Genomic DNA, 57,671 nt, shown 5'->3' with positions numbered 1-57,671 from the left:
CGTTACCCTGAATGGCGAGTATAAAAACTACGGTATCTCCAATGGCTACAGCCAAGCCTCGCGCGACGCCGGCGGCGGCTTTGATATGTTTGAGGGCAACGCTTACGACGTCAGCGGCATGTATTTATTCCCTCAAAAAGTCGGCATCGGCCAATTCCAACCTTTCCTGCGCTACGTCAACGTCGCACCTAGCACCAGCAGCACCCGCGAAGTCTACGAAGGCGGCGTCAACTACATCATCGACGGCCACAACGCCAAGGTGTTTGCCAGCTACCAATACGGCGATTTGTTGACCAAAGGCTTGAACTACAAATCCACCGCTACCGGCGAGAACTCCAGCCAGGTCATGGTCGGCTTCCAATGGCAAATATAAGCGTAGGGTGGGCACGGTTTATGTGCCCACGCGGAACAAACGCCACGCGTGGGCATTGCATGCCCACCCTACAAAAAACGGGCTGTTGATTCGCCCACGATTTATTCTCGACATAGGATTATAACGATGAAACTACTGAGCAATTCCTTCCACAAACTGGCGACCGTCGCGGCTCTATCCGCCGCGCTGTTCGGCACCGCCAACTCGGCCCGCGCCGAAGACACCATTAAAGTCGGCGTGCTGCATTCGCTATCCGGCACCATGGCGATCAGCGAAACCACCTTGAAAGACACCATGCTGATGCTGATCGACGAACAAAACAAAAAAGGCGGCTTACTGGGCAAGAAGCTGGAAGCGGTGGTGGTCGATCCGGCCTCCAACTGGCCGCTATTCGCGGAAAAAGCCCGTGAGCTGATCACCAAAGACAAAGTGGCCTCCATCTTTGGTTGCTGGACTTCCGTTTCACGCAAGTCGGTATTACCGGTCATCGAAGAGTTAAACAGCGTGCTGTTCTACCCGGTGCAATACGAAGGCGAAGAGTCGTCTAAAAACGTGTTCTATACCGGCGCCGCGCCCAACCAGCAAGCGATTCCGGCGGTCGATTACCTGATGAACGACCTGAAAGTACAACGCTGGGTGTTGGCCGGTACCGACTACGTCTATCCGCGCACCACCAACAAAATCCTGGAAGCGTACTTAAAATCCAAAGGGGTTAAACCAGCGGACATCATGATCAACTACACCCCATTCGGTCATTCCGATTGGCAGAGCATCGTCGCCGACATTAAAAAATTCGGCTCTACCGGCAAGAAAACCGCAGTGGTTTCCACCATCAACGGCGACGCCAACATTCCTTTTTATAAAGAGCTGGGCAACCAAGGTATCTCCGCAGAAAAAATCCCGGTCATCGCCTTCTCGGTGGGTGAGGAAGAATTATCCGGTATGGACACCAAACCGCTGGTCGGACATTTGGCGGCCTGGAACTACTTCATGAGCGTCGATACCACCAAAAACGCGGCCTTCATCCAACAATGGAAGGACTACATCAAAAACCCGAAACGCGTCACCAACGACCCAATGGAAGCGCATTACATTGGTTTCAATATGTGGGTGAAAGCGGTCGAGAAAGCCGGTACCACCGATCCTGATGCGGTACAAAAAGCCATCATCGGCGTCGAGTACCCCAACCTGACCGGCGGTATGTCAAAAATGCTGCCTAACCACCACATCAGTAAACCGGTGTTGATTGGCGAGATTCAAGACGACGGCCAGTTCGTCACCGTCTGGCAAACCAACAAACTGGTCGATGGCGACGCCTGGTCGGACTTCCTGCCTGATAGCAAACCGATCATTGCCGACTGGACCGCGCCTATCAGCTGCGGCAACTACAACACTAAAACCAAAAAGTGTTCAGGACAGAACTATTAACAGCGGATGTTACCCGCGAGGTTCACGGCAGGATGCCGCGGGCCTCGCCCCCCAAAAGAGGACAGGCGATGCACACACCCAGTTTCAGAACCCGTTTAAAAACGCCGCCCGGTTCGCGCCCGGCCAACCGTTCCCCCAAGGACAGCTTCTTGAGCATGATGACTAACACTTCTACTCAGGCCGGATTGACAGCCGGCGGCGTTTTTAAACGGCTTCCAAAACTTGCCGGCTGCTTGCTGGCGATGATATTCCTCGCCGCGCAACCCGCCCTGGCCCAAGACGCCGGCAGTGCTTTGCAGCAACTTAGACAAGGCAGTATGCAGGAGCGCGAGCAAGCCATCGAGACTTTAGGTAGCGATAGCGGTAACCTGAAACTGCTGCAAGCCCTGCAAGACGGCAAACTGTTCGATTTCAAAGCCGAGGCCAAGCTGGTCCTTGCCCGGGAAAGCGCGGCCGGCTACCAACTCAGTGATCCGCTCAGCGACGCGGCATTGGCAGAAGTTGAACGCGGCGCAGTAGGTAAAATCAATTTAAACAACAAACTGCGCGGCGTGCTGCGCAAAACCATCGCCCAATTGCAATTGAACGACACCGATCCGGTGTTGCGCCTGATCGCAGTGCAAGCATTGGCCAATGAGATAGACGACAAAGCCGTGATTTTATTACGCGATCATCTGGCCAACGAAACCGATGCCGAGATCAAAACCGCCATCAACAAAATGCTGTTATTGCAAGACATCAACAGTCCGGAAAAAGACCAACGCGTAGCCGCTATCGCCGCCTTAAAAGACCTGGACAGCCAGGATGTGGTCAACAAACTGCAAGTCATTATCGATAAAGACGCCGATGGCAACTTTCTGGAAAGCGACAGCGACGTGCGCAACTTGGCCGAGGCAGCGTTGATCAAAATTCGCGACCGCATGCAAGCCTACGCGGCCGTCGAAACCGTGTTCTTTGGACTGAGTCTGGGAGCAGTGTTGGTGCTATCCGCGATAGGCCTGGCCATCACCTTTGGGGTCATGGGCATTATCAACATGGCCCACGGCGAACTGATGATGCTGGGCGCTTACACCACTTATGTCATGCAACAACTGCTGCCCAACAATTTAGGCACTGCATTAATTTTGTCCATCCCCATGGCGTTTCTGGTGGCCGCGCTAGTCGGCATTGCCATCGAACGCGGCATCATTCGCTTTTTATACGGCCGACCGCTGGAAACCCTGTTGGCGACCTTTGGTGTCAGTTTATTTCTGCAACAAGCCGTGCGCTCGATCTTCTCGCCATTAAACCGCAGCGTCTCCACCCCGGAATGGATGAGCGGCTCCTGGCAGATCAACGACTTTCTGTCGCTGACCTGGAACCGCTTCTACATCCTGATTTTCTGCCTGCTGGTGTTTACCGCGTTGCTGCAAATCTTGAAACGTACCAAACTGGGTTTGGAAGTTCGTGCAGTCGCCCAGAATCGCGGCATGGCTAGAGCGATGGGCATTCCCACCGCGCGGGTCGATGCGATGACTTTTGGCTTGGGCTCCGGCATTGCTGGTGTCGCAGGCGTGGCCTTGAGCCAGATCACCAACGTCGGACCGAACTTGGGCCAGGCTTACATTGTGGATTCGTTCATGGTGGTGGTGTTTGGTGGCGTCGGCAATTTGTTTGGAACTTTAGTGGCGGGATTCACGCTGGGCATTGCCAATAAGGTGTTGGAGCCTTATGCCGGGGCGGTGTTGGCGAAGATTTTGGTGTTGGTGTTTATTATTTTGTTTATTCAGAAGAAGCCGCGGGGATTGTTTCCGCAGAAAGGACGGGCAGCGGAATCTTGATTTTTGTGTCGCTGCCGCGACCGGGTTTGCTGGTTCCCATGCGCTGCGTGGGAACCCGGACCTTCCGCGCTGCGGCGACTGGGGCTTGGATTTGGTTTGGTGTCGCTACCGCGACGGTTTTTTAATGTCGGGTCTCGGCCCGACAGCCGAGATACTTTCTTTTGTTTGGCCAAAAGAAAGTATCCAAAGAAAAAGCCACCCCGCCGCCGCTTGGTCCCTGCGCTCCTCGGGTTTGAACGGGGTTGCCTGAAGGGGCTTCCCAGCCCCTGCATGCAACGCGACGCATCCATGCGTCGCCCCTAACGGGCTATTCCGTTCAAACCCTCCGGTGCTCGGCGCGGCAGATGGGACGAAACCCGTCGCGCGATTTGGAGTGCCTGAATAGTTTGAAGATGGTGAGAATTTGTAGGATGTGCCGACGATAGGAGGCGCATCGCTCGCGACCGATGGGCTTCGCATTTGCTCAGCACATCCTACTCACTCGGCGAGGCGAGCGGAGAAAAACAATCATATCCGAATTCAGGGAATAGCTAACCACTCACGCAACTTCAATTGCAAGTGTTCCTCGAGATCATCGGTTTTGTAGAGGCCCCATTGGAGGCCTGCGTAAATCATTATGTCTAGATCGATTTTCATTGCGGATTTGTTCAGAACTTTTTTTGCAATTTTTTGGTAATCAATTGGTTCAAGTGGTTTTTTGGGGGTGGTGTCAATGTAATGCATAGCGGAGCGCTCAGCTGCCGTGTCACGAGTGAAAATAACGGAAGGCATTTAATTTTCCCTGGAAGTTGTTATGAAGCCCCCAATCTATCAAAATCATAAATATGATTCAAGTTAATGTTTTTAAAGAGAAAACGTAGCAAATGACACGATACAGGGATTAGTCGTAGGGTGGGCACGATTGAGTGCCCACGCGGAACCACAGCCAACGGTGGGCAAAGTTGCCCACCCTACGCAATTTTGGACGGCTGATGGTTTTAACCCCGTATGCCGCGCCGAGCACCGGAGTTTTTGAATGGATTAGCCCGCAGGGGCGATGCAGGGATGCATCGCGTTGACGGAGGGGCAGGAAGCCCCTTCCGTCAACCCCATTCAAAAACTTCGGCGCGCAGGATCAAAGCGGCATCCGGGCCGCCTTTCTTTTGGATACTTTTCTTTGGCGGAGCAAAGAAAAGTGTCTCGGTTGTCGGTCCGAGAACCGACATTAAATAAGCCGTCGCGACAGCGACACCAAACCAGGCAGTCACATGAAACTACAAGATCTGACTAAAGACAAAACCTACACCACCGTGCTACTCGCCCTAGCAAGCGTTACCCTATTAATCCCCCTCTGCAACCTAATCTTCCCCGAAGACTCGGCCCTGCACTTTTCAGCCTACTCGGTATCCCTAATCGGCAAATACCTAACCTTCGCCCTGCTCGGCTTATCCCTGGACATGGTCTGGGGTTACGCCGGCATTCTGGTTCTTGGCCAAGGCGCGTTCTTCGCTTTAGGCGGCTATGCGATGGGCATGTATCTAATGCGGCAGATCGGCACCCGCGGCGTTTACGGCAACGCGGAGTTGCCAGACTTCATGGTGTTCCTGAACTGGACCGAACTGCCCTGGTATTGGTACGGCTTCGAACACTTCGGCTTTGCCATGTTGATGGTATTGCTTGCCCCAGGCCTACTGGCCTTCGTCTTCGGCTGGCTGGCCTTCCGTTCACGGGTCACCGGCGTCTATCTGTCCATCATTACCCAGGCGCTGACTTACGCCTTGTTGCTGGCCTTCTTCCGTAACGAAATGGGCTTCGGTGGCAATAACGGCCTCACCGATTTCAAAGACATCCTCGGTTTTAACATTCAATCCGAAGCAGTCCGCTCCTTCTTATTATTGATTACCGGCCTCAGCCTGATCGGCGCTCTGCTGCTCTGCCGCTGGATCGTGAACAGCAAACTGGGCCGGGTGGTGACGGCGGTTCGCGATCAGGAATCGCGGGTACGCTTTTTGGGTTACCGGGTGGAATTGTTCAAACTCTGGGTGTTCGTGTTCGCAGCCATGCTGGCCGGTCTGGCCGGGGCGCTGTATGTGCCGCAGGTCGGCATCATCAACCCCAGCGAATTCTCGCCGCTCAACTCCTTGGAAATCGTCATCTGGGTGGCGGTCGGTGGCCGCGGCACGCTGTACGGGGCCATCATCGGCGCGGTGCTGGTGAATTACGCCAAAACAGTATTAACTGGCTTGATGCCCGACGCCTGGCTGTTTTGTTTGGGCGGTGCCTTCGTGCTGGTGACCTTGTTAATGCCCGACGGCATCGTCGGCTTACTGCGTCGCCGGATTAAACCTAAACCCACGCTAACCACTACCGGAGGGCAGCCGGCATGATGATCTCCACCGCTACCACCATGGAATCGGGTGCCAGCCTGCCATTGGCCGGCGAAGTCGACGCCCGCCACGGCCCGATTCTGTACATGGAAGACGTCAGCGTCAGTTTCGACGGTTTCCGGGCGCTGAACCACTTGTCTCTGTACATCGACGACGGCGAACTGCGCTGCCTGATCGGCCCCAACGGTGCCGGCAAAACCACGCTAATGGACGTCATCACCGGTAAAACCAAACCGGACAGCGGCTCGGTATTCTTTGGCCAGACCATCGATTTGCTGGAACTGGACGAACCAGCCATTGCCCAAGCCGGCATCTGCCGCAAGTTTCAAAAGCCCAGCGTGTTCGACGCCTTGACCGTGTTCGAGAACCTGGAACTGGCTTTAAAAACCGACAAACGCACCTGGTCGACTCTGTTTCATAAACTCAACAGCGAACAACGCGACCGCATTCACGATGTGTTGCAAACCATCGCCCTCCCGGCTCAGCAACGCCAGCTGGCCGGGGCCTTGTCGCACGGCCAAAAGCAATGGCTGGAGATCGGCATGTTGCTGATGCAAGACCCAAAAGTGATGCTGGTTGACGAGCCCATCGCCGGCATGACCCATCAGGAAGTGGAACGTACCGCCGAACTATTACTGTCCCTACAGGGCAAACATTCCATCGTCGTGGTCGAACACGACATGGAGTTCGTGCGCAGCATCGCCCGTAAGGTTACCGTGCTGCACGAAGGCTCGGTGCTGACCGAAGGCACTATGGACGAAGTCCAAAACGATCCGCGCGTGATCCAAGTTTACCTGGGGGGATGATGTTAAACATTAGCGCATTGCAACAATACTACGGCGCCAGCCACACCTTGTGGGACCTGGACTTGAGCGTGCCACAAGGCGCGTGCGTCTGTCTGATGGGCCGTAACGGCGTCGGTAAAACCACCTTACTCAAAGCCATCATGGGCCTATTGCCGGTGGCCGACGGCAGCATCCAATTCGACGGCGTGGAACTGGCCAAAGCCAAGGCCGAATCCCGCGCGGAACTGGGCATCGGTTACGTGCCGCAAGGCCGGGAAATCTTTCCGCTGCTGACCGTGGAAGAAAACCTGAAAACCGGCCTGCGCGCGGCCCAAAAACACGGTATTAAAAAAGTCCCGGACAGCATTTTCGAAATCTTTCCGGTGCTGAAACAAATGTTAAAGCGCCGTGGCGGTGACTTGTCCGGCGGCCAGCAACAACAATTGGCGATTGGCCGGGCCTTGGTTTTGAACCCTCGTTTATTGATTTTGGACGAGCCGACCGAAGGTATCCAGCCCAATATCGTCAGCGAAATCGGCGACGTAATCATTCGCCTGAACAAGGCGCGCGGCGTAGCGACACCCATTCCTAAACCGGAAACCGGCGAAATCCATCAAGCCATCGACCGCATCCACAAAGAACTGGGCGTAACCGTGCTGTTGGTGGAACAAAAACTGCCGTTCGCCCGCAAAGTGGCCAATCAGTTTTGCATCATGGACCGGGGCCGGCATGTGGCAGTGGGGGCGATGGACGCGTTGGCCGATGATATGGTGAAACGGTATTTGACGGTGTAAACGCAATACAAATGTAGGGTGGATAAGCGTAGCGCATCCACCCTACCGATTACATTCCTGGGGAGAACCTACGATGAATTCTGAAAAATATCTATCTGCTGTCGGCGCCTTGCTCCTGGTCTGGTCGATGCGTAGCGAGGCCCACGACAGTCATGAGGCTATGCTCACAGGCGGCAACCTTCTACAATTGACCCGCGCCTTTTTTCATCCTGTCTTGGAAATCCCTTACCTACCGGCCTTTCTGGTTTGTGTATTGATTTTGGGATTAGCACTTGGCCCGGTTATATTGCACGTTATTAGTCAAGATGCCGTTAAGCAGGAACTTCCCCCTTTAAAAAAGGGGGATTGAGGGGGATTTATTTAAAAAATCTCCCCTAGCCCCTCTTTTTTAAAGAGGGGAACGACAATGCGCAACTCAATAGATTGCCTTAGCCAGCCGACCGCTGTAATAACTAAAACTAACGGGCCGATCCAATAACTTGTGAGTCCATCACCATGCCCCCAAACTTCGCAGCTTCATCCATTCCCGATACCATAATGGATGCAACGGCGTGGGAAGCCGAATTAACGCTGGGCTTTAGCCAACGCGGCGACAAAACCGCCTTGGTCAAGCGCCAGCATCGCGGCCCACTTACCGTGCAGCGCCCATTTTATCCGGAAGCCGAAATCTGTCACGTCTACCTGCTGCATCCGCCCGGCGGCGTAGTGGCCGGCGACCGCTTGACCATCAACGCCAGCGCCGAAGCCGCTGCCCAAGCGCTGATCACCACGCCCGCCGCCGGCAAGTTTTACCGCAGCGGCGGCGGCGAAGCCCAGCAGGCTGTTAATCTCAAAGTTGCTGAACACGCCAGCCTGGAATGGCTACCGCAGGAAACCATCGTTTACCAAGGCGCCCGCTTAGATTCCAGCATGACTATCGATTTGGCCGAGCACGGCCGTTTTATCGGCTGGGAAATATTAGCCTTAGGCCGCCCAGCCGCCGGCGAAGGTTTTGACAATGGTTCAGCCAACCTAAATTGGCGCATCAGTCGTGCCGGACGTTTGCTGTACCTGGAACGCTTACGCCTGGATGCGGCCGCCTTCCAAGCCCGCTGGGGTTTGTTTGGGCATTCCGCGTGCGGGACGCTGTTTGCTTATCCGGCAACGGCTTTGCATCTGGCGGCGGTGCAGGCATTGATAGGCGAGGAACCGAATCGCGGGGTGACTTTGATTGAGGGCTTGTTGATTTGTCGGGCGTTGGATAGGCGGGCGGATTTGTTGAAGGGGTTTTTTGAGCGGGTTTGGGGGTTAGTTAGAGGGGAAGTGGTTGGGAAGGAGGTTTGTTTGCCGAGGATTTGGGCGACATAAGCCGGTTTGATTTTTCTCTAGTGGATGGGTATCGTGACCACTGACCTTTCCTGGGAGACGGTTATGGAATTTAAAAGGCAGTATATCGTTAATGAAGACAGCCAAAGAGTCGCGGTACAACTGGATATTGATACTTTCGAGAAGATTGAAAATGTTCTGGAAAATTATGCCTTGGTGCAGTTGATAGACGTCGATGATAGCGAGACTTTGAGTATCGAAGAGGCTAAAAAATATTACGCCAGATAATAGGGTGGGCAATTTTTCCAACAGCTAACTTTATGCCGCCAGGGCACTCAATGATGTCCGTAATCGGCTCAATGAACACGTCATTCCGGCATGGATTGCCGGAATCCAGAAGCCATGGATGGCTTCGAGTTGCGATTTGGTGTCGCTAGCGCGACGGGGTTATTTAGAAGTCGGGTCTCGGCCCGACAGCCGAGATACTTTCTTTTGCGTGGCCAAAAGAAAGTATCCAAAGAAAAGGCCACCCCATGCCGCTTATATCCTGCGCTCCGAAGGGTTTGAACGGGGTTTTTCGAAAGGGCATCCCAGCCCTTGCGAAAAACGCGATGCATCCCTGCATCGCCCCTGCGGGCTGAACCGTTCAAACCCTCCGGTGCTCGGCGCGGCATCAGGGGATTAACCCCCCTAGCGCGAAGAAAAGTTGTTGGATAAATTTGTATTTTGGGTTTCAAGTTCTATTGTAGGATGCTGCCGACGTTAGGAGGCACATCTGTCGCGAACGATGCGTTTCAATTCGTTCAGCACATCCTTCGGCTCTATAAACAACAAACGGAAATTGAAAAGCTAGGCGGATTTGTATGTCTTTAATTAATAATAATATTAAGAAGTTTGCTTTAATTATTCTGCTGTTTTTTGGATTCTTATCTTCAAGCGAACTGGATATTTTGTTCTTCGAGCCACCGACGTTTAATCAATTAAATGTTGATACTGGAAAAATTAGAATTAATAATTTCAGGTCAAGAACAAATGACTATTATACTTTGTCGATTGGTCGGAAAAATATATCTTTTAATTGCTTACTACCTTTCAACGATAAGCCCTGTATTTCAGAAAAAAGATTTCCAGAGATGCAAGGAAAAATTGGAAAAGCATGGTGGTATCAGGTAGGAGGAACAACTTGGCTTTATCAGTTAGAAGTTGAAGGAGTATTAATAATGCGCTTTTCAGAGCAGATACAAGCCTATACCTCATTGAAACAATCGTATCTTTATCCGTGGACAATATTATTCTTTCTTTCAATGCTGTGGTTCGCATTTGTACAGTTTGCCAATGAAACTAAAAATCCGGACCGTTGATATTATTTATATAAATTAACTTATGGCGCTAGCCCGCGTAGGGCCATAGGGTGTAATAGGCGCTAGCCGTATTACACCAGCTGTGGGCTTCGACCGGTGCAATACGCTGTCGCTATTGCACCCTATGAGCTGGTACCTTCAATTCCGGGATGGTTTTCTCCCCTTTTGCCGCGCCGAGCACCGAAGGGTTTGAGCGGATCAGCCCGAAGGGGCGATGCAGGGATGCATCGCGTTTTCGGAGGGCTATGGATAGCCCTTCCGAAAACCCCGTTCAAACCCTTCGGCGCGTAGGATACAAGCGGCATGTGGTGGCTTTTTCTTTGGATACTTTCTTTTGGCCAAGCAAAAGAAAGTATCTCGGCTGTCGGTCCGCGAACCGACATTAAAATACCCGTCGCGGCAGCGACACAAAAATCAACACAAACACCATGCAACTAACACCTAGAGAAAAAGACAAACTCCTCCTCTTCACTGCCGCCCTCCTCGCCGAGCGCCGCAAAGCCAGAGGTTTGAAACTCAACTATCCGGAAGCCGTGGCGTATATCTCTGCCGCCATCATGGAAGGCGCGCGCGACGGCCAGACCGTTGCCGAGTTGATGGCGTATGGCCGAACGCTGTTAAGCATCGACGATGTAATGGACGGCATCGCCGATATGCTCACAGAGGTGCAGGTCGAGGCGACGTTTCCCGATGGCACTAAATTGGTAACGGTACATGAGCCCATCGTTTGATGTACCCGTGGGCACAAACAGCCAGTGCCCAGCCTACGAAAATCCGCTAGAAAGCCCTGTAAATCCAGCAGCTAGGGTGGACACGATGCTTCGTGCCCACGCGGAAAAACAAACTTAAAAGGAGCCCAATATGATCCCCGGAGAAATCTTCCCCGCCGCCGGCGACATCGAACTGAATGTCGGTCTGGCCACTGTCAAAGTCCTGGTTGCCAATAGCGGTGACCGGCCAATTCAAGTTGGCTCGCATTACCATTTTTACGAAACCAACCCGGCCTTGCATTTCGACCGCAGCCTGGCCTTGGGTTATCGCTTGGACATCCCGGCCGGCACGGCGGTGCGCTTCGAGCCCGGCCAGCAGCGCGAGGTACAGTTGGTGGCTTTCGCCGGCACCCGCAAGGTCTACGGCTTTAGAGGTGAGGTGATGGGCGCACTGGAGAAACACGCATGAGCAAAATCAGCCGACACGCTTACGCCGACATGTTCGGCCCCACCACCGGCGACCGCTTGCGGTTGGCCGACACCGATTTGATCCTGCAAGTGGAAGCCGATTACACCGTCTACGGCGACGAAGTGAAATTCGGCGGCGGCAAGGTGATCCGCGACGGCATGGGCCAAAGCCAGCTAGGTAGAGAACACGCGGTGGATTTGGTGATTACCAACGCCTTGATCATCGACTATTGGGGCATCGTCAAAGCCGATGTCGGCGTCAAAGACGGCCGCATTTTCAAGATCGGCAAAGCCGGCAATCCGGACGTGCAAGCCGGCGTGAACATCATCGTCGGCCCCGGCACCGAAGTTATCGCCGGCGAAGGCCAGATTCTCACCGCTGGCGGCATCGACGCCCACATCCATTTCATCTGCCCGCAGCAGATCGAGGAAGCGCTGTGTTCCGGCGTCACCACCATGATAGGCGGCGGCACCGGCCCGGCCACCGGCACCAACGCCACCACCTGCACGCCGGGGCCGTGGCATATCCAGCAAATGTTGAAAGCGCTGGACGGCTTGCCGATGAACTTTGGCTTGCTCGGCAAGGGCAACGCCAGTTTGCCCGACGCTTTGGAAGAACAAGTCCAAGCCGGAGTAATGGGCCTGAAACTGCACGAAGACTGGGGCACCACGCCGGCATCGATTGATTGCTGTCTAAGCGTCGCGGAAAAATACGACGTGCAGGTAGCCATCCACACCGACACCTTGAACGAATCCGGCTTTGTGGAAGACACCTTCGCCGCCTTTAAGGGCCGCACCATCCACACCTACCACACCGAAGGCGCCGGCGGCGGCCACGCCCCGGACATCATCAAGGCCTGCGGTTTGAGCAACGTGTTACCGTCCTCAACCAACCCCACCCGGCCTTACACGATCAACACCGTAGACGAGCATTTGGACATGTTGATGGTCTGCCATCATCTTGACCCCAGCATCCCGGAAGACGTGGCTTTTGCAGAATCGCGCATCCGCCGCGAAACCATTGCTGCCGAAGACATCCTGCATGACTTAGGCGCATTTTCGATGATTTCCTCGGATTCGCAAGCCATGGGCCGGGTCGGCGAAGTGGTGATTCGCACCTGGCAAACCGCGCATAAAATGAAGGCGCAGCGCGGTGCGCTGGCCGGCGACCCGGCGAGCAGCGACAACCAGCGCATCAAACGCTACATCGCCAAATACACCATCAACCCGGCCATCAGCCACGGTATCAGCCACGAAGTGGGTTCCATCGAAGCCGGCAAGCTGGCCGACCTGGTACTGTGGCAACCGGCGTTTTTTGGCGTCAAACCCAGTTTGATCCTAAAAGGCGGCCTGATCGCCGCCGCGCCGATGGGCGACGCCAACGCCTCCATCCCCACTCCGCAACCGGTGCATTACCGGCCGATGTTCGGCAGCTTCGGCCGCACCGCCGCAAACAACTCGATGATCTTTCTACCGCAAGCGGCGGTGTCGGCCGGCGTGGCTGGGGAATTGGGCTTGCAAAAGCGAGTCGGGGTGGTTCGCAATACTCGCAACATAGGCAAGGCGGATATGCAGTTGAACGACTACCAGCCGGTGATGGAGGTTTGTCCGCAGACGTATCAGGTCAAGGCGGATGGGATGTTGTTGACTTGCGAGCCGGCGGTGGTTTTGCCGATGGCGCAGCGGTATTTTTTGTTTTGAGAAGGGTCAGAGTTTTCGGTAGAGCCATCCGTGGCCTTACCGAAAACAAACTGTATGCAGCGGAAGCGATGGCGGCATTTGCCATCAGTTGAAACTAGGAACCTGGGATACTGTTTTTGTGCGGTAGAACCGGTTCGTCCGTGGTGGTTGCGCCGGCTTCGAGTGGCTGAGCCATGGCATTGATGATTTCCGGCGGCGCACCGGATTGCTTTAGGCTTTCGCGTAGCTCGGCGCTTAATTCCGCGTTGGTTCGTTCGGATACCGGTTCTTCAGGCTGAACGGCCGTGGCGGACTCTTGATCTTTCAGAGTCTGCTCCAATTGAGCGACCTGCTCTTCCGGTAAGTGATTGGCTCGCATCGACGCAATCAAATCGGCATTGGCTTCACTACGCGCCGCCTCATCCTCGGGCGACAAGCTATTGGCAAGCGCCTGCCGTTGCTGTTCGTGCGGGGGTAATCGAATGACCGGAGACATTGCAGCGTTTGCCGGCGGAATATCGAGCTTTCTGTTCGCGCCGACCGCGATAATGGGCGCGGAAACTGAAGCGGCATGCTCCAGCGCCGCCGGATGGCTCTCGCCGCGATCGGGGAATAGCTGACCCGCAAAATATCCGCTCGCAAAAACGCTAGCCACACCCAGTATTGAGACAAGTTTATTCATGATCTTGACCTAGGTTGAGTTGGTTCGGAGCGGAATCCCGGCCGGATGAATCAGACCAAAGATTCCGCATGATCGGATGCAGCGATTAGTACTCGTACAGGTAGGTTAAAGTACCCAGGTAGCGGAAAGAGCCGGAGGTTGGGCAGGCAGCAGTACCTGAGTCACCATACAAGTAGTAGGTTTGATGGTTTTGCATCGCCATTTTGGCCTGGATCAAGGCGTTTTGATTATAGGTGACGAAATAATTGGTATAGGCCGGTAACACATTGTGCTCCGGTACGGTGTAGATATAGCCGTATGTCGTACCGTTGACGTTATATTCGTAAACACCGGTGACATTCACCCAACCGGCGGAACAACTCGCCGCATTGGCCGCACTGGCACCGAACATGGTAGCGGCAACGACAGATAGCATTAAGAATAGATTTTTGATTGTTTTCATGACCTTCACCTTTTATAAATTAAACACGCGAGTGGATGAATTAACGCTGTACTTGCTTCTCGGGTAAAAAATTGGCGTTCCTGAAAATTCAAGGGCAGCGTGTCCTACGGCATTTGCGCTCCGGTTTTACTGGTGGCGTAATTAGCGGGGACGGTGTTAATTTAGGGAAATCGAGGGGTGTTCTCTGTTAACTTATTGGCTGGAGAAGTGTGAGCTATTTCACAGTTTTATGTGGGTATAGCTTTGCTGGGTTTTGGATATTGGGTTTTTGCGTTGCTCTCGCGACGGGTTTATTTAAAGTCGGGTCTCGGCCCGACAGCCGAGATACTTTCTTTTGTTTGGCCAAAAGAAAGTATCCAAAGAAAAAGCCACCCGAAATTCCGCCAATTTCCTGCGCTTCTCGCTTTTGGCGAGGGTTTTCGGAAGGGCCATCCTTGGCCCTCCGAAAACGAGCGGCATCCCTGCCGCTCCCCTGCGGGCTATTCTCGCCAAAAGCTGCGATGCTCGGGGCGGAATAACGGGAATGCGGCACTTCAACAGTTATTGGGTGTAGGCGTAGGGTGGGCAATTTCGCCCACCATTTGATTTTAATTCCGCGTGGGCACTAAATCGTGCCCACCCTTGTGCTGTTAACTTGTCGACTGGAGAAGTGTGAGGTTTTTCACAGTTTTATCTGGATGTGGCTTTGCTGGGTTTTGTGTCGCTGTCGCGACGAATGTTTTATATGTCGGTTCGCGGACCGACAACCGCGGTTATTGTGTGTAGTAAAAATGTGATTTGTTATTCTAATGCTCGATACAACCAAGCGTAGGGAAAGAAAATGGGCGGATATGAATCTATATCTCAACAGGACCAACAACCAGAGCCAAAACAAAAATTTACATTGGGAGATAGTGAGGAGTTTTATAAAGCCATAGTTGGTGATGAAGATCAGGAATATTATTTGAAGTGTTTCTCCAGATTTTATTCAAGCCAGGGATTTTGTTGGTCTTGGAACTGGACGGCGTTCTTTGCCACGTTTTTATGGTGCGCTTATCGAAAACTTTGGGTGAATGCGATTTTATATCTGCTGATTGGTTTTGTGCTTTTATCGGTATTTGGTGCGTTAAATATAAACTTTGGCTTATGGTTGTTATGTATGTTTCTCTTTCCTGCGACATATGCAAACTACTCTTATTATGTCCATTGCACCAAGATTATTGAAAAACTAGAGAATGAAAACCTGGGTCACCAAGATAAGCTAAATAAATTATCGAAAGCTGGAGATGTATTCAAATTTGTCTTTCCGATTGTTCTGCTCAGGAAGTATCCACGCACATTATTGTTTTGTTTGATTGTTTTTTTCGCCTTTGCACCTTGGAGTGATCTTTGGCTCATTTTGCTCTTGCTCTTAGCTACGACGCCACTTCTGTTACTTGTGCCGATCATTTGGTTTGCAGTTCGAATTTGGCGGGTTTCAAAAGGTAAGGCATCTGGGGTTAAATTAACAGTTCAAACCATTTTGATCACTTTTACTTGTGCGTTTGTGATTCCATTTGCTCACTATTCCGCCAAATTAGAGGAGCGCAAGCAAATGGAAAAGTTGTCTAATACGTTTGAAAGTTATAGACAACAAAACGGGTTGTTTCCAAAAGAGTTACCGCGAGCCGGAATCGTTAAAAACGATAGGGTCGAATACACGCATTTTGATTGGCGGTCGCCGAGATTAACTTACAAGTCTTATAGTGGTTGGGAAAGCGGTCTATTCGTTTATGACTTTATAAATCATCAATGGGATTATAAAGGGTCGAACTTTGGCTCTGTTTCTGAAAGCCGATTTTGGGAAGATGAGCGTTATATTACTTATGATGACAAAATGCCAAGCTCGTAAAAACTCGATTAACTGACAGAAATATTGGATGCTTGTATTAAATTCAATATATCCAAATTTAAATCGAGCGGGGGTTTAGCCACGTTATTCCGCCCCGAGCATCGCAGCTTTTGGCGAGATTAGCCCGTAGGGGAGCGGCAGGGATGCCGCTAGTTTTCGGAGGGGCAGGAAGCCCCTTCCGAAAACCCTCGCCAAAAGCGAGAAGCGCAGGAAATTGGCGGAATTCCGGGTGGCCTTTTCTTTGGATACTTTCTTTTGGCCAAGCAAAAGAAAGTATCGCGGTTGTCGGTCCGCGAACCGACATTTAAAACACCCGTCGCAACAGCGACACAACAAAACCAAAAGACATCAAATAATCTAAAAGCCGACGTGTTGGGTTACGCTTCGCTAACCCAACCTACACAAAACACAAAATGCTAAAACTCACTGAAACCACCCAAACCGAAGAAACCCCCGACGACACCCTAACCCTCCCCTTCGAGGCGCGGCAAAAATCCCGACAACCGGCCACCACCCAAGGCGGCATTCAAGTCGGCGTGTTTTTACCCAGGGGCCAAACCCTTAGACACGGCGCAATCCTCACCAACGGCCAAGGCTTCAAGGTGCGGATTGATGCAGCCCCGGAACAGTTGTCGGTGGTCAAATGCAATGACCAACTCTTGTTCGCCCGTGCCTGCTACCACCTCGGCAACCGCCACATCGCCCTGCAAATCCTCCCGGACGAGTTGCGTTATCTGGCCGATCATGTGCTGGACCAAATGCTGGTGGGCTTAGGGCTGAAGGTTGAACATCACACCCTGCCCTTCGAACCGGAAAGCGGTGCGTATCATAGCCATGGTCACTGATTTAGCGTTGTTAAGGCTGCTGCAACTGGTCAGCCCCGGCCTGCCAATCGGCATGTACAGTTATTCGCAAGGATTGGAGCGGGCGGTAGACGATGGCTGGATTACCAACGCCGAGCAAGTGGCCGACTGGCTGCAAGGCTTGTTGCAAAATGGCTTAACGTGGGTGGATGCGCCGATTCTGGCCCAACTTTACGACGCCTGGCACGCGAACGATTTGGCCGCGGTAGAACTTTGGAGCCAAACCTTGATGGCCTGTCGGGAAACCGCCGAATTGCGCGCAGAGGATAGACAAACCGGCCAAGCCTTGGCACGCTTGCTGGTGAATCTGGAATTGCCCGAGGCCGATGCCTGGCTAAAACGCACGGATGCCACTTTGGCGACCTTGTTTGCACTGGCAGCGGCCCGTTGGCAAATCAGCAAAACGGACGCCGTCACCGGTTATTTGTGGAGCTGGCTGGAGAATCAGGTGTTGTGTGCGGTCAAGCTAGTCCCATTGGGCCAGGTGGCCGGACAACGGCTGTTAAAAAATCTAGCCGGCGAGTTGCCGGCTTTAGTGGAACGTGCTTTAAACCTAAACGAGGCCGAGATCGGCGGCAGTTGCTTTGGCTTGGCCTTAGCCAGCAGCCGGCATGAGATGCAGTATTCGCGGTTGTTCCGGTCTTAGAATTGGGTGGAGGCACTGCGTTTTTCCACCCTACGCATAATAAAACGTAGCCTCGATGCAGCGTAGCGGAATCGAGGTTTGGCAAACTTAAATCCCGGATTGGCATCCGGGCTACCTTGGATGAAAACATGAGCGACAAACAAGTATTACGCGTAGGCATTGGCGGCCCGGTCGGCTCCGGCAAGACGGCGCTGGTGGATGCCTTATGCAAGAAGATGCGCGACGATTACGAAATCGGCGTAGTCACTAACGACATTTACACCCGCGAGGATCAGCAGTTTTTGATCCGTAGTCAGGCGCTAGCGGAAGAGCGGATTTTAGGCGTGGAAACCGGCGGTTGCCCACATACCGCGATCCGCGAAGATGCCTCTATGAATTTGGCGGCTGTCGATGACTTGATCGAGCGCTGGCCGGAACTTGATTTTATTATGGTGGAAAGCGGCGGTGACAATCTCAGCGCCACCTTCAGCCCGGAGCTGGCCGATCTGACCATTTACGTGATCGACGTGTCTGCCGGCGATAAGATTCCGCGCAAGGGCGGCCCCGGCATCACTCGCTCGGATTTATTGGTGATCAATAAAATCGACTTGGCGCCTTATGTCGGCGCTTCGCTGGAGGTGATGGACCGCGATGCCAAGAAAATGCGCGGCGAGCGGCCATTCGTGTTCACCAATATCAAGACCGGCAACGGCTTGGAAGCGGTGGCAGACTTCATCGTCAAGCAAGGCATGTTGCAAACGCACTGACGCTATGCCCGCGATTTAAGCTTTTCAGCGCGGTCATGGCCCACTCCTACCCCACGCGCAGGTTGACTTCTACTCAGTACTGGTATGCTCTAGGACAATAGCTCAGGAGGAAAAATGATAAAAACCGCGTTTTTAATAGCCAGCTTATGGGCATGCTCAGTGTCGGTAGCCGCTGCTGACCCTTGCAGCGGCTTGCTGAACTTCAAAATGCCCAAACTCCGCTCCAGCGAGCAAATCGATTTTTGCCAGGCGTTTCAAGGCAAGGTAATTTTGGCCGTCAACACTGCTAGCAACTGCGGTTACACCCCGCAATTCAAAGGTCTGGAAGCCTTGTATCAAAAGTATAAGGATCAGGGCCTGGTAGTGGTCGGTTTCCCGTCCAACGATTTTAACCAGGAGTTCGCCGAAGCGGAAAAAACCGCTAACGTCTGTTACATCAATTACGGTGTGACTTTCCCGATGCTGGAGAAAAGTCAGGTGAAGGGCGCAACAGCGAACGGATTTTTCCAAAAGCTAAGCAAAGCAACCGGCGTGACGCCGGCCTGGAATTTTCATAAATATTTGATTGATCGTAATGGTACCAGCGTAACCGCCTTTCCCAGCGACGTGACACCGGAACAGCTGGATGCAAAAATCAGCGCCTTGCTATCGGCAAAATAGTGCTGTAAACCTCAACGCTCGCCGGTGGAATACCGGCATGCTTATCGGGACGAGATGATGATGCGCAGAATTGGACTTTACTGGTTCGGCAACGATTTGCGGGTTCACGATAATGCCAACCTGCAACAAGCCAGCGCGGTCGTCGATCAGTTGTTGTGCGTCTATTGTTTGGATCCGGCTTGGCTGGCCCCCAATCAGTACGGCATGGCCAATCTCTCCAGCCAACGCTGGCGGTTTTTGAAAGAAGCTTTACAGGATCTGGATAGAAATTTACAGCAGGCCGGGCAACAACTGCTGGTTTGTTACGCTGCGCCGGTAGCGGCAATTAGTGCCTTAGTCGCAAAACACGCGGTATCTGTGGTTTATCGTAGCCGCCACGTTGGTTTTCAGGAACGGCAGACATGGCAGGCACTGCAAAAACGTTTGCCGGGATTGCGTTTTGTCGAATCTGACACGCAAACCCTTTTCAACCTGAAGGATTTGCCGTTTGCCCAATTGCCGCAGGCCTTCACCCCATTCAAAGATCTGGTCGAACACTTGCCGGTCGATCATCCCTTGCCGCCCCCCGATGCTCTGCCGCCCTGCCCTGCGCCGAAATCGGATTGGCTATTGAATTTTCCGGTGTATTTACCGGCCACTTCGGCACTGGATCCGGATATGGCTTTTCATGGCGGCGAAACGGCCGGCAAGAAACATCTTAAAGCCTATTTCCACAGCAGCCACCCCAACCATTACAAAGATCGGCGCAACGGGCTGGACGGCTGGGAAAATTCCAGTAAATTTTCGCCTTGGCTGGCCCACGGCAATCTGTCGGTGCGAAAGATTTATGCTGAGTTACGCCGCTACGAACAAGAAAATGGCGCCAACGAATCCACCTATTGGCTGTATTTTGAACTACTGTGGCGTGAGTATTTTCAATGGTATGCCCAGCAATACGGCAAACAGCTATTTGCGTTTCGCGGCATCCAACAGCGCAAACCTTTGACCTGTTTTTATCCGGAACGCTTTCAAAAATGGTGCAACGGCTATACGCCTTATCCGCTGGTAAATGCCTGCATGAAGCAACTCAAGGCCACCGGCTATATGTCCAATCGCGCCCGGCAAATCGTCGCCAGTTGCCTGGTCAACGAATTGGCGGTGGACTGGCGGTTTGGCGCGGCCTATTTCGAACAACATTTATTGGATTACGACGTCGCCAGTAACTGGGGCAATTGGCAATACCTGGCCGGCGTCGGCGCCGACCCGCGCGGCCAGCGGCATTTTGATATGGAAAAACAAACCCGGCTTTACGATCCGCAGGGGAAATTTATTCAGAAGTGGCAGGCTGAAGTCCGTAATTTGCCTTTGGATTCTGTGGATGCCGCCGATTGGCCGGTGGACCCGGCGACCGCAAAATTGGCGTCAATATTATCCGCTTAATCCTTAACTTATCAGAGTCGATTGCAAAGCCGATCCGGCACATCGCTTCCTTAGCGTTGATGTAACAAACGAAACAGCCAAAACCCTGCAAACATCGCGGCAACGAACGCATAATTACCCAACATACCGGCGCTTAATCCCAGCAAAGCCGGCCCCGGACAAAAACCGGACAGACCCCAACCGACACCAAATATCGCCGCGCCAGCCATCAGTTTGGCATCGACGCTGGCCGGCACGATGGCCGAAGGCTCTTGCTCACGATCAGCGGCGTCGTTATTGCGATGCATCAAATAGCGCGCCAGCCCTAGCGTCAGCAAAGCGCTAGCCATCACCAAAGCCAAGCTCGGGTCCCACGCCCCCGCCACATCCAGAAAAGCCAACACTTTGGCCGGATTACTCATGCCGGCCACAATCAAGCCCAGCCCAAACAGCAGGCCGTAAGCGAACAAATAAACTGTATTTTTCATCATGAGTTTCCGGTTTAGAGCAGGTGGCGCACGATAAACACCGTGATACCGGCCGTCAGCATGAAGGTCAGCGTCGCCACGATGGAACGGATTGACAAGCGGGCTATGCCGCAAACCCCGTGGCCGCTGGTGCAGCCGCCACCCAGCCGGGTGCCGTAACCGACCAGCAGACCGGCAATTGCCAGCAGACCGGGCCCGGCATCCAGATCCAGCGCAATGTCTGCACCACTCAAGCGATACAGGGGCGCGCTGGCCAGCAAGCCGGCCAGAAACCAGCCGCGCCAAACACTAGCCTCCCGCCAGGGCGGTAACAAGCCTGCCGCGATACCGGAGATCCCGGCAGTATGTTTATGAGTAAACAACAATAAGGCCGCAGATAAGCCTATCATTGCTCCCCCAGCCAGCGCGGATAAAATCGTCAAATAATTCATGCGTCAGTTTTGCCAAAATCGGGTATTGAATCAGAAACCTAGTTATCAAGCCAGATTTAGCAATCGCTTACTTCCGGTTTACTCGCCAAACAAGGCCCAACTCAAGTAGCGTTCGCCGGAATCCGGTAACACCGCGACGATGGTTTTACCGGCATGCTCCGGACTTTTGGCCAGCCGCACGGCAACGGCAAGTGCCGCCCCGCTGGAAATGCCGGCCATGATGCCCTCCTCCTTGGCGAGGCGTCGGGTGTAGGCGATTGCTTCGTCGTCTTCTACCGATTCAATCAGATCAATCAACGCCAAGTCCAGGTTTTGCGGCACGAAGCCGGCGCCGATGCCTTGTATCCCATGCGCCGCAGCTTGCAAGGGCAAACCGGCGCGAGTTTGACTCAATACCGGGCTGCCGGCCGGTTCCACCGCGACGCTGAGCACCGGCTTGCCGCAATGGTTTTTCAGATAGCGTGACACGCCGGTAATCGTGCCGCCGGTACCGACGCCGGCCACGAAGATGTCGACCTTGCCGCCGCTATCGCGCCAAATTTCCGGGCCGGTGGTTTGCTCGTGGATCGCCGGATTGGCCGGATTTTTAAACTGCTCCAACAACAGATAGTGATCGGGGTCGGCCGCAGCCATGGCCTCGGCCTGCTCCACCGCCGCGCGCATGCCGAGCGCGCCGTCGGTCAGCAACAGATTGGCGCCATAAGCCAACAATAAGGTGCGCCGCTCCTGGCTCATATTGTCCGGCATCGTCAAGGTAATAGGGATGCCGCGTGCGGCGGCAACTGCAGCCAATGCAATACCGGAATTGCCGCTGGTAGCTTCCAACAGCACCTTACCGGGCGTCAACAAACCCTTACGCTCAGCAGCCCAGACCATCGCTGCACCAACCCGGCATTTCACCGAATAGGATGGATTGCGGCTTTCAATTTTCACCAGCAGCGTGGCGTGTAATCCCTGGCTGATATGATTGATACGTACTAAAGGCGTACGACCTATCGATTGGGAATTATCGGGGTACCAAGCGGGCATGGCGGGTTTCCTGTGAAATACGGGTTTTGCTCAGTGTAAACCAAACCCACAACGATCGATTATTACGGATGTTCTTATCCGTCGCGTACGACCTTTTAGATAAAAAAAGCCCGCCGAAACAGCGGGATTAGCAGGATTGCCACAGGAGAGCACATCTCACCGAGTCATCGGTAAACCATTAAACTATCTTACGGTCGTCGCATGTTACATACCATGCTGGGCCGGGACGCTGAAACTGCCAAAATGTTGCGGCGCGCCGGGCATTAAAGGATTGCCTTGTACCTCGGCCCTGGGTTTTTGCCAGTGTCCGGCCGTAGCCGGCCGACCCAAAAAATAACCTTGCAACAATTTGCCGCCGGCATCCAAGGCAATATCCAGTTGTACTTCGTTTTCGATGCCTTCGATGATCGCTTGCGCGCCCAAGGCCTGGATGATTTCGATTAATTTCGGCAGCACCCGGCGAATCTTGGCATCGGTTTGGGCCTGATGAATGATGCTTAAATCCAGTTTCACAAAGCTGGGTGACAGACGCCACAAGCGGTCCAGATTGGAATGCCGGCTACCGAAGTTATCGATAGCCACCTGAAAGCCGCGATCGCGGTAATTGTCCACCGCTTCGAGCAACTGTTGATCGGCTTCCACCGCGTTTTCCATGATCTCCAGCACGACTCTGGTAGTCGGCACCGAATGCAGATGCAAAATGTGCTCGAACACCTTGCCGTGCGTGTTCACGCTAACCAGCAATTTGGGATGTACGTTTAAAAACAGCAAGCCCTTATCCGCAGGCAGATTGAGATAGTTAAGCATGTGCAGGGTTCTAGCCACTCTATCCAGCTTCACCAATTTGCCCTGGTTATCCGCCCAACTAAACGCAAAGTCCGGACTCACGGCTTCCAAGCCGGTGGAAGTGCGCAGCAAAGCTTCGTAGCCAAGCAATCCCTGAGATGTTCCGGCATCGAATATCGGTTGAAACTCGCTACGCAATCGCAGACCGATAAACCGGCTCAGGACTTCCTGTTGCTCGATTTCCAGTTTGAACTCGTCCAAATCCAGATACAAAGCCCGCTCCAGATCGTCACGCAGCACTTCTATGATATGTTCCACCATGGCTATACCCTCCTTTATCCCATTCCTCTCAGTGTCCATAAATCTTGTCAAACACCCCATTGTCATCGAAGTGTTGTTTTTGTATCGCACTCCAACCACCCAATTGCGCGACACTCACCAGATCCAGGGTCGGAAATTGTTTGACGTATTTTGCCGCGATGTCCTTGTCAGTCGGCCGATAATAGTTTTTGGCAATGATCTCTTGGGCGTCTTTGGTGTAGAGATATTTCAGGTATTCAAGCGCCAAGTCCTGGGTGCCGTTCTTTTTTGCGACTGCTTCAATCACGGCCACCGGCGGTTCGGCCAGGATGCTGAACGGCGGGGTGACGACTTCGAATTTATCCGCGCCGAATTCTTTCAACACCAAATACGCTTCGTTTTCCCAGGTGATCAATACGTCGCCGATTTCACGTTCGGCAAAGGTGGTGGTGGAGCCGCGCGCGCCGGAATCCAGTACCGGCACGTTTTTAAACAGCTTCTCCACGAAAGCCTTGGCGGCGTCCTTGCTGCCGTTTTTCTTTTCCGCAAACGCCCAGGCCGCCAGGTAGTTGTAGCGGGCGCCGCCGGAGGTTTTCGGGTTGGGAGTGACGACGGAGACGCCGTCTTTGATCAGATCGTCCCAGTTTTTAATCGCTTTAGGGTTGCCTTTGCGCACCAGAAACACGATGGTAGAAGTGTACGGCAGGCTGTTGTTGGGTAGTTTGCTTTGCCAGTCTTTGGGCAACAAGTTGGCTTTTTCGACGATTTGGTCGATGTCACCTGACAAGGCCAAAGTCACCACATCAGCTTCCAGACCGTCTATCACCGCGCGGGTCTGTTTACCGCCGCCGCCATGCGATTGTTGGACCGTCACATCTTCGCCGGTTTTGGTTTTCCAGTACTGGGTGAATAGTTGGTTATATTCTTTATACAACTCGCGGGTCGGATCGTAGGAGACGTTCAACAGGGTACGTTCGGCCAGCGCGCTGCCGCTTAGGGCCAGGGCGATACCGAAAAGTAAGGGCTTGAGGGTGTGCGTGAATCTCATGGGTGCTCCTGAAAAAGGGTTATCGGATCTGCTTATGGCAAGCCGGGTTTTTGTTTGACCACGGTGCGTATGCTACGCAAAGCTTATAACCAACAAAAACGATATATTTAGAACTAAATATCTGATATTAAGATAATAGATTTCGGATACAGACCCATCCGACACATGCACAGGTTTGCCGCAAACAAAGGCTTTTAGGGAAACTTCGGAATAGCGGCGATTAAGGAGTCCGCTAGTTTTGGAGATAGACCAGACCAAGACAGCGGGAAGCCGGAGCTTCCCGCTGATAAGCAAGGTTAAACCACAGCAATCTTACGCCGCCCTGCTGTCGCCAATCCGGCCAGCGCGCTGCCGAATAGCCAAACAGCGCCGGGAACAGGCACTTGTGAGACGGTTATGGTGTTGCCAGCCAGGGAAAAATTTAGGGTATCGGAGCTCAAGGTGAGCCGATAGTCGCCATGATCGCGGGCGGGAAGCCCGGTCGGTAGGGTCAAGTTATCGTTAGTATTGATACCGGCGACGGCTTCACTGGTGGATAAGGTGTAATCGGCCACCAGATATAAATAATTGCCTGCCTGCAAGGTTACATTAAACGCCGGATCGCGCAAGAAAAGCGAACCGTCCGCCGAACCGTCGGTGTTAGTCAAGATCGGCTGATTGCTGCTATCGGGGCAGTGATTGCCGTCGGAATCGTCGCAACGTGCCAACATATCGCCAGCATCCAGCAAGCCGTCATCGCGGTAGATATAAGTATCCGGGTCCAGAAAAGTAATTTCACCGTCGTTGTTCAGGTCAATTTCCTGGTAACCGGCGGTGGATGTTTGCTTTTGAGTGGCCTCATACGCCAACACATCGACTTTGAAAGTACCGTCGCTAAGCATATTGATTTTCCAGGTATCGTAAGTAGTACCGCCGCTTACTTTGTAAATGGTTCCTGACACTTCCAGAGTATTTGCTTGGGCCTCGGCAATGAACGCACACCCCGCCAATCCGGCGATGCCGATTGATTTTATTAGTTTATTCACGATTACAACCTTTATGTTTATTGAAATTAGAGCGCATTGGGAACTTGATTTTCGGGGCATCTAAAAATTATTCATTCCCGTGTATTCGAGAGCGGTTAGACCACGTGGCACGTCTAGTTTGCAAAGTCCGCGAGAGAAACGAGTATGGTTTATTGAAAGCCCCCTTAATCGTGTTAGCCATGTCCACGCCAATGACTAAACACCCCGATCCGAAAGCAATATTCAGACCGTAAAATATTTTTCTTTAAATACAAAAATATACGTAGATAACAGGCGGCAATGTGCAGGGTATTTCCGTGAAATAACACATACAAAAAGCTATTTGCCACAACTTATCCCGGATATAAAAAGAACCGATTAGCAAGAATATTCGGCCAAGCGTCATGCCCACTGGGAAGCGGATACCCAGTGTCATGGATGGTAAGCTTCGATCCGTCCATGGCGTCCGGATTTCGGCAATCCCTGCCGAAACGACGAACTTAGGGATGTTTTTCGAGTAATCTGACAAAGTACAATTACTTACTAGTCAGGAAAGACGTTGAGCGCAACAGCAAACGCAAAGTATTTGATTACGTTCGTAGCGAGCCTATTGAAGTGTTGGTGAATTCTGCTTGTTCAGATATTTCTTAAATCAGAACGCTTCAGTATTTATCGTTTGCGGCGAACCACCCAGCCCAGTCCGCCGAGCGCGGATAAGAACAGGTAAAACGCCCCCGGCAAGGGCACCGGTGCGGATTGTAATGGGCTCATATGCCAGGCCAATGCATAATCCCAACTGAACGGACTTGCCTCGCCAGATTTGACCCGTAACTCATACTGGTGGCCGCTGACTAAATTGAGCCACAAGTTCTCACTGTTATCTACACTACTTGCCGAAAACGCGGCGATGTTTTGCGCCGTGCTATCGAATAATTCCAGATTCAGATCGTGCAAGGTCGTTGTCAGATTTAGGTCGTTCGATACCCCGAGATTCCACACCAAAGCCGCCTGCAATTTCAATGCTTTCTCTGCGGCAAATTTATAGGTCCCGAGACTGTTGCTGTCCAAGCCACCGAACGCGGTATCGACATCGAATCCGGCCAAACCAATATCGTCCGGATGGCCGCCATCCTCCAGGCTGTCTTGTTCGCCGCCGGCGATGATTTGGTAACTATGCAAAATATTCAGCTGGCCGGCACCGAATCTATCGTCCAGGCCGTTGATAGTTTGATGGCCGCTGCTGCGATAATCGACGATATTGTCTGGGGTCGAGGTATTGTGCGTGGCTCTATCGGCACCCGCCAACAATGCCGCTTTGACAGTTTCGGCGCGCTCGGCGTTGTAAATCGTCCCCACACCCTCAATATTGACCGAGCCATTCGAAAGATTCTGCGCCCCCTTGTGGCCAGTCTCCACTAATAGCGCTGCCGCTGCGGCTACTATGGGTGTGGCTCCGCTGGTGGTAGTTTGCGGCGCGACGACATCAGGGCGTGTCCGTCCCGCGACATACAAGGCATCCACCGCATCGGAACCCCTATCTTGTTGGCCGTCGGTACGACCCACCGCGATCGCGTTGTAAGCACTGCCCAATAATGGCGAGTCGCCAAGGCCATTGTTCATGCCAACCACCTGAATAAATTCGTTGCGCTGCACCTGTCTGTCCACAAAACGCAAAAGCATCGCAGTTTCCGGCGCTGAATCCCCTTTGCCTATCCAGCTATGGTTCGCAATCCGGCTGGCGTTGACGGGTGCCAAGGCCCTTGCACTGATGAGGCTGTCGAGCCAGACGTTGGCATCGTAACTGGCGATATTGCTTATGCCATGCGCGATGGCATCGTTGCCGTAAAACCTGGCACCGACACTGGTAGCGTGTGCCGATGGCGAGGTACTGGCTTTTTTACCTGGAAAACTAAAGGTCTTGCCGGCAAATTGCGCGTTAAGAATATCCGGCGCGTAAATGGGGTAAGCAGGGTTATCTTTCGATTCAATTGCTGACGCTTCGGCGTGAACCACATTGACACCGTCGCCGGTCGGCACGTTTGCCCCCAGTTGCATTAGCAGGGCTTGATAACCGATGTCGCTTTTGTAATCCGCAACCGAAGAGGACGCCCAAAACATCATGGAAAACAGATAAAACCCAGGCTTTTTAATCATTGTTATCACCTTTTTGAGTCTATTGAAGTGGTCAGCGCTTTCTAGCCGTTCCAGCCCATACCACGCTGGAACGCAGAAAAATCAATAGTCCGGATCGTCGCTTTTACAGGGATGACAAGTGCTCCGTATCCCTCTAACGTGCCAGCACTGGCTCTGGCGCTTATTCGCAACTATAGACCAGATACTAGGTCTTGCCGGATGCTTGCTGTCCTTAAGTTTGGCGACGGGCTTATGCCTGTTTACCCAATCGACAAGGCAAACCGATAAGCTTCAGGGAGGCGGTTAGATACAGCGATGGAGAGCGTATCCGAAAAACGCTCTAACCAGTCAAGCTTTGGGTGTTTGCAAACCCTGCGGATTACTGCCGCAGGGGTTTGGATAGGCTATAAAAGTCGGGCGGCGGGGAGTCAAGCGATCAATGAATCCGAACCAAGTAACCATCGGTTTTTTCGCATCCGGGTTTGCTATGTGCGGTAATGCTCAGGCGTGCAAAGCCACCTTCTATAGGTCTATCCACTTTGCCTTTTACCTCCAAACGGCCGCTAGGTTGGTGGGTAATTTGCAATTCTTTGGACATGAAATGATATTTGGTATCACCAGCGCTGACCGTCACCATAATCGATGTCAGCGTGGTATTGGCAGAGGCCGTAAACGAAAACTCACTAAATGATTGCAAGTATTTATTGGTCGCCGGCTGGAACTCGGAAAACACCGGTTTATCGCAGTGTTGCGAACTTTGGCTGCTGCCGTAGGCATGTGCCGCATTGCCGCTCAGGATTAACACAGTGGCGGCAGCGATTCGAATTAGCGTGGTCATTATTTTCTCCGGGGGTGTGGTTATAAGCATAATTATGCCGCTAGCTTACCAACAAAACACGGAATTGCTGGCAATCAATTCAATAGAGCCCCCACCTGCCAACCCAATAGCGGGCAGCCTATTCCGCAGACCACCATCATCACCTTAAAACGGGCTAAACTTAGAAAATCTTTCTCCTCGCCCAGGCCATGAACAATTCAAATTCAAGCAACTGGCTGCAGAGTGCCGGTGAAATGGGGAAACTGGTTGCCGCCAAGAATTGGTCCAAAACACCACTCGGTCCGATAGAGTCCTGGCCGCAAAGCTTACGCACGACCGTGAGCCTTTGTCTTTCCTCTAATTTCCCCATTTCTATTGTCTGGGGCCCTGAGCGAATTCAAATCTATAACGACGGCTATTGGCCCATCACTGGTGCCAAACACCCACATTCGATGGGCCAGGACTTCAAGGAATGCTGGCTCACCGCCTGGCCAGTGATAGGCGCAGCTTTCGAGAGTGCCGCGGCTGGTCGGACCGCTTTTCTGACCAATCAACGGATGTTTCTCGACCGGAACGGTTACCTGGAAGAAACCTTTTTCACCTTCTCGTTCAGCCCTATTCACGACGAATCGGGCGCTGTAGTCGGATTGTTCCACCCGGTAACCGAGCTGACCCAACAATCGCTGATTGAACGCCGACTGCAAGTATTGCGTGATATTGCCTATCAAACAGAGAGTCTGCGTAGTGTCGCGGATACCCTTCAGCAACTACTGCAGACACTAGCAAGACACAGCCTGGATGTGCCTTTTGTGTTGTGTTACCGACTGGATGATAAAACCGGTGAGGCACAGCTCATCGGCAAGGTTGGTGTCAACCAGGACACTCAATCGGCAATGTACTCAACAATAACCTCGCCCGCCGCATGGCCGCTGGCAGAAGCCGTGCAGAGCGGCCGGAACGTCGAGGTAGAGCACTTAACGAGTCGTTTCGGTCCTTTCATTTGCGATCCCTATCCCGAGCCGGTCCATTCCGCCGTGGTCTTGCCTTTGACCACCTTTGGTGCTGAACGTCATCAGTACTTATTGGTGGCCGGAGTTAGCGCGCGACGCGCCTTGGATGAACCCTACCGAAATTTCTATGCCATGCTCGGTTCAGCTGTGTCCAGCCTGCTGGTTAAAGCGCAAGCTGACCAGGATGAGCGCCAGCGTAGCGAAGCGCTCGCAGAGCTGGATCGGGCAAAAATAGCTTTCTTTAGTAATGTCAGCCACGAATTCCGCACGCCCATTACCTTAATGCTGGGACCGCTGGAAGACTTGCTGGCGGGCTCTGCCCATGCAGACGCCAACTTACCGGCAACTGCAGTCGATCAACTCAAGTTAGTACAGCGCAACGGATTACGGCTACTCAAGCTAGTCAATACCTTACTTGATTTTGCCAGCATAGAAGCCAACCGCATGGAGGCTGTCTACCAAGCCACGGAGCTGGGGAAGGTCACAGCCGATCTTGCCAGTTTATTCCGTTCGACAATTGAAAAAGCCGGCCTTAGGTTTATCGTTTCCACGCCGCCCCTGCCGGAGCCGGTTTATGTGGATAGGCGAATGTGGGAAAAAATCGTCATCAATCTGCTCGGCAACGCGTTGAAATTTACCTTTGCCGGCGAGATAGAGATTTCGGTGCGTGGCGGCGAAAAGTACGTAGAACTTACTGTCCGCGACACCGGAGTGGGTATTGCCGAAGACCAGCAAGCACGGATTTTTGAGCGGTTTCATCGGGTTCAAAACGCGCGATCCCGCACGCACGAAGGCACCGGCATCGGTCTTGCTTTGGTGCAGGAACTGGCCAGATTGCAGGGGGGTGATGTCCGCGTAGAAAGTCAATTGGACGTCGGCAGTATCTTTACCGTCACGGTGCCAATGGGAACCGGGCATTTGCAGTTAGAGAACATTCGTGACACTCAACAATCCGATCCGGCAGAAGCCCGACTATTTATCAATGAAGTAGCGAGCTGGCTGCCGGATGCTGACAGTGAATCAAGTGTTGGTGGCGGATTGACTGAAACCAGCACATCGGCTGCTGACCGCAGCCCCTTGGCGCGTATCGTCTTGGCGGACGACAACGCCGACATGCTGGAATACCTTAGCCAACTATTACAAAAACAGGGCTATCAAGTATCTGCTTTTCGGGACGGCGAAGCCGCGCTAGCCGCCATACAGGAGCAGCGCCCGGATCTTGTCCTTACCGACATTATGATGCCGTGTCTGGACGGATTTGGCCTAGTATCGGCGCTTCGCGAGTCGCCGGCGACAAGTTCACTACCTATTGTTCTCCTATCCGCGCGTGCCGGTGAAGAGGCGCGCGCGGATGGACTTAAATGTGGTGCCGACGATTACTTGGTCAAGCCATTCAGTGCCAGCGAACTACTGACGACCGTGCAGTCACGTCTTGAAATAGCCCGCCTGCGAGGAATAACAGAGACCAGCGCGCTAGAGCGGGAATTTCAAATTTTTGCGGAATCCATGCCACAAATGGTTTGGGCTACCAGACCTGACGGCTGGAATATCTATTCCAATCAAACATGGGTGGAGTATACCGGCTTGTCGCTGGAGGAAAGTTGTGGACAGGGCTGGATTATCCCTTTTCATCCGGACGATCAACAGCGGGCAAGGGAAGCCTGGCAGCGCGCCACACAGCAACTTGATGCCTATTCATTGGAATGCCGGTTGCGGCGCACTGATGGCGTTTATCGCTGGTGGTTGATTCGGGGCGTACCACTGCTAAACGAAAACGGCGAAATCTATAAATGGATAGGCACTTGCACCGATATTCAGGACTTAAAAGAAAATGAAGCCAATTTAAAGGCTTCCGAGGCACGTTGGCAGTTTGCCTTGGAAGGCAGCGACCAGGGGGTTTGGGACTGGGACATTCCAAACGACAGCGTGTTTTTCTCAAAACGCTGGAAGACCATGTTGGGCTATGCGGAAGAGGAAATTTCCGATCGCTTTGAAGAATGGTCGTCGCGACTCGATCCCGATGATCTTAACGCGGCGATGACAGCCGTAGAGCAGTATCTTCGTGGCGAAACAGCCTTTTACCAACAAGAATATCGAATGCGCAATCGACAAAACCAAATGTTGTGGATACAAGCGCGGGGAATGGTCATCAGCCGTGATACCAAGGGACGCCCTTTACGAATGATAGGCACCCATGTCGATGTAACTGCACAGCATCAGATGTTGGCGGAGTTGCAGCTTTGGTCGAATGCCTTTCAGAATTGTGCGCACGGCATCGTCATTGTTGATCCCGCCACCAATCTGATTCTTTGCGTGAATCCGGCCTTTGCCAAACTTGAAGGTTACGATACCCCGGATGAGCTTGTCGGCCTGCCGATTTTCGGGTTATACAAGGCCGACAGACACGAACAGATCAAAGCATTAATTAAAATCGCGGATGCAGAGGGCCAAGTGACCTTTGAGTCAAAGCATATTTCCAAATGGGGAACCGAGTTTGATGTGCAAATTGATGTGGTCAGTGTCAAACAAGACGATTCGATTGTGTATCGGATTGGTACTGTTCAAAATATTAGTCTTCGCAAACAATCTGAAAGGGATTTAGATCTACGCGGCCGGGCGCTGGAAGCTGCAGCAAACGGCATCATGATTACCAATGCAGAGGATGTTATTCAGTGGGTGAACCCGTCGTTTACCCAGATGACGGGTTATAGCCTTACCGAGGCCAAGGGCTTGACCCCACGGCAATTATTCAAATCAGCTGAACTCAGTGACGATTTCTATGACGCTCAGTGGCGGACTATTTCCCAGGGGGATGTATGGTCAGGCGAAATTAAAAATAGGCGCAAGGATGGCAGCTTTTTCTTCGAGCAAAAGATTATTACGCCGGTTCCCGATCAAAATGGGGTGATTCGACATTTCATTTCTATCAAACAAGACATCAGTGAGCGTAAGGAAAACGAATCGGAGCTTGCTCTTTATCGCGCTCAACTCGAAAAACTGGTTGAAAATCGGACCCAGGAATTATTCGCCGCCCGACAGGAAGCCGAGCGCTTATCGCAAGTAAAAGGCACTTTTATAGCCAACATGAGCCATGAAATCCGCACGCCGATGAATGCGGTGCTGGGGTTTTGTTATTTGCTGGAGAAGCGTGCCCTGGACGATGACACCCAGCAATTAGTGCGGAAAATACATAGTGCCGGGGAAACGCTGCTGACGATCATTAACGATATTCTGGACTTTTCCAAGATCGAGGCTGGGCATTTAGAGCTTGAACACTCACAATTTAATTTGCTCGACATGCTGGAACGAGTAGCCGATCTAAGCCTACCCTTGCTTAAAGGCAAAAACCTGGAATTGATCATCAACCCACCAAAGCACGACCTTACCAGATTAATTGGGGACGCGGCACGTTTACAACAAGTGCTGATTAATTTGCTCAGCAACGCCATCAAATTTACCCAGCAGGGTGAAGTTGAATTACGCATCACGGTAGAAGCAGCGGATGCACAGCAGGTCAGGTTGCGCTTTAGCGTCCGTGATACCGGCATCGGCATTTCCGACAGCGCGCAAAACGACATATTCAGCGCCTTTACCCAAGCCGATACCTCTATCACCCGCCGCTTTGGTGGCACGGGCTTGGGTTTGGCTATCAGCCGTCAGTTGGTCAATCTAATGGGCGGCACGCTGCAAATTAAAAGCCAAATCGGATCCGGCAGTGAGTTTTGGTTCACGCTGCCGATGACTCATAATAATCAAGTGGAAAAAACGCATTCGCCCGCTTTAAGTGCTCTACATGTATTGGTAAGTGACGATAGTGATCCGGCACGAGCAGCGCTGGTTAATACTGCAAAATGCCTAGGCTGGACAGCAGATAGCACCGCTTCCGGGGAAATGGCGCTATTCCAGATTGAGTCGCAATGGGAAACCCATCCGCACTATGACGTGATCTTGCTTGACTGGAAAATGCCTGGCTTGGATGGTTTCGCTGCTGCGCGGGCTATCCGGCAAACGCTGCAAGCAAAGGGTTGCGATGCGCAGAACATGCCTGTGCTGATTATGGTCACCGCGTATACCTACGATGAGCTGCTCTCACATCCCGACATGGTCTTTATCGATACCGTATTGAGTAAGCCCATTACGGCATCTGTTTTGTACAACGCGGTTTCCATGCAATTATCTCGGCGCGAACCAAACAATGGACTAGCGTCCACTCCGCCCAAATTGCCTTACCTCCCGCGTATATCTGGGGTTAGAGTCCTGGTAGTGGATGACAGTGAGATCAATCGTGAAGTAGCTAAGCAGATACTGGAAGCTGACGGTGCCGCTGTGTTTCTGGCAAGTGACGGGCAAGAGGCGTTGGATTGGTTATCGGCTAAAGATCACGTCGTTGACATCATCTTGATGGATATACAAATGCCGCGCCTGGATGGCTATGCGGCAACCAAGCTGATCAGACAACAGCGGCAGTGGCAGAGCTTGCCTATCATTGCCCTTACGGCGGGCGCTTTCAATGAATTGGAGGACGCCGCGCGCGAAGCCGGTATGGATGATTATGTGTCCAAGCCCTTTAACGTGGACCACCTGCTGAATGTGATTCACCACTTTACCGACTTGGGCGCAAGGGATAAGGACAGTTCGGTTGCCACCTCCTTGGAGACCCCTTCAGCACCTGCGACACAATCATCAATCTCCACCTATGCTTCCGTAGCTTTGCCGGGCATCGATTTGGCTTACTTACTTAATCAGTGGCGAGATAAGGATCTTTACCAAAAGTATTTAAGTAAATTTGTGGAAAACTATGCCGGTGTCGGCGAAACTATCAATGAATACATCAACAACGGTGACTTAGCCCCGGCAGCTATACTGACTCATAAACTGGTTGGCGTGGCCGGTACGCTTGCATTAAAGCAGGTGGCACTGAAAGCACGCGAGCTCAATGAACTGTTAAAAAGCGAAGACGCGGCGTCCGGTAAAGCAAGCCAGGAGCTGCAAGCAGCCATAGACGAAGCCTGTAGCTCAATTGCTGTTTTGATCCAAAGTAATAATGAAATGCTTGAATCCGCAACCACCAATAAAGCGCCCAAAGACTCAATAGCATTGACCCGCTTAATTTGCGAGTTACTTGAGGCCTTGGAGCAGCACGATCCTCAACTTGCGGAAAAACAGTTACAAGACTTGGCAATAAAACTGCCCGCATCGGAAATAGAGAGTATTCGCTCTCGGCTTGACGATTTTGATTTCAATGCCGCGATAGCCCTGTCAAAAGAACTACTGATACGGATTTCGCCGCCCTGATTTTTTATAGAGATTACTAGCAATGACCCATGGCCCCATTCTTATTGTTGATGATGAACCCAGCAACCTGGCAATTTTACGGCAGATTTTACAAAAGGATTACGCGTTAAGGTTTGCCGTCAACGGCAAAGAAGCGCTGGAATTGGTCAATAAAGTTCGCCCTAGTTTGATTTTGCTTGATATCCGGATGCCGGAACTGGATGGCTACCAAGTCTGTCGGGCGCTAAAGGCCGACCCTAAACTTGAATCGATACCGGTTATTTTTGTGACCTCATTGGCGGAATGCGGCAGCGAGAAAGAGGGATTTGATATTGGCTGCGTCGATTATCTTACCAAGCCGGTATCAGCCGACATCGTGCTCGCGCGGGTAAAAACGCATCTATCCTTGATTCGCGCAACCAAACTGGAAGATAGTTATCGCGACGCCATCTATATGCTCGGCAAAGCCGGACATTTCAATGATACCGACACCGGGATGCATATTTGGCGCATGGCCGCTTATTCTCGCCACTTAGCTCAAGCTTTGGGTTGGCCTGTTGATCAATACGAACTCATCGAATTTGCCGCGGCCATGCATGATACCGGCAAGATAGGCATTCCCGACTCTATTTTGCGCAAGCCCGGTAAATTGGATGCCGGAGAATGGGTCATCATGAAAACCCACACGCAAATTGGCTATGACATCCTGTCAACCAGCTATTCCCCACTATTCAATCTGGCCGCTGAAATTGCTTTACACCATCACGAAAAATGGGACGGCAGTGGCTATCCCTTGGGCTTAACCGGTTTATCCATACCCGAGTCGGCGCGTATTGTTGCTATCGCGGATGTTTTTGATGCCTTATCAATGACCCGCCCGTATAAACAGGCGTGGGCTTTGGGTGAAATTTTGACATTTCTCAAACAAGGCGCCGGACAGCATTTCGATCCAAACTTTATCGAATGTTTCATGACTATACTGCCGACGATCATGGAAACCAAAGCCAACTGGGAGAAGCGTGAGAGTGGATTAAACGCAGAAGGCTGACAGGGTTGGCATTAAGCGCGGAGTGATTGACGAGAGGTCAGCCGATTCCCTCCATGGCAGAATTGCCATACCATCATCATTGTCAATTACAGTAGTCGGTCTCGATTCCTGAGTGCCGGCATGTGTGGCGACAGAAATCTAGCGCATGTCTAGCAACGCTTAAAGTGTATCCTGCCGCCAAAACATCCAATACCCTGCAAGCCAAGGCGCCCTATGCTCGAAAATTCAATTGGTCAATATGCCGCAGTTTTGAATAGCGACTTCATCGCCATCGTGATCGTCAAAGACAGGCAGATTGTCTGGGCCAACGCAGCCCTGCATCGCATCTTAGCTTACGAACCGGGCGAATTGATTGGCCAGCCCACCCGTCAGCTGTTCCTTGATGAAAAGAGCTATAAGACATTCGGCTCCGAGGCTTATCCGAGCATCGCGGCAGGCCGAACCTATAACGGAACCATCCCGCAAAAACGCAAGGATGGCAGCACGGGCTGGTATGAATTTAACGTCTCCAGCCTAGAGGGTTATCCGGATATGGTGGTGGGAGCCATCATCGACAGGACCGAAACCTACCAAAATGTCCAGCAGCTGGAAAAGAGCGAGTCACAGTATCGCTCGGTAGTGGAAGACCAGACCGAAGTCATTACCCGCTTCTTGCCCGATGGCACTTACATATTCGTCAATGAGGTGTTTTGCCGGCTATTCGGAAAATCCGCCGCAGACCTGATCGGTCATCACTGGCATCCGGCAGCCTATCCCGACGATGTTCCTATGATCGAGGCCAGGCTGCGCGAGTTGACACCCGACAATCCCGTCGTGACTATCGAGAACCGGGTATTTGTGGCCAATAACGAAATTCGCTGGATGCAATTCGTCAATCGGGGATTTTTCGATGCTGCCGGCATCCTCAAGGAAACCCAAGCAGTCGGTCGGGACATCACGGCGGAGCGTGAAGCCTTGGCCAGCTTGCAGACAAGCGAGGAGCGCTACCGGACGCTGGTGGAGACAACCTGTGTGGTGACGTGGTTCTGTCCTGCCACGGGTCTTCAAGTTACCCCGCAACCGTTATGGATGGCATTCACCGGCCAGACGGCGGAAGAAATGCTTGGCGCCGGCTGGACCAAAGCCATCCATCCGGACGATGTTGCCGCCGCTGTGGAGCGATGGCAATCAGCTGTCGAGAATGGCAAGGCGTTCTCGAACCTGCACCGCATTCGCCGTTTCGATGGCGCCTGGCGCTGGATGAACGTGCGCGCGGTGCCGATACGCAATAAGCAGGGGCACATCCTCGAATGGATGGGCATGGGGCAGGATGTTACTGTGCAAAAGCAGGCCGAAATGGCGTTAGCAGAAAGCGAGGAGCGACTGGAGCTGGCGCTTATGGGATCGGGACTGGTTTTATGGGACTGGAACATTCCTGAGCGTAAAATCACCGTAGGAAGTCGCTGGTTCGAATTGCTCGGCTATACCAACCAGGAACTGGGTGGTGACGAAGATAATTGGATGGGTTTGATCAATCCCAAGCACCTTGAACGCTTCAAGCAGAACATTTCGGCTCATTTACAGGGTGAAACCGCCAGCTTCGAAAGCGAACACCAGTTGCGGCATAAGAATGGCCATTGGGTTACGGTCGAAGCCAAAGGCAAGGTTACTTATCGAGACAAAAACAACGCCCCGCTGCGCATGGTCGGCACGATACTGGATATTACCCAGCGCAAGCGCCTGAAGGATGAAGGCATGGACTTATTAAAGCGGATCGAATCGCTGATCCACGAGAGTTCAGCGCGCACGCCAGTCAAGGCAGAAACCGGTAAAGCTGCCGAAAGCCTGACCAAACGGCAGCGGCAGATTTTAGGAATGATCGCTACCGGGATGACCTCGGCGGAAATCGGGAAGCAACTGCACCTGGCCACGCCGACGGTCATCTCGCACCGCCGCAACCTGATGGCAAAGCTGGATCTTCACAGTACCGCTGAAGTCACCCGCTTTGCAATGGAGCAGGGGCTGCTTACCAAGTAATACCTCATCCAAGCCCGTTAAATACATAAAATTACCATATCTGTACCAATTAATTACCACAGAGTGGTGCTTATTTTTTTGTTTCAATATCGTATGCTGGGCGCCCTTACTGGTATCCCACAACTTATTGATGACGAGCGAAATAGTGTTCGGCGAAAATTGCCCACTTACGCGGTATTTGTTAGACGCATCGATGTCGGACGGCCGCGATAACAAGGCCCAGTTCGCTGGCTCCTTGCTGCTTGGACTGGGCTATCCGCAGTTTGGCCCGAAGTTACCCGACCTTAGGTTCACAGCGCAATTATTACGTTCCATTATTGAGACCGGGCAGACTGATCTCTTACCCGAGGCAACAGCAAAGTGTACGCATTGCCATCAATCCGGCAATTGCCAGGTAGGAACGCTATTTAAGGCCAACTAGCAGCAAACTCGCACACCATCTTGCAAGCGCCATTGCCAATGGACGATAAGCCCCCAAGCAGTCGGCAAAGCAGCTTGGCCGCTCCGCATTCAATACCTGCCATGTTTTCTTTACCGATTAGTTGGGGGCTCTTGAACGGCGACATTCACCCTTCGCTGCTCACGATTCAAGAGCAAATACTAGACAGTTGCCAATTTTGCCCGCCGCTTGATACGCAAACAATCGAGATGGTAGCGGCGAGCATCGATTGGCTACCCAAAAAGATTGGCCGCAATCCTAAAACAATCACCTTGACCCCGAAAAAGATCGGCATGGCAATACGAAAGATTGGCCGGATACTGCGGAAGATTGACGGGATAGCTGACAAGCTCGACCGGGTACTTCGTAAGCTCGGAGGGGTACTTCTGAGGTACCCTCCTCGCCACTTTCGGCGCAATACGGATTGCGCCTGATAGCCCTAACTAATGTCCTGGCTGTTCAAATAATCTTCGTAGTTACCGCTGAAATCGACGATGCCGGTCGGCGTCAATTCGATGATGCGGGTCGCCAACGATGACACAAACTCACGGTCGTGACTGACGAAAATCAAGGTGCCGGGATAGCTTTCCAACGCGGCATTCAACGATTCGATCGATTCCATATCCAAATGGTTGGTGGGTTCGTCCAGCACCATCACATTGTTTTTTTGCAGAATTAATTTGCCGAACAACATCCGGCCTTGCTCGCCGCCGGAAATCACTTTCACGGATTTGTTGATCTCATCATTGGAAAATAGCAAACGCCCCAGCGTGCCGCGGATGGTCTGATCGTCGTCAGATTCTTTGCGCCATTGGCCCATCCATTCGATCAGCGGCATGTCTTCGGCAAAATCTTCAGCGTGATCCTGAGCAAAATAACCGACTTCGGCATTTTCCGACCATTTCACTTCACCGCTGTCCGGCGTCAAATCGCCGACCAGGGTTTTTAACAAGGTGGATTTACCAATACCGTTAGGGCCGATCACCGCCACCCGCTCGCCGACCGCGATCATCATGTTCAAATTTCTGAACAAGGGTTCCGCACCATAGCCTTTAACCAAATCTTTGGCTTCCAAAGCTAAGCGATACAGCTTTTTGGTTTGGTCGAAACGAATAAACGGATTAACCCGGCTGGACGGTTTGACTTCGTCGAGTTTGATTTTCTCCAACTGCCGCGCGCGCGAGGTGGCTTGCTTGGCTTTGGAGGCATTGGCGGAGAAACGCGCCACGAAGGTTTGCAGCTCGGCGATTTGCGCCTTTTTCTTGGCATTACCGGCCAGCAATTGGTCACGCACCTGAGTCACGGCGGTCATGTAATCGTCGTAATTGCCCGGATAAACCCGCAATTCGCCATAGTCCAGATCGGCCATATGGGTACAGACGCTGTTCAGAAAATGCCGGTCATGCGAGATGATCACCATCGTCGAGTTGCGCTCGTTCAGCACGTTTTCCAACCAGCGGATAGTGTTGATGTCCAGGTTGTTGGTCGGCTCGTCGAGCAACATGATGTCGGGATTGGAGAACAAGGCTTGCGCCAGCAATACCCGCAATTTCCAGCCCGGCGCCACCGCGCTCATTGGGCCGCTGTGTTGCGCCTGCGGAATATCCAGGCCCAACAGCAATTCGCCGGCCCTCGCTTCGGCGGTATAGCCGCCGTATTCGGCGAACACCGATTCCAGATCGGCGGCGCGCATATAGTCGTCTTCGCTGGCTTCCAGATTGGCGTAGATTGCATCGCGTTCAGACATAGCCGCCCACATCTCGGCATGGCCCATCATCACCACGTCCAACACCCGTTGCTCCTCGTAGGCGAATTGATTCTGGCGCAAGATACCCAGGCGTTCGTTGGCATCGACGCTGACGTTGCCGGCGGTCGGCTCCAGATCGCCGCTGAGGATTTTCATAAAGGTTGATTTGCCGCAGCCGTTGGCACCGATCAGGCCGTAACGGTTGCCGTTGCCGAACTTGACGGAAACGTTTTCAAACAGGGGCTTGGCCCCGAATTGCATGGTGATATTAGCGGTAGAAATCAAGAGAGTGTCCGAGAATTAAGAGTAAAAAGAGCGTTGCCGCCGTGCGGGCGTGTGGCTAAATAAATGGCTTGATGTAAAAAAACGCTATTTTACCAGACTTTAATCAACGATCATTTACAGTAATGTATCGCCGACAGTCCGGCTGCTATTCAAGACTAAAAACTCCGCATGATTACATCAAGCTCTAGCCCCGAACCAATTTATCCCATCTTTTACAGTTTCCGCCGTTGTCCTTATGCGATGCGAGCGCGGCTAGCCATCGCGACGGCCGGCGTCGACGTGGCTATTCGCGAAATCGAGCTCAACCATAAGCCGGAGGCGATGCTGGCCATTTCACCCAAAGGCACGGTGCCGGTATTACTGCTAGCCAACGGCCAAGTCATCGAACAAAGCCTGGATATTATGCTGTGGGCATTAGCGCAACAAGATCCGCAAGATTGGCTTGGCCAATCACCGGAAGATGCGAAGCGCTTAATCGAGTGGAACGACGGCGATTTCAAATACTATTTGGACCGCTACAAATACGCAGACCGCTATCCGGAACAATCCCAAGCCGATTACTGTCAACAAGGCGAGTTGTTTTTAGCCGAGCTGGAAAGCCGTTTGCAGCGCACGCACTACTTATGCAGCAATAGTTTTGGCTGGGCCGATGCAGCTATTTTGCCATTTATCCGCCAGTTTGCCGCAGTGGATAACGCCTGGTTCGCCAGTGCGCCCTACCCGGCCGTGCAATTATGGCTGGAGAATTTTTTAACATCCAAACTGTTTGCAGCGGTTATGCGAAAATACCCACCCTGGAAAGCTGACGACCCGCTAGTCCTTTTCGGGTACGAGGCCGGCCTCGTACCATTTATATAGGTGCCCGACATGTTAAAAATTTACAAAAAAACCATCCGCATCGACAACGCCGGCTCCCCCCGCCTTGAGTCATCCGCACAGGGCAAGCTGTCTAATCTACTGACCATCCCGGCAATGTTTGCCGGCGCGATATTGGGTACAGTGGTGTTTTCGGCATTTTTTGCCTTACTGTTGATTCCGGTGGCGATAATCGGTGCCAGAGGCTGGTGGCTGCTGCGAAAAATTAAAAATGCGCAGGTCGATGATCAAAGCCTGGAAGCCGAATATACCGTGGTTTCGGACACCGCAAAAAAATCAAACCAGGACTGAAGATAAGCACAAAAAAAGCCCCCGCCTTGAGCAGGATGGGGGCTATGGAATGTGGAGCATTTACAACGGAGGAGGTACTACGAAAAAACTTAGATCCTGATCGGTTTGGCAACATTCAGATTACTGAATAAAGACGCCGCGCCGAACAACATAGTGGAAAGAACGAACTGTCCGGACATAAAGCTAAAGATGCCCACAGTGAAAAACAATCCGGTAACGATATCTTTGTACAGGTTGTTTGACTTGTTCATTTTTCCGCCTTGACTGGGTTGCAGTCGTTTTAATGAAGACGACTTAACTATAAACCTTTACAATTTATTTACAATAAGCCATTTAAAACATGGGTTGTTTCTTTTTATGAAACAAATAAGCCTGCACGCCACCACTCCAACGCCGTAGCCCTATCCCTTGCCAAGTTGAACGCCGTGGCATTTCAGGCGTAAGCTGTTAACTTAACATTTAGGAGGATGCAGCCATGAGCCACCATTTAAATCTGCTACGGGCGATATTCCAGGATCCGGTTAGCGGCAATATCCATTGGCGAGAAGTCGAATCCCTGCTGCATCACCTGGGTGCCGATCTGCAACCCAGCCATGGTGCGCGCTTTCATGTGACCTTGAATTCGATCGAAGGCGTGTTGCATCACCCACATCACAGCGGCATTTGTAATAAGCAAGAAATCAAACATCTGCGCGAATACCTGGCAAGCGCCGGCGTCAGCCCGGCCGTATACGAAGAGCAGCGGAATAGACATTAAGTAAAAGCCCTTGCAACCGGGTTAAACGGTTAGCATCGCCGATAGCAAGAATTGGATAGAACCATCTATGAAATGGATTACAAAATGCTTGCTGCTGGCGACATTACTTTTACCTGTTCTTCTTGGATTGACGTTGCTGCTGGCGATTGACGATAAGCCAAAATTACAAAACCGCGCCGACTTGACGCCGGAACAAATTGCCCGCGCCAAACTAATTTTTCGGCAAAACGATCCGCGCCGTTTGCAATCCGGCGCTATCGCTAGAGTTAAACTAGCCCAACAAGAGCTGGATCTGGCAATCAATTACTTCGCCAATCAATACGCCAACGGCGTGGCGAGCTTACGGATCGATGAAGACCGCGCCCTCATCGAAGCGACACTGCACTTGCCGGCCAATCCTGTGGGCCGATACGTCAATCTGGCACTGGAACTCAGGCAATCAGCCGGTTTGCCGACAGTGGACCATTTATCCGTAGGCAAACTTTGGATTCCGGGCTTACTGGCCAAGCCCCTGCTGAATTTAGCCCTCAACATCTTGCAACCAGCAGCGGACCGGCAAGCCTTCGCCAACATTGTCAAACACGTGCAATTTCAAAGCCAGCGTCTGACGGTCACTTATCGTTGGCAAGCCGATTTACCCGGCAAGCTGCGCGGCGCGTTACTATCCCCGGAGGATCAGCAGCGGCTGGAAGCCTATCAGCGACGTTTGGCCGAACTAAGCCAAACAGCGAACAAAAGCCTCAGCCTGACCGATTACACCAAACCCTTATTTAAATTGGCCCTACAAAGAAGCGCCAGCGGCGACCCAATCGCGGAAAACCGCGCATTGATCTTGATACTCACGCTGTACGTCAATCGACAGCCTCTAATGAAAATCGTCCCGGAATCGGGGTTCTGGCCGCGCCCACTTTGGCGCCAGGTGACGCTGAACGGCCGCGACGATTTGACCAAACATTATCTGGTCTCGGCGATGTTGGCAGCCTATTCGGGCACCCCTTTGGCCGACGCGGTGGGACTTTTCAAGGAAATAGAAGATTCCCGCGGCGGCAGCGGCTTTTCGTTTAACGACCTTGCCGCCGACCGGACCGGTACGCGCATGGGCGAACAAGCGGTCGCCAGCCCGGCACTGGCGCAGAAAATCCAAGCATTACTGGCCAGCGCCGATGAAAATCAAATGATGCCGGCCACTGCCGATTTACCTGAATCGCTAACCGAAGCCGAGTTTATCCGCCGCTTCGGCGGCACCGACGGCGAAGCCTACAAACAACTGATGCAAGGCATCGAACAGCGTATCGCGGCCTTACCGATAAATCGGGAATAATGAATGAGCGAAGCCACCGCTATTTGTTAGTAGCTAATCCAAAGCCAGGTTAGACTGCGCCAACAAGGCCGAAAACGCTTCGGCGGACATCGGCTTGCCAAACAGATAGCCCTGCGCTTCGTCGCAGTCGTTTCGCAACAAATATTGCGCCTGCTGCTCGGTCTCCACGCCTTCCGCTATCACCTTGAATTTCAGGATCTTGGCGATGGAAATAATCACCAGCACGATCGCCGCGGCATCGGCGTCGTCGGGGATGTTTGCCACAAACGAGCGATCGATTTTCAACTTGTCGAAGGCAAATTGCTTGAGTTGATTCAGACTGGAATAGCCGGTGCCGAAATCGTCTATCGAAATTTGCAAGCCGGCTTCCCTGAGCTTGGCCAGGACAGCGCGCTTCTGCCCCGGATTGCGGATGAACAAACTTTCGGTTAGTTCCAATTCCAGATATTCGGCGGGGAAGCCGGATTCGTTGACGATAGCGATAACTTGCGCGACAAAGTCTTCTTGATCCAATTGCCGTGCCGATACGTTGACCGCCATCGTGAAGGGCGGATAGCCGCTTTGCCGCCAAATTTGGCTCTGCCGACACGCCTCGCCCAACACCCATGCGCCTATCGCCTCGATCAGGCCGATTTCTTCGGCGACCGGAATGAACTGATCAGGCGCTATCAAGCCCAATTCGGGATGCCGCCAACGGATCAACGCCTCAGCGCCGACGATCCGTCCGGAATCCAGATCGATTTGCGGCTGGTAGTGCAGAAAGAACTCTTCGCGTTGCAACGCCCGGCGTAAATCGCTTTCCAGACGCAGCTTGGTCGACACGACAAATTCCATGTTGTCTTCATAAAAACAGTAAGTATTACCCTGTTCCTTAGCGCGATACATCGCGGTATCGGCGTGTTTGATCAGCAAACCGCTGTCTGTACCGTCGGCCGGATACAAAGAAATGCCGATACTGGAGCTGATGTAAAACTCCTGCTGCATCAGTGAGAATGGCTGGGCGATGGCGATACAAATCTTGTCGGCAACGGCAGCGGCGACTTGCGGATTGGTGATATTTTTCAGCAGCAGGGTAAATTCGTCGCCGCCGAACCGAGAAACCATGTCTTCCCGGCGCACGCAACCTTGAATCCGTTCTGCTGCGGCTTTCAGCAATTGGTCCCCGACATCGTGTCCCAAGGTGTCGTTAGTCAGCTTGAACCTATCCAAATCCAGGAACAGCACGGCATGAAGCTGATTTTGATCCGCGCCGGTAGCTATGACCGAATTCAGCCTGTCGATGAATTGCGCGCGATTGGCCAGATTGGTCAAGGGATCGTGGTAAGCCAGGCGATTCAAGGTCCGCTGCGTCAGGCTGGCCTCCAACAAATGCGCGATACGTTTACGCAATACCGCGAAATGGATCGGCTTGGGAATGTAATCGTTAGCCCCGATCGAGAATGCCAATTCCACCGAATGGTCGTTTTCCAGTGCGGTGATCATCAGTATCGGCACGTCGGTGCCGTGGGGTAGCGCGCGAATTTTGCGGCAGGCCTCGAAACCATCCATCTCCGGCATCATCGCATCCATCAAGATCAAATCAGCCATTTTCCGCTGGCACAACGCCAGTGCCTGCCGGCCGGTGCCGGCCAAATCCACCCGGTAGCCATCTTTCTCCAGAACATCTTGCAAGGCAAAACGCATGGCTCTATCGTCGTCCGCCACCAGGATTCTGGGGCCCGCCTGAGGGATCGGATCAGCACCGGCTTCCCCACCCATTTCCAAGCGCAACAGTTGTTCGATGTAACGGAATTCGTCGCGCAACTGCTGTAACAACGCCTCGCCATTTTCAATCTGCGCATGAGCCGCCTGCTCTTCCAGTTGCCGGGCAATCAGCGCCAGTTTTTCCGCACCCAGGTTGCGACTGGCACCTTTCAGGCCATGGGCCGATTCGCATAATTGTGCGCGATTGTCCGTGGCCAGCGCTAGGGCGATTTGCTCGATTTGCGCCGGCGCATCTTCCAGGTAATAGCCGACCATCTTCACGAAACCCTGGCCGATTTCGTCGCGCAATTGCAGTAAAACCGCATGATCCAGCGTCTCGAACGCATGGTCCGGCGAGAGCGGTTCGGCGGTCAGGCACGGCCTGCCCTCGAACCAACTCAGCAGTTTCTCTCGCAACGGCTTGAGCTTGATCGGCTTGGCCAGATAATCGTCCATCCCGGCCGCCAGACATAAATCGCTATCGCCTTGCTGGGCATTGGCGGTCATTGCCACGATCGGCAGCTGGCCCAGCGGTTCCGGCAACAATCTAATGCGTCGAGTAGCCTCAAAGCCGTCCATAGTCGGCATGTGGCAGTCCATCAGGATCAAATCGAAAGCCTGATGCTCCAGCCAGGACAAGGCCTCGACGCCGGAGCCGGCGATTTCATAGCGGCAACCGAGTCGCTCCAGCATACCCGCCGCCACCATTTGACTGGCGCGGTTGTCTTCGACAATCAATATCCGTCGCCCTAGTGCGACGGTTTGCTCGACTTCTGTTACCAAACCGGACCCAGGTTCCTGATAATCTTGCCCGGCGGTCAATATGAAATCGTATAGTTTGGAAACTTGTACCGGTTTCGCCAACTGCGCGGCAACGTTTGGCAAGCGCGATAGATTGACAGCGTTGCCGGGCTCGGACAACAGTACGATTTTGACATCGGCGAGCGCCGGATCGTGTACGATCATATCCACCCAAGTGTTGTCGCCGTTATCTCTCAGATCGATGATGACAAAATGATAAGCCTGGTCTTGATCACTGGCGGAACGCAACATGTCCACGACTTTAATGCCGTAGCCGCTGTGTCGGTAGTGAATTTTCCAGCGCTCCAGACTTTGCGCCAAAAATTGCCGCATTTTGTCATTCTCGGTAACGACCAATATCCGCAGATTGGCGAAATAGGCTTGCCTGGCCTCTGAGATGCCCTCATTACCGCGTGGCGGCTTGAAAGGTACCGTAAACCAAAACGAACTACCCTGCCCTTCCCGACTTTGGACGCCGATTTGCCCCCCCATCAGTTGCACCAACTGCCGGCAAATTGCCAGTCCCAGGCCCGCACCCTCATAGTGTCGAGTCCTGGAACCGTCGGCCTGGACAAAGGCGTCAAAGATACTGGCTTGCGCTGCCTCGGGTATGCCCATCCCGGTATCGGTCACACAAAACCTCAACTGGATGGCATCACTTTCCGCCGCTTCGGCGTGGACATCAATGACGATACCGCCTTGTTCGGTAAACTTCAGCGCGTTGCCGATCAGATTAATCAGCACCTGCCGCACCCTGGACGCTTCACCGTTCAACACCAACGGAATATCGTCGGCTATGGAGTAAGTGAGTTGCAGATTCTTGCGGTGCGCCTGAGCGGACATCAACTCCACGACCTCATCCAAGGTTTCGTAAAGCACGAAGTCGACCGGCTGCCGCTTCATCATCCCGGATTCGATGCGTGAGAAATCCAGAATATCTTCGATTAACTTCAACAGCGCTTCGCCGGCGTTGCGGGCTACCATCGAGTATTCCAGCTGCTTGGGCGTCAACCCCATGTCTTGCAGCAACTCCAGCATACCCAACACCGCGTTCAGCGGCGTGCGCAGTTCGTGGCTGACATTGGCGGCAAACTCGCCTTTCAGGCGCGCCGATTCCAGCGCCGAGTCGCGAGCCCGCTCCAACTGCTTTTCCCGGGTTTCCAACACCGCCATCATCGTATTGAAGGCTTCGCCCATTTCGATAATATCGCGCGGCCCGCTCAACCTGGCCCGCACGTTTTTCTCGCCAGCGGAGGCCTTACGCATCCTCAGCGCCAGTTGTTGAATCGGTAGAGTCAAACGCCGCGACATCGCCAATAGAAACAGCAGAAACACCGTGGCCGAGCCGCTGGACGCCACAAAAGTAGTCCAGCTAATTTGGTCTTTCATGACGCTGAGTGACTGCTTGCTCATCACCAAACGCACGTAGCCAACCAATTCCGGCGCCGGCATTTGCGCCTCGAACGGCGAGGTCTCCTGCTCTGTGGTATTGCGCGCAAACACTGGAGCGGCAAAATACCAGGCTTTCTCGTTCTCATGCACCAAGGCCAGGGATTCCGGCCAGCGCGCAGCGTCGGCATCGGCGACGGGCATGGCCGGTTCGCCGCGTTCGAATAAAGGTTCCAGGACACTGTTGTAAATGGCGACGCCGCGCACGTCGGGAAACGCCAGGAAGCGTCGGGCCGGCTCCTCGGCATTCTCCTTGCTGGCATACAGCAAGGCTAGCGTGCTCTGTGCAGCAAAGGCTTCGGTGGATTGCAGGCCTTGCGCGACCCATTTATCGCGCACGATATAGTAAGACAAGGTAGAAATACCGAATGCCGACAATATCGAGATCACCACCAGACCGAAACAAAAGGTCACGGCAAGCTGTTGCAGGAAGCTTGCCCGCTTGAACCTAGGCCACCGCAAACGCTTCATTGCGTTTAAGGCACCGGGAAAACCATCGCGAATTCGCGGCGCGTCTGATTGGAAAAACGCAAACCCAGATGTTCCGCAGTGCGTAGATTGACGGCTAACAGCAAGTCCCGCAACAGCTCGACCGATTCGAATTTGCCGCCCGCCTGTAATTGCTGAATGGCCAAACCGGCCAAACTACGACCCATGCTGAAATTGTCCGGGTACAGCGAAAATAATGCGCCTTTACGCACGTGATCGAGGTTGCTGGAAAACACCACGAAATTTTTCTCCCAGGCTTCGCGCAGCACTTCCGGCAACAAGGATGATTCGTCCATTGCGGCATTTTCGCGCGGCAGCCAGAGGGCGATGGAATTGTCTTTAATTTCCAGCAAAATCTGCCGGAATTGATCAGAGGAATCGTGTAAATTCCCGGTCGGCTGCGCCACCAGCGTCAAGCCACGTTCAAGTGCCGCCCGTCCGGCGCGCTCGATCTCCCAAGCGGTTTGCCGAGGATCGTAGATCACGGTAATTTTTTTCACCTCCGGCACCAATTTCTTCAAATGGTCAAACATGGCTTCCGGGGCCGGCGTCAAACTGATACCGGCCAAACCTTGCACCTCATCCGGCCGGATCATGGTCGCCCCTATCACCACCGGAAATTCGGTGGATACCGATTTGGCAACTGCCAAGCCGGCCCGGCCCAACGTCACGACCACATCGATCCGATCCTTTTTTAGGTCCTGAATCAATTTTTCTGCGGACTTATCGCGCTCGCTCAGCAGGTAATGACCAACCGGCTTACCCAGTTCTTGTTCCATACCGCGCGCAATCTCCATGAACACAGAACGGTAAGGCTCGCGCACATCGGGGTAAACAATGGCAACGGTAGGTGCTTGCGCCCAAGCACCGCCGCATAAAGGGCACAGTAGACATAAGGCCAAGCCTAGCTGAAAAAAAAGTCTATAGAACAAAATGACTCCCGAACTGCGGTAAAAGCAAGACCCGACCAACGGCGCCTCGACTAAAAATGAAGACTAATTTCGCCGTAAAAACTGCGCGGCGCCAACGGCAAATCGTTGGGAATGGCAGCCGGATTGCCGGCCAGACTGGGTTCCCGGGCGCTGACATCGAACAGATTGCGCACCGAAAAAGCCACTTCAAGATGCTTGGCCAGATTTTGCCGGCGTAGCGTCACATCCACCCAAGTATAATCCGCGACCGGCTTACGCGTATCGCCAAAACTCCGATCTCGGCCCACAATCCATTTCACTTGCGGACTGATTTGCCAATCGGGCAAAAACTCCCAATTCAGACGCAGATAGACCTGATGGTGCGGCGCATAGCCGCTATCGCGATCCAGGGCCTGGTCACGACTACGCTGATAAGCGTAGTTGCCGATAATTTTCAAGCTGTCGGCGGCCTGCCATTCCGCTTCCAGTTCGGTACCGTAGCCTTGCTGGGTACCGGTATTTTGCGCGGTCGAGGTGGTGGCATTGGCATCCGGTACAAAACGAATGATGTCCTTCCACCAGAAGTTAAAGAAATTCAAACCCAGGCGCAGGCTGTCCGTCGGCCGATAGTCGAAACCTAACTCGACGTTTTCCATGGTTTCCGGGCGCAAGGCGGAGTTACCGAGTTGCGCCGGATTGTTGATGATATACATTTCCTGAAACGACGGCGCCCGAAACGCCGAGCCATACATCAGTTTTGCCGTTAAATCGTAGCTGGCTTCCCAGATCAAGGCCGCGCGCGGATTGAAGGTGTTGCCGAAGTCCGAATAGCGGTCGTAGCGGGCGCCGGCGGTCAAACTCCAGTCGTTGGCAAAATTCCATTGGTCTTGTAAAAACAGGTATGCCACTTTCCGGTCCACTTCTGGGATGAACGTCGCGGAAGTGCCGGAGACGTCGGTCAGCGGAATGCCCGGCAAGGACGGTATTGGGGTACCGGTGGCGGGATCGATACCGAAGTTCTGACTGACCCGCGCCTTGAACAGGCTGTCGTAATTAAAACCGATGCCGCTACGTAACTGATGCGCTTGAAAGCCACCGTATGCGAAGGTTTGATTGATGCGAACATGCCGTTCCCACACCTCCGGATTGCCTATGTAACCGCTGGGAAAGGTGACCGGCGCGCCGGCACCGATCTGGCCATTGGCGCCGATGGGCAAGGTCGCGCCGGCCGGAAATAGCGTCAAATTGCGCTCGATTTCCTGGCTGGTTTCGAAATAACTGGCTTGCGTCGTCAAATCCCAGTTTTCAATGTCGCCGTTATGGTAAGTGATGTCGGCATTCCAGCGGTCGCTGGCATAGCGGTTGACCGGGTCCAGGGCTTGAGCGATGCCCGAGCCGTTGCCCAAATCGCTACGGTGTTGCAGCCCGCCACGAAACCGCCAATTGCCGCGCGCCAAATCCAGCCGGGCGTCAAGATTGTCGCGGGACAAATTGAGCGGCCCCGGTGCCAGCGAAGCGTGGGTCCCCAATAAACTATCGAATTGGCTTTGCAGATCGGCATCGACCATAGCATTTTGCCCCGCAGTCTTGTGGTATTCAAAAGCCAACGCCACATCAAAGCCGGCCCATTCGCCGCCATGCAAGCCCCAGCCGTCGTAAGTGTCAAAGCTGCCAACGCGGCCGCCGACCTCGGTGCCTTCAATGTCCTGTTTGGTTTTGCTGATGACGTTGATCACCCCGGCAAACGCATCGGCACCGTATACCGCCGATCCCGGCCCGCGCACAATTTCGATACGGGCAATGTCGCGGATCGGCATGCCGCCCCAGACCTCGCCGCGGCTGCCGGTATAAGAATTGGTAATCGGGATACCATTAATCATCATCAGCACTTGCTGATTGAACTGCGAATAAATGCCGCGAAACGTGTAAATCGGGTTATAGCCTATCGTGTTGCGTTCGACATGCAGGCCGGGGACGCTTTCCAGCGCTTCGTCGATGTCGGTGGCACCCATTTGTTTGATGTCGTCTGCAGTGATAACGGTGGCAATTGAAGGCGCTTTGGAAATCGGTTGTTTGTAACCACTGGCGATACTGACCATATCCTCAGTGCCGTAGATTTGCGACAAAGCTTTTTCTTCCTCTTCCGTGGAGACCGGTTGCGCATGCGCGGACCCGATTATCAGGCAAGCGCAACAAGTAACAAGCAGCGGGCGGACTGACATGGCTAACTCCAGTTTTGAATTCTAGTTATTTAGGAAGTTATGCATTAACGCTGGGACTAATGTAGCCGGAGCATACCAAGAAGTGGGCGATGATTGTTAATTTTCAGCCCATCGATTAATGTGGAAATCCTTGCAGGATTTCCGACACAGGTGGAAGGATAGCAGAGACAATTAAATCCGGGCTGGCGATAGCCAGGACATGCTAATGGTTGAGTGAGGACCCCGCCCGGTTTGCCGCAGGCGCCGAGGCCGGCCTGCCCTGTTCCGCCAGGCTGTCAGGAGCGCAGTTAATGGTCTCGGGCTGTTCGGTTTTTGTGGATAGGCTAATTAGCAAAGCCGCGATAACGCCCAGCAAAATGCCGGACACGCCTTTCCAGAACGCTGCTGGATTGCGTTCCAGCAATGCCGAACCGGTTTTGGTCAAAAACGCCGGGTTGGGATGGCGTAAGTCAAAGATGAATTCGGATAAGTCTTCGTAGCGTTTATATGGATCGGGATGGGCGCCCTTGCGAATCGCGTCGTCAACCCAGCCCGGAATATCCCGGTTACGGTACAAGGTGGCGTCGTAACTGAGTTTGTTTTGTGCGGCCCGGGACTTACATTTAGCCACTTCCGCCCCGTAAGGCAGTTTGCCGGTGAGCATTTGATAGGTAATCACGGCCAGAGAAAACTGCTCTGAACGCACGGTGCCCGGCTCGCCCAGAAAATACTCCGGCGCGGTATATTGTGCGGTACCGAGCATCTGCTGGTGGCCGATGGGCGTACCCATTTCCATCACACCCGCCACTCGGGTCGACCCAAAATCGATGATTTTAACGGTGCCGGTGCTGTCTATCATGATGTTGTCCGGCCGCAAATCCTGATGCAACATTTCCAGCCTATGAAAGCCGCGCAAGCCCTTGGCGATTTGTTCGACGATGCCGCGCACGGTTTCCAGATCCGGTTGCGAATGATCGATCATCCATTGCTTCAGGGTCTGGCCGTCGATAAATTCCGTCGCCACATAGAGAAAATTGCGTTTGCGGGTCTGCGCGCAGGGCTTTAAAACATGGGCGTTATTGATGCGCCGGGCAATCCAGTCTTCCATCAGAAAACGTTCCAGATACGCAGGATCGCCGCGCAAATCGATGGAAGGGGTTTTTATCACCACCTGCGCCTGAGTGTCGTTGTCCAGCGCCAAGTAGATATGGCTGCGGCTACTGGCGTGTAATTGGCGGACAATGGTGTAGCCGTCGAATTCCATCCTGGCTTCCAAAGACGGCGGAAACGGCAAGTCGGTTAAGGACTGATACAGCTCGTTGGCGCTGGGTAGTGGCAGTTGGTCGATGCGGACAATTTGTATCGTCAGATTATCGCCGCTGCCATTTTCATAGGCCGCCTCGACAATAGCTTTGGCTGCGGCGTCCAAATCGTCGCCGGCTTGGCCGATGGTTTGGGTGATAGAACGCGGAGTGAGGTATTCGTAGACGCCGTCGGTCGCCAACACAAATATGTCGCCCAAACTGACAGTCAGCGCCTGATAGTCGATTTCCAGATGCGAGTCCATGCCCATGGCCCGGCTCAGATAGCTTTTTTCCTGAGACAGCCACAAACGGTGGTCGTGGGTCAGCTGTTCCAGTTCATCGCCGCTTACCCGATAAATCCGCGTGTCGCCCACAGAAAACAGATGCGCGGTGGTGGATTTGATCACTAGCGCGCTCAAGGTACAGACATAGCCGCGATCCATGTCGTAGCAATCGCGGCTTTGCCTGGTTTGCGCGTACAGCCAGGAATTGGTGGCCGTCAGCACCCGTTGCACCGACTTTTTCACTGACCAGGCTTCCGAGGTGCAAAAATAATCCGCCAAAAACCCGGTCACCGCCGCCTGGCTGGCGATGTGGCTAACGTCGCTACTGCTGATGCCGTCGGCCAAGGCTATCGCAATACCTTTGGCGCTTAACTGCGGTTCCTTGGCAATATAAACGCCATGAAAATCCTGATTCAGCGGCTTGCGGCCCTTGTCGGAATATTGGCCTACAGTGATGCTTAGTTTCCCGGACATGGTTTAAAGCAAAGCAGCCTCAGTAACTCTTGTAAGGCAGAAACTTTCCGCTCATCACGATCTTGACCCGGTCGCCTTTCGGATCGGGCTCACGCTGCAAGTCCATACTAAAATCAATCGCGCTCATGATGCCGTCGCCGAACTCTTCGTGGATCAAGGCCTTAAAGGTGGTGCCGTAGACATTCACCAGCTCGTAAAAGCGGTAAATCAACGGATCGGTCGGCACGGCGCTGGGCAGCGAACCTTTGTACGGCACCATTTGCAGTTGGGCGATAGCCGCTGGCGGCAACTCCAATAGCGCGCCAATGATCGCGGCTTGCTCGGCGTTCAAGGTCATCTGCCCCAACAGCGCCGCAGTGGTCCATTCCTTACTTAAACCAATCGCTTCAGCCAGTTGCGCCCAGCTCAATTGCTTGGCTAGTTTTTGCGTGACGACCAATTCGGTCACTTCGTTACGTGTCATTTTTAACTCCTTTTGCCTAGAACAGCGAGAAAAAGGCCTCTGGCAAAATAGCGTCGAGGCCGGATCGAATTGCGCTTAGTTGAAAGAACGCTTCGGCGCGGTTTTGACATGCGTGGAATACAGCGTCAAACCGGTAAAAGCCAAACCGCCAACCAGATTACCCAACACAGTTGGAATCTCGTTCCAGACAAAATAATCCATAATCGAAAAATTGCCGCCCATGATCAGGCCGGAGGGAAATAAAAACATGTTCACGACCGAATGCTCGAAGGTCATGGCAAAGAACAGCATGATGGGCATCCACATCGCAATTACCTTACCGCTGACCGAGGTGGAAATCATCGCCCCCACCACGCCGGTGGATACCATCCAGTTACACAGCATGCCGCGGATGAAAATGGTAAACCATCCCGCCAGGCCGTATTTGGCATAGCCCAGCGTCCGCGCTTCGCCAATGCCGGCCAGTTTTTTGCCAACGGCGTCCGGCTCCACGGAGAAGCCGTAGGTAAAGACCACTGACATCATCACCGCCACCGTTAAAGCGCCGAGAAAATTGCCCAAAAACACCAAACCCCAGTTTCTGAGGATGCCGCTAACTGTCACGCCGGCGCGTTTATCCAGCAAAGCCAGCGGCGTCAATACAAACACCCCGGTCAGCAAATCAAAACCCAGTAAATACAGCATGCAAAAACCGACCGGGAACAAAATGGCCCCAAAGATCGGCGAATTGGTTTGCACGGTAATCGACACCGCAAATACTGCCGCCAAGGCCAGGATAGCCCCGGCCATATAAGCCCGAATCAGCGTATCGCGGGTTGACATGAAAATTTTGGATTCACCGGCATCGACCATCTTTGTAACGAATTCCGAAGGGATCAGATAGGACATAACTCACCTTTAAATTGTGGGAAGGATTTGAATTTCGGTGTTTATCAAGCACCGCCATTCGTTTGATTAAGCCTGAGTGCGCAAGCTAAAGCTCCCCTGAAAACTGGCGTGTTTGTTACTCGTAAGCGAAAGTCCTGAAGGCAATAAAGCGGGACAACGGACGAGCAAACAATGCTGCGGGTATAAAACCAGCAACGTTTCAACGCCGTTGTTGAAGGGAACCGAGGGTGCGCCATTGCACCGCGTAACCTGCAGCACGGACTGTGCCAGCTACAGAAATGCAGCGCCGACGGGCTTTGCACTAGGAAATTAAACGAACCCAGACCGCCACACGCACCAAAAGGAACTGACAGCGCACCAAAACAGGCAAAGTTGAAGCTAAAGTCAGTCCATCGGTAACCGGCTTCCGTGCGACAAATACCCATCCGTTATTTTCAGCAAAAACACCGAGTAGCGGCTATGCTTCGCCGACAATTGCCGAGCAATCGATTCTAACGCCACCGCCTTATGTAGCCGAGCCTATGCCATCGTCGTCGCTGAATAAAAAACTGGTTCTTACTTACAGCCTGTGGAATAAACTACTAGCCCTATTGGGGTTAGCGCTAGCCTTTCTGCTGGCTTGGATCGGATTTCTGAGCAATTTTTTCCTCCTCGAAGTTAGTTGTATTTTGTTGGTCGCTTATATTGTTTGGTGGAGTCTTGACATTATTGCGGTGGAATCAATTACCTTTTATCCAGACAAAATCGTCAGGAGCATGTGGTTCGGTCAAATCATAATTCCAACTCACGCATTGATGGACGTTTCATCCAGAAGCCGAAATAGCGGTGAGTCATTGCGATTTTTTCACGGCTCCAGCAAAAACATCCGAGAATCGATTCGGGTAGCAAACAATTTTTTGTCGCCGGAGCTGCGACTATGGCTGGACTCCTATCGCCGTAACATCTATCGGCTGGGCAATTTCTCCAGCAGCCCATTGAGCAGTAATAGCGCGGTCTGCGTGGAGTTCGACAAAGCGGTGTCGTCCTTCCGTTTCATGGCCGTGCTGACCGCCGTATATCTGTTGGTATACGTGATCTATGCAACGATGCTGTACTGGCAACATCCGGTATTTGCCGGTTACGCGCCGCAATTACCGGCGTGGCCGGTGCGCTTGTTGATTGTTGGGATTGCCTTGGCGGCCTATCCGCTATTGCAAACACTAGCCAAGCCGCCCGCTGGCGTGCCGAACTATTCCTTACGGGTGGCGCAGGCCCAGCAGCAGGCCTTCCGTTCCGCATTGATCGCCAATGGCGTGGCCTGGTTGGGCTTGCCGCTGTTTCTGCTGTGCGGTAACAGGCTGGATTTTTATCTGCTGCTGTCGATAGGCGGGCTTTATCACTACGACTTCTATCCCCGCCTATCCACCTGGGAAAGCGTGTTGCAAGCCGCACCGGAAACGCGGCCGGTGCAAGCGACAGTCCCTCGGCGTTCCATGCAGGTTTCCTTGGCGTTATTGGGCGGCTTATCGTTAGCCAATTATCATGGGAACCCGGACGATTTTCGGATACGCCAACAAGATTGCGTAGACGACCAGGGCAACCCGATTGAATGCCGAAGCAGCGGTGGCCATGGCGGCGGCTCTAGCTCCAGTTATCGCGGCAACGGCAGCGCGGACAGCCATAGTTCGGTCAGACGCGGCGGCTTCGGTTTCTTCGGTGGTTCGCACAGTTCTTTCGGCGGCTAAGCATGCAACGGATCGAGATAAGGCCCCGCGCCGATTGGCAGCAGCGGGTCGAAGCCGTAGGGATGATTTATCACACCTTGGACGGCGATGTTTATTGGGACGAATCGGCCTGTTATCGCTTCACAGCCAACCAGATCGATATTCTCGACGACACCACCGCCGAATTGCACGCGCTGTGTCTACAAGCCGTCCAGGCCATCATCGACCGCAAATTGTTCAACAAACTGCTGATTCCGGATTGGGCCGTGCCCTATATTGTCGATTCTTGGGAACGCCGCGAGCCTAGCGTTTACGGCCGTTTCGATCTGGCCTGGGACGGCAGCGGCCAGCCGAAATTGCTGGAATACAACGCCGACACGCCCACCGCGCTGCTGGAAGCGGCGGTGGTGCAATGGTTCTGGTTGCGGGACTGCTATCCGAACGCCGATCAATTCAATTCGATACACGAAAAACTGCTGGTCTTTTGGCAACATTACCGGCAGCGTCAGCCCAGCCTGCATTTTGCCGGCGTCGATAGCAGCGACGAAGACAGCGGCAATCTGGAATATATGCGCGATACCGCCGTGCAAGCCGGCCTGCAAACCCATCGTCTGGCTATCGACCAAATCGGCTGGGACGCCAGCCGGCAACGCTTTGTCGATCTGCGCAATAACCCCATTAATGCGCTGTTCAAACTGTATCCCTGGGAATGGCTGTTGCAAGAAGAGTTTGGCCCTTACCTGCCGCAAGCCCGGCCGGCGATGCTGGAGCCGCCCTGGAAACTGCTGCTCAGCAACAAAGGCCTATTGCCGATTTTATGGGAGCTGTTTCCCAGCCACCCCAATTTGCTGGAGGCCAGCTTCGCCGATAAACCATTACTGGGCGATTATGTGCGCAAACCGCTGTATTCCCGCGAAGGCGCCAATATCCAGATTCGCCGGGGCGCCAGCCTCGTCGAAACCGGCGGCAGTTACGGCGGCGAGGCCTGCATTTATCAACGCTATACGCCGCTGCCCAATTTTGCCGGCAATTTCCCGGTGATCGGCTCCTGGGTCATCGCCGATCAACCGGCCGGCATCGGCATCCGGGAAGACAAAACCGAAATCACCGGCAACAATAGCCGGTTCATCCCGCATTATTTCGTCGAGAATTGACTATGGAATCGCTAGACCTCTCTCACATCCTGGCCGGCGCCAACGGCTTTTTTCTGCACTTCGTTGCGGCCGCCGCGCTAACCGGCGTGTTTGCTTTCTGTTATCTGTGGATTACTCCCTACGCGGAATTCCAACTGATCCGCGAGGGCAAAACCGCGCCGGCGGTGGCGTTTAGCGCCGCGCTGCTGGGCTTTGTATTGGCGCTGTCCGGGGCTATCGCCAATAGCGTGTCATTTATGGATATGTTGATCTGGGCCGGCATCGCTTTATTTTTGCAGGTGCTGGTGTTTGTTGGCTTGAGACTGGCCTT

General features: G+C 53.1%; 48 protein-coding genes (2 of these 48 running past the window's edge). 29 read left to right on the top strand and 19 right to left on the bottom strand.

Going from position 1 to position 57,671, the window contains the following annotated elements; translation table 11 throughout:
- The 3 genes from EBA_RS06405 to urtB form a co-directional block, all read left to right on the top strand.
- Window positions 1-373, top strand: partial view of a hypothetical protein gene (locus EBA_RS06405; RefSeq protein ID WP_225615977.1) — the 3' end only. It extends 860 nt beyond the left edge of the window; the window shows 373 of its 1,233 coding nt (coding positions 861-1,233); its start codon lies off the left edge, out of view; it ends in the stop codon at window positions 371-373.
- A 126-nt stretch (window positions 374-499) separates the two neighbouring features.
- The gene (gene urtA, locus EBA_RS06400) at window positions 500-1,801 is read left to right on the top strand and encodes an urea ABC transporter substrate-binding protein (RefSeq protein WP_192373874.1); all 1,302 of its coding nucleotides are present in this window, start codon (window positions 500-502) and stop codon (window positions 1,799-1,801) included.
- A gap of 155 nt (window positions 1,802-1,956) precedes the next feature.
- On the top strand, window positions 1,957-3,621 hold the full coding sequence (urtB, locus tag EBA_RS06395; RefSeq protein WP_192377190.1) for an urea ABC transporter permease subunit UrtB: 1,665 nt from the start codon (window positions 1,957-1,959) through the stop codon (window positions 3,619-3,621).
- 519 nt (window positions 3,622-4,140) lie between these two features.
- Here urtB and EBA_RS06390 read toward each other — a convergent pair.
- The gene (locus tag EBA_RS06390) at window positions 4,141-4,392 is read right to left on the bottom strand and encodes a hypothetical protein (protein ID WP_192373873.1); all 252 of its coding nucleotides are present in this window, start codon (window positions 4,390-4,392) and stop codon (window positions 4,141-4,143) included.
- Between the two features lie 476 nt (window positions 4,393-4,868).
- Between EBA_RS06390 and urtC the strand changes: the two genes are divergently transcribed.
- The 10 genes from urtC (at window position 4,869) to ureC (ending at window position 13,111) form a co-directional block, all read left to right on the top strand.
- Window positions 4,869-5,987 (top strand): urea ABC transporter permease subunit UrtC, encoded by a 1,119-nt coding sequence (urtC, locus tag EBA_RS06385; RefSeq protein WP_192373872.1) that lies wholly within the window; start codon window positions 4,869-4,871, stop codon window positions 5,985-5,987.
- A complete protein-coding gene (urtD, locus tag EBA_RS06380; RefSeq protein WP_192373871.1) occupies window positions 5,984-6,793 on the top strand; it encodes an urea ABC transporter ATP-binding protein UrtD in 810 nt (269 codons plus the stop codon). The genes urtC and urtD overlap by 4 nt, the downstream gene beginning before the upstream one ends.
- Window positions 6,793-7,566 carry an ABC transporter ATP-binding protein gene (locus EBA_RS06375; RefSeq protein ID WP_192373870.1) on the top strand — a complete coding sequence of 258 codons (774 nt, stop codon included), beginning with the start codon at window positions 6,793-6,795 and terminating at the stop codon, window positions 7,564-7,566. The genes urtD and EBA_RS06375 overlap by 1 nt, the downstream gene beginning before the upstream one ends.
- 73 nt (window positions 7,567-7,639) lie before the next feature.
- Entirely contained in the window at window positions 7,640-7,915 is a 276-nt protein-coding gene (locus EBA_RS06370) for a hypothetical protein (RefSeq protein ID WP_192373869.1), read from the top strand.
- A gap of 146 nt (window positions 7,916-8,061) precedes the next feature.
- Complete coding sequence (locus EBA_RS06365; protein WP_192373868.1) at window positions 8,062-8,913, top strand: urease accessory protein UreD; 852 nt, start codon at window positions 8,062-8,064, stop codon at window positions 8,911-8,913.
- A gap of 63 nt (window positions 8,914-8,976) precedes the next feature.
- A complete protein-coding gene (locus EBA_RS06360; protein ID WP_192373867.1) occupies window positions 8,977-9,159 on the top strand; it encodes a hypothetical protein in 183 nt (60 codons plus the stop codon).
- A gap of 575 nt (window positions 9,160-9,734) precedes the next feature.
- Window positions 9,735-10,232: a hypothetical protein gene (locus EBA_RS06355; protein WP_192373866.1), complete on the top strand. Its 498-nt coding sequence runs from the start codon at window positions 9,735-9,737 to the stop codon at window positions 10,230-10,232.
- Window positions 10,233-10,660: 428 nt separating this feature from the next.
- Window positions 10,661-10,963 carry an urease subunit gamma gene (ureA, locus tag EBA_RS06350; RefSeq protein WP_192373865.1) on the top strand — a complete coding sequence of 101 codons (303 nt, stop codon included), beginning with the start codon at window positions 10,661-10,663 and terminating at the stop codon, window positions 10,961-10,963.
- Window positions 10,964-11,093: 130 nt separating this feature from the next.
- Window positions 11,094-11,411 carry an urease subunit beta gene (locus EBA_RS06345; protein ID WP_192373864.1) on the top strand — a complete coding sequence of 106 codons (318 nt, stop codon included), beginning with the start codon at window positions 11,094-11,096 and terminating at the stop codon, window positions 11,409-11,411.
- On the top strand, window positions 11,408-13,111 hold the full coding sequence (gene ureC, locus EBA_RS06340; RefSeq protein ID WP_192373863.1) for an urease subunit alpha: 1,704 nt from the start codon (window positions 11,408-11,410) through the stop codon (window positions 13,109-13,111). Before EBA_RS06345 ends, ureC begins: the two co-directional genes overlap by 4 nt.
- Window positions 13,112-13,205: 94 nt before the next feature.
- Here ureC and EBA_RS06335 read toward each other — a convergent pair whose 3' ends face one another.
- Together EBA_RS06335 and EBA_RS06330 are read right to left on the bottom strand one after the other, a co-directional pair.
- Window positions 13,206-13,772 carry a hypothetical protein gene (locus EBA_RS06335; protein WP_192373862.1) on the bottom strand — a complete coding sequence of 189 codons (567 nt, stop codon included), beginning with the start codon at window positions 13,770-13,772 and terminating at the stop codon, window positions 13,206-13,208.
- Window positions 13,773-13,857: 85 nt separating this feature from the next.
- The gene (locus tag EBA_RS06330) at window positions 13,858-14,214 is read right to left on the bottom strand and encodes a hypothetical protein (protein WP_192373861.1); all 357 of its coding nucleotides are present in this window, start codon (window positions 14,212-14,214) and stop codon (window positions 13,858-13,860) included.
- A gap of 820 nt (window positions 14,215-15,034) precedes the next feature.
- On the opposite strand from EBA_RS06330, the gene EBA_RS06325 reads away from it, so the two are divergent.
- From EBA_RS06325 to EBA_RS06300, 6 genes are all read left to right on the top strand, one after another.
- On the top strand, window positions 15,035-16,084 hold the full coding sequence (locus tag EBA_RS06325) for a DUF2628 domain-containing protein (protein ID WP_192373860.1): 1,050 nt from the start codon (window positions 15,035-15,037) through the stop codon (window positions 16,082-16,084).
- 413 nt (window positions 16,085-16,497) lie between these two features.
- A complete protein-coding gene (gene ureE, locus EBA_RS06320) occupies window positions 16,498-16,929 on the top strand; it encodes an urease accessory protein UreE (protein ID WP_192373859.1) in 432 nt (143 codons plus the stop codon).
- Window positions 16,919-17,593 (top strand): urease accessory protein UreF, encoded by a 675-nt coding sequence (locus tag EBA_RS06315; protein ID WP_192373858.1) that lies wholly within the window; start codon window positions 16,919-16,921, stop codon window positions 17,591-17,593. Before ureE ends, EBA_RS06315 begins: the two co-directional genes overlap by 11 nt.
- 128 nt (window positions 17,594-17,721) lie before the next feature.
- A complete protein-coding gene (ureG, locus tag EBA_RS06310) occupies window positions 17,722-18,339 on the top strand; it encodes an urease accessory protein UreG (RefSeq protein ID WP_192373857.1) in 618 nt (205 codons plus the stop codon).
- A gap of 114 nt (window positions 18,340-18,453) precedes the next feature.
- A complete protein-coding gene (locus tag EBA_RS06305; protein ID WP_192373856.1) occupies window positions 18,454-18,999 on the top strand; it encodes a glutathione peroxidase in 546 nt (181 codons plus the stop codon).
- Window positions 19,000-19,059: 60 nt separating this feature from the next.
- Window positions 19,060-20,418, top strand: a complete 1,359-nt coding sequence (locus EBA_RS06300) for a DASH family cryptochrome (RefSeq protein WP_192373855.1) — start codon at window positions 19,060-19,062, stop codon at window positions 20,416-20,418.
- A 50-nt stretch (window positions 20,419-20,468) separates the two neighbouring features.
- Here the strand turns inward: EBA_RS06300 and EBA_RS06295 are convergent, their stop codons facing one another.
- The 8 genes from EBA_RS06295 to EBA_RS06260 all read right to left on the bottom strand — a co-directional run bounded on the left by EBA_RS06295 (window position 20,469) and on the right by EBA_RS06260 (window position 28,454).
- Window positions 20,469-20,888: a DUF6691 family protein gene (locus EBA_RS06295; RefSeq protein ID WP_225615975.1), complete on the bottom strand. Its 420-nt coding sequence runs from the start codon at window positions 20,886-20,888 to the stop codon at window positions 20,469-20,471.
- Window positions 20,889-20,899: 11 nt separating this feature from the next.
- Complete coding sequence (locus EBA_RS06290; protein ID WP_192373854.1) at window positions 20,900-21,316, bottom strand: YeeE/YedE family protein; 417 nt, start codon at window positions 21,314-21,316, stop codon at window positions 20,900-20,902.
- A gap of 78 nt (window positions 21,317-21,394) precedes the next feature.
- Window positions 21,395-22,345 carry a cysteine synthase A gene (cysK, locus tag EBA_RS06285; RefSeq protein ID WP_192373853.1) on the bottom strand — a complete coding sequence of 317 codons (951 nt, stop codon included), beginning with the start codon at window positions 22,343-22,345 and terminating at the stop codon, window positions 21,395-21,397.
- A gap of 204 nt (window positions 22,346-22,549) precedes the next feature.
- Complete coding sequence (locus tag EBA_RS06280) at window positions 22,550-23,452, bottom strand: EAL domain-containing protein (protein WP_192373852.1); 903 nt, start codon at window positions 23,450-23,452, stop codon at window positions 22,550-22,552.
- Between the two features lie 28 nt (window positions 23,453-23,480).
- The gene (locus EBA_RS06275) at window positions 23,481-24,479 is read right to left on the bottom strand and encodes a sulfate ABC transporter substrate-binding protein (RefSeq protein WP_192373851.1); all 999 of its coding nucleotides are present in this window, start codon (window positions 24,477-24,479) and stop codon (window positions 23,481-23,483) included.
- A 296-nt stretch (window positions 24,480-24,775) separates the two neighbouring features.
- Complete coding sequence (locus tag EBA_RS06270) at window positions 24,776-25,504, bottom strand: VPLPA-CTERM sorting domain-containing protein (protein ID WP_229427830.1); 729 nt, start codon at window positions 25,502-25,504, stop codon at window positions 24,776-24,778.
- A gap of 648 nt (window positions 25,505-26,152) precedes the next feature.
- On the bottom strand, window positions 26,153-27,637 hold the full coding sequence (locus EBA_RS06265) for a VPLPA-CTERM sorting domain-containing protein (protein WP_192373850.1): 1,485 nt from the start codon (window positions 27,635-27,637) through the stop codon (window positions 26,153-26,155).
- 415 nt (window positions 27,638-28,052) lie between these two features.
- A complete protein-coding gene (locus EBA_RS06260; RefSeq protein ID WP_192373849.1) occupies window positions 28,053-28,454 on the bottom strand; it encodes a hypothetical protein in 402 nt (133 codons plus the stop codon).
- A 188-nt stretch (window positions 28,455-28,642) separates the two neighbouring features.
- On the opposite strand from EBA_RS06260, the gene EBA_RS06255 reads away from it, so the two are divergent.
- The 3 genes from EBA_RS06255 (at window position 28,643) to EBA_RS06245 (ending at window position 37,781) form a co-directional block, all read left to right on the top strand.
- On the top strand, window positions 28,643-34,738 hold the full coding sequence (locus EBA_RS06255; RefSeq protein WP_192373848.1) for a response regulator: 6,096 nt from the start codon (window positions 28,643-28,645) through the stop codon (window positions 34,736-34,738).
- 22 nt (window positions 34,739-34,760) lie between these two features.
- Entirely contained in the window at window positions 34,761-35,765 is a 1,005-nt protein-coding gene (locus EBA_RS06250; RefSeq protein WP_192373847.1) for a response regulator, read from the top strand.
- Between the two features lie 213 nt (window positions 35,766-35,978).
- Window positions 35,979-37,781 carry a PAS domain S-box protein gene (locus tag EBA_RS06245; RefSeq protein WP_192373846.1) on the top strand — a complete coding sequence of 601 codons (1,803 nt, stop codon included), beginning with the start codon at window positions 35,979-35,981 and terminating at the stop codon, window positions 37,779-37,781.
- 878 nt (window positions 37,782-38,659) lie between these two features.
- On the opposite strand, the gene EBA_RS06240 is transcribed toward EBA_RS06245, so the two are convergent.
- Entirely contained in the window at window positions 38,660-40,252 is a 1,593-nt protein-coding gene (locus tag EBA_RS06240; RefSeq protein ID WP_192373845.1) for an ABC-F family ATPase, read from the bottom strand.
- Between the two features lie 168 nt (window positions 40,253-40,420).
- Between EBA_RS06240 and EBA_RS06235 the strand changes: the two genes are divergently transcribed.
- The gene (locus EBA_RS06235; RefSeq protein ID WP_192373844.1) at window positions 40,421-41,110 is read left to right on the top strand and encodes a glutathione S-transferase; all 690 of its coding nucleotides are present in this window, start codon (window positions 40,421-40,423) and stop codon (window positions 41,108-41,110) included.
- Between the two features lie 9 nt (window positions 41,111-41,119).
- A complete protein-coding gene (locus tag EBA_RS06230) occupies window positions 41,120-41,419 on the top strand; it encodes a hypothetical protein (protein WP_192373843.1) in 300 nt (99 codons plus the stop codon).
- 89 nt (window positions 41,420-41,508) lie between these two features.
- On the opposite strand, the gene EBA_RS06225 is transcribed toward EBA_RS06230, so the two are convergent.
- A complete protein-coding gene (locus EBA_RS06225; RefSeq protein ID WP_192373842.1) occupies window positions 41,509-41,670 on the bottom strand; it encodes a hypothetical protein in 162 nt (53 codons plus the stop codon).
- A 224-nt stretch (window positions 41,671-41,894) separates the two neighbouring features.
- On the opposite strand from EBA_RS06225, the gene EBA_RS06220 reads away from it, so the two are divergent.
- Together EBA_RS06220 and EBA_RS06215 are read left to right on the top strand one after the other, a co-directional pair.
- A complete protein-coding gene (locus tag EBA_RS06220) occupies window positions 41,895-42,176 on the top strand; it encodes a type II toxin-antitoxin system HicA family toxin (RefSeq protein ID WP_192373841.1) in 282 nt (93 codons plus the stop codon).
- 67 nt (window positions 42,177-42,243) lie between these two features.
- Window positions 42,244-43,497 (top strand): hypothetical protein, encoded by a 1,254-nt coding sequence (locus EBA_RS06215; protein ID WP_192373840.1) that lies wholly within the window; start codon window positions 42,244-42,246, stop codon window positions 43,495-43,497.
- 33 nt (window positions 43,498-43,530) lie between these two features.
- On the opposite strand, the gene EBA_RS06210 is transcribed toward EBA_RS06215, so the two are convergent.
- From EBA_RS06210 to EBA_RS06185, 6 genes are all read right to left on the bottom strand, one after another.
- Window positions 43,531-47,961, bottom strand: a complete 4,431-nt coding sequence (locus EBA_RS06210; protein ID WP_192373839.1) for an EAL domain-containing protein — start codon at window positions 47,959-47,961, stop codon at window positions 43,531-43,533.
- Window positions 47,962-47,966: 5 nt separating this feature from the next.
- Window positions 47,967-48,911, bottom strand: coding sequence for an ABC transporter substrate-binding protein (locus EBA_RS06205; RefSeq protein WP_192373838.1), 945 nt, complete (start codon window positions 48,909-48,911; stop codon window positions 47,967-47,969).
- A gap of 50 nt (window positions 48,912-48,961) precedes the next feature.
- Complete coding sequence (locus tag EBA_RS06200; protein ID WP_192373837.1) at window positions 48,962-51,112, bottom strand: TonB-dependent receptor plug domain-containing protein; 2,151 nt, start codon at window positions 51,110-51,112, stop codon at window positions 48,962-48,964.
- A 202-nt stretch (window positions 51,113-51,314) separates the two neighbouring features.
- Window positions 51,315-53,153 carry a bifunctional protein-serine/threonine kinase/phosphatase gene (locus EBA_RS06195; RefSeq protein ID WP_225615973.1) on the bottom strand — a complete coding sequence of 613 codons (1,839 nt, stop codon included), beginning with the start codon at window positions 53,151-53,153 and terminating at the stop codon, window positions 51,315-51,317.
- Between the two features lie 19 nt (window positions 53,154-53,172).
- Complete coding sequence (gene cynS, locus EBA_RS06190) at window positions 53,173-53,616, bottom strand: cyanase (RefSeq protein ID WP_192373836.1); 444 nt, start codon at window positions 53,614-53,616, stop codon at window positions 53,173-53,175.
- Between the two features lie 75 nt (window positions 53,617-53,691).
- Complete coding sequence (locus EBA_RS06185; RefSeq protein ID WP_192373835.1) at window positions 53,692-54,504, bottom strand: formate/nitrite transporter family protein; 813 nt, start codon at window positions 54,502-54,504, stop codon at window positions 53,692-53,694.
- Between the two features lie 521 nt (window positions 54,505-55,025).
- Between EBA_RS06185 and EBA_RS06180 the strand changes: the two genes are divergently transcribed.
- The 3 genes in view from EBA_RS06180 to EBA_RS06170 are tightly spaced (at most 2 nt apart) and all read left to right on the top strand, a layout consistent with a single transcriptional unit that may run on beyond the window.
- Window positions 55,026-56,228: a hypothetical protein gene (locus EBA_RS06180; RefSeq protein ID WP_192373834.1), complete on the top strand. Its 1,203-nt coding sequence runs from the start codon at window positions 55,026-55,028 to the stop codon at window positions 56,226-56,228.
- 2 nt (window positions 56,229-56,230) lie between these two features.
- On the top strand, window positions 56,231-57,361 hold the full coding sequence (locus EBA_RS06175) for a glutathionylspermidine synthase family protein (protein WP_192373833.1): 1,131 nt from the start codon (window positions 56,231-56,233) through the stop codon (window positions 57,359-57,361).
- Between the two features lie 2 nt (window positions 57,362-57,363).
- A protein-coding gene (locus EBA_RS06170; RefSeq protein ID WP_192373832.1) for a DUF350 domain-containing protein crosses the window boundary here: on the top strand, window positions 57,364-57,671 show its 5' portion. 109 nt of this gene lie beyond the right edge of the window; only the first 308 of its 417 coding nucleotides appear in the window; its start codon is at window positions 57,364-57,366; its stop codon lies beyond the right edge, outside the window.

The sequence above is a fragment of the Methylomonas albis genome (assembly GCF_014850955.1).
Taxonomy (GTDB): domain Bacteria; phylum Pseudomonadota; class Gammaproteobacteria; order Methylococcales; family Methylomonadaceae; genus Methylomonas; species Methylomonas albis.
This window is presented reverse-complemented; position numbering and strand designations above follow the sequence as displayed.

Coding starts and splice junctions, on each gene's coding strand:
- urtA (WP_192373874.1), top strand. CDS start 500: ATGAAACTACTGAGCAATTCCTTCCACAAACTGGCGACCGTCGCGGCT.
- urtB (WP_192377190.1), top strand. CDS start 1,957: ATGATGACTAACACTTCTACTCAGGCCGGATTGACAGCCGGCGGCGTT.
- EBA_RS06390 (WP_192373873.1), bottom strand. CDS start 4,392: ATGCCTTCCGTTATTTTCACTCGTGACACGGCAGCTGAGCGCTCCGCT.
- urtC (WP_192373872.1), top strand. CDS start 4,869: ATGAAACTACAAGATCTGACTAAAGACAAAACCTACACCACCGTGCTA.
- urtD (WP_192373871.1), top strand. CDS start 5,984: ATGATGATCTCCACCGCTACCACCATGGAATCGGGTGCCAGCCTGCCA.
- EBA_RS06375 (WP_192373870.1), top strand. CDS start 6,793: ATGTTAAACATTAGCGCATTGCAACAATACTACGGCGCCAGCCACACC.
- EBA_RS06370 (WP_192373869.1), top strand. CDS start 7,640: ATGAATTCTGAAAAATATCTATCTGCTGTCGGCGCCTTGCTCCTGGTC.
- EBA_RS06365 (WP_192373868.1), top strand. CDS start 8,062: ATGCCCCCAAACTTCGCAGCTTCATCCATTCCCGATACCATAATGGAT.
- EBA_RS06360 (WP_192373867.1), top strand. CDS start 8,977: ATGGAATTTAAAAGGCAGTATATCGTTAATGAAGACAGCCAAAGAGTC.
- EBA_RS06355 (WP_192373866.1), top strand. CDS start 9,735: ATGTCTTTAATTAATAATAATATTAAGAAGTTTGCTTTAATTATTCTG.
- ureA (WP_192373865.1), top strand. CDS start 10,661: ATGCAACTAACACCTAGAGAAAAAGACAAACTCCTCCTCTTCACTGCC.
- EBA_RS06345 (WP_192373864.1), top strand. CDS start 11,094: ATGATCCCCGGAGAAATCTTCCCCGCCGCCGGCGACATCGAACTGAAT.
- ureC (WP_192373863.1), top strand. CDS start 11,408: ATGAGCAAAATCAGCCGACACGCTTACGCCGACATGTTCGGCCCCACC.
- EBA_RS06335 (WP_192373862.1), bottom strand. CDS start 13,772: ATGAATAAACTTGTCTCAATACTGGGTGTGGCTAGCGTTTTTGCGAGC.
- EBA_RS06330 (WP_192373861.1), bottom strand. CDS start 14,214: ATGAAAACAATCAAAAATCTATTCTTAATGCTATCTGTCGTTGCCGCT.
- EBA_RS06325 (WP_192373860.1), top strand. CDS start 15,035: ATGGGCGGATATGAATCTATATCTCAACAGGACCAACAACCAGAGCCA.
- ureE (WP_192373859.1), top strand. CDS start 16,498: ATGCTAAAACTCACTGAAACCACCCAAACCGAAGAAACCCCCGACGAC.
- EBA_RS06315 (WP_192373858.1), top strand. CDS start 16,919: ATGGTCACTGATTTAGCGTTGTTAAGGCTGCTGCAACTGGTCAGCCCC.
- ureG (WP_192373857.1), top strand. CDS start 17,722: ATGAGCGACAAACAAGTATTACGCGTAGGCATTGGCGGCCCGGTCGGC.
- EBA_RS06305 (WP_192373856.1), top strand. CDS start 18,454: ATGATAAAAACCGCGTTTTTAATAGCCAGCTTATGGGCATGCTCAGTG.
- EBA_RS06300 (WP_192373855.1), top strand. CDS start 19,060: ATGCGCAGAATTGGACTTTACTGGTTCGGCAACGATTTGCGGGTTCAC.
- EBA_RS06295 (WP_225615975.1), bottom strand. CDS start 20,888: ATGATGAAAAATACAGTTTATTTGTTCGCTTACGGCCTGCTGTTTGGG.
- EBA_RS06290 (WP_192373854.1), bottom strand. CDS start 21,316: ATGAATTATTTGACGATTTTATCCGCGCTGGCTGGGGGAGCAATGATA.
- cysK (WP_192373853.1), bottom strand. CDS start 22,345: ATGCCCGCTTGGTACCCCGATAATTCCCAATCGATAGGTCGTACGCCT.
- EBA_RS06280 (WP_192373852.1), bottom strand. CDS start 23,452: ATGGTGGAACATATCATAGAAGTGCTGCGTGACGATCTGGAGCGGGCT.
- EBA_RS06275 (WP_192373851.1), bottom strand. CDS start 24,479: ATGAGATTCACGCACACCCTCAAGCCCTTACTTTTCGGTATCGCCCTG.
- EBA_RS06265 (WP_192373850.1), bottom strand. CDS start 27,637: ATGATTAAAAAGCCTGGGTTTTATCTGTTTTCCATGATGTTTTGGGCG.
- EBA_RS06260 (WP_192373849.1), bottom strand. CDS start 28,454: ATGACCACGCTAATTCGAATCGCTGCCGCCACTGTGTTAATCCTGAGC.
- EBA_RS06255 (WP_192373848.1), top strand. CDS start 28,643: ATGAACAATTCAAATTCAAGCAACTGGCTGCAGAGTGCCGGTGAAATG.
- EBA_RS06250 (WP_192373847.1), top strand. CDS start 34,761: ATGACCCATGGCCCCATTCTTATTGTTGATGATGAACCCAGCAACCTG.
- EBA_RS06245 (WP_192373846.1), top strand. CDS start 35,979: ATGCTCGAAAATTCAATTGGTCAATATGCCGCAGTTTTGAATAGCGAC.
- EBA_RS06235 (WP_192373844.1), top strand. CDS start 40,421: ATGATTACATCAAGCTCTAGCCCCGAACCAATTTATCCCATCTTTTAC.
- EBA_RS06230 (WP_192373843.1), top strand. CDS start 41,120: ATGTTAAAAATTTACAAAAAAACCATCCGCATCGACAACGCCGGCTCC.
- EBA_RS06225 (WP_192373842.1), bottom strand. CDS start 41,670: ATGAACAAGTCAAACAACCTGTACAAAGATATCGTTACCGGATTGTTT.
- EBA_RS06220 (WP_192373841.1), top strand. CDS start 41,895: ATGAGCCACCATTTAAATCTGCTACGGGCGATATTCCAGGATCCGGTT.
- EBA_RS06215 (WP_192373840.1), top strand. CDS start 42,244: ATGAAATGGATTACAAAATGCTTGCTGCTGGCGACATTACTTTTACCT.
- EBA_RS06210 (WP_192373839.1), bottom strand. CDS start 47,961: ATGAAGCGTTTGCGGTGGCCTAGGTTCAAGCGGGCAAGCTTCCTGCAA.
- EBA_RS06200 (WP_192373837.1), bottom strand. CDS start 51,112: ATGTCAGTCCGCCCGCTGCTTGTTACTTGTTGCGCTTGCCTGATAATC.
- EBA_RS06195 (WP_225615973.1), bottom strand. CDS start 53,153: ATGTCCGGGAAACTAAGCATCACTGTAGGCCAATATTCCGACAAGGGC.
- cynS (WP_192373836.1), bottom strand. CDS start 53,616: ATGACACGTAACGAAGTGACCGAATTGGTCGTCACGCAAAAACTAGCC.
- EBA_RS06185 (WP_192373835.1), bottom strand. CDS start 54,504: ATGTCCTATCTGATCCCTTCGGAATTCGTTACAAAGATGGTCGATGCC.
- EBA_RS06180 (WP_192373834.1), top strand. CDS start 55,026: ATGCCATCGTCGTCGCTGAATAAAAAACTGGTTCTTACTTACAGCCTG.
- EBA_RS06175 (WP_192373833.1), top strand. CDS start 56,231: ATGCAACGGATCGAGATAAGGCCCCGCGCCGATTGGCAGCAGCGGGTC.